Source organism: Sagittula salina, from assembly GCF_017813235.1.
Classification (GTDB): Bacteria; Pseudomonadota; Alphaproteobacteria; order Rhodobacterales; family Rhodobacteraceae; genus Sagittula; species Sagittula salina.
Map to the genome: position 1 here is coordinate 337,458 of NZ_JAGISH010000002.1, position 55,936 is coordinate 393,393.

A 55,936-nucleotide genomic window follows, 5' to 3' on the forward strand; every position below is an offset into this window, starting at 1 on the left:
CAATCAGCAGGGCGTGGACGGGGCGATCTTCCAGATGCTGTCGCACGGCTTCATCTCGGGCGCGTTGTTCCTGTGCGTGGGGGTGATCTACGACCGGATGCATACCCGCGAGATTGATGCCTACGGCGGTCTCGTGAACCGGATGCCGGCCTATGCGCTGGTATTCATGTTCTTCACCATGGCGAACGTTGGCCTGCCGGGCACCTCCGGTTTCATCGGGGAGTTCCTGACCCTCGCGGGCATCTTCCAAGTCAATACCTGGGTGGCGGCGGGTGCCGCGACGGGTGTGATCCTGTCGGCGGGCTACGCGCTGTGGCTGTACCGCCGTGTCGTCATGGGCGACCTGATCAAGGAAAGCCTCAAGACGATCAAGGACATGACCGCGCGCGAAAAGACGATCTTTGCACCGCTGATCATCATGACGATCTGGATGGGGGTCTACCCGGCACCGATCCTCGACCGTATCGGCCCGTCCGTGGAGGCGCTCGTGGCGCATTACGACGTGGCACTGGAAAACGCGGGCCGGTCGGAGACCACCCGCGTTGCCGAAGCTGAAGCTGGACACTGAGAGGACATACGATGTCGGCCGATCTCAATATCATCCTGCCGGAAATCATCCTGTCCATCTACGCGATGGTGGCTCTGGTCGGCGCGGTTTACACGGGCAAGGACAGCCTGGCCCCCATGCTGGTCTGGGCGACCGCGGCGCTGTTTGTCGTCATGGGCTTCTGGATCGGAGCGACGGGCTCTGGTGACGTGATGGCGTTCAATGGCATGTTCCGGAACGACGCCTTTGCCCGATTTGCGAAGGTCATGATCCTGATCTCCGCCGCCGCGGTGCTGGCGATGAGCCAAGGCTACATGGAGCGGCGCGGCCTTTTGCGGTTCGAGTATCCTATCCTGGTCACGCTCGCGGTTGTGGGCATGATGGTGATGGTCTCGGCGGGGGACCTGATGTCGCTCTACATGGGGCTGGAGCTGCAATCGTTGTCGCTTTACGTGGTGGCTTCGCTGCGCCGTGACAGCGCGAAATCAACAGAGGCGGGGCTGAAGTATTTCGTGCTGGGCGCGTTGTCTTCCGGGCTGCTGCTGTACGGGGCATCGCTGGTCTACGGCTTTGCGGGGACGACGCTGTTTTCCGGCATCATCGCGGCGGCCGGCGAGGGGCACCTGACAATCGGCCTGCTGATCGGCCTCGTGCTGATGATTTCCGGAATGGCGTTCAAGGTCTCTGCGGTGCCCTTCCACATGTGGACGCCGGACGTCTATCAGGGTTCGCCTACGCCGGTGACGGCCTTCTTTGCCACGGCGCCGAAGGTCGCGGCCATGGGGCTGTTCGCCCGGGTGATGTTCGACGCCTTTGGCGGTGCCGTAGCGGACTGGAGCCAGGTTATTGCGCTTCTGGCGGTGCTGTCGATGTTCCTCGGGAGCTTTGCCGCGATCGGCCAGACCGACATCAAGAGACTGATGGCCTATTCCTCGATCGCGCACATGGGCTATGCCCTGATCGGTCTCGCTGCCGGAACGGAGACCGGCGTACAGACCATGCTGATTTACATGGCAATCTACGTGACGATGAATGTAGGCACCTTTGCCTTCATCCTGTCGATGGAGCGGGACGGCAACCCGGTCACGGACATCGGCGCGCTGGGGATGTATTCGAAAAAGGAACCGGGCCGTGCGCTGGCGATGCTGGTCCTGCTGTTCAGCCTGGCCGGCGTACCGCCGCTTCTGGGCTTTTTTGCGAAGTACGGCGTTCTGATGGCTGCGGTCGAGGCCGACATGGTCTGGCTTGCCGTAGGGGGCGTCGTGGCCTCCGTGATCGGGGCCTATTACTATCTGCGGATCGTCTTCTTCATGTATTTCGGTGAGGACCGCGAGGATTCGCTGGACAAATCGTCGTCACCGCTGCTGACGGGATTCCTCGGGGTTTCGGCGCTGCTTATCGTGGTGGCGGTGTTCAACCCGCTGGGCCTGACGGTGGACCTGCAGAACGGGGCGCACGCGGCGGCCGTCGCGCTGGTCAACTGATCCTTATGCGGAGGGATCCGACGGTGACGCGCCCCACTGGGGCGCGTCGCTGTTTTACGCCGTCGGCGTGTTGGGGGTTCTACCCCCAAACCCCCGCGGTATTTATGAAACCAAAGAAGGGCGGAGCGGACCATGGGCTGGCCTGAAGGATATGGGCGGCGGGTCATGGCTGAGGTGGACAGCACCAACGCCGAAGCGGCGCGGATCGTCGGCGGACTCGGCGGGCCCGAGTGGATCTGTGCACTGAATCAGACGGCCGCCCGAGGGCGGCGCGGGAGGGTATGGATTGCACCGGCCGGAAATTTCGCCGCCACGCTGGTGATGCGCCCGAGGGAGACAGCTGCCGTCGTCGCGCTGCGGTCCTTCGTAGCGGCGCTGGCGCTGTATGACGCCCTTGCGGCGCTGACGGGGGCGGAGGCGGCTCTGGCGCTCAAGTGGCCCAACGACGTACTTTTGAATGGTGGCAAGGTGGCAGGTATCCTGCTTGAAGGGCTGCCGAACGGAGGGCTTGCGGTGGGGATCGGGGTGAACCTGATTGCCGCGCCCCCGGCCGAACAGGTGGAGGCCGGCGCGGTCCGCCCTGTATCCCTGTTGGAGGAAACCGGGGTGCGTGTATCACCCGAACAGATGCTTGACGCGCTGGCTGCCGCATGGGCCATGCGTGAGGATTCGTTTGTCACCTATGGCTTTGCCGCGATGCGCGAGGCATGGCTGACGCGGGCGGCGCGGCTGGGTGAGGTCATCACTGCCCGAACGGCGCGCGACAGTGTCACGGGCACCTTCGAGACAGTGGACGCGCAGGGTCAACTTGTCCTAAACACCGCCCAAGGCCGGGTCACCATCGCGGCCGCGGACGTGTTCTTCTGAAAGGCCGGGCTATGCTGCTTGCCATCGATTGCGGCAACACCAACACCGTGTTTTCTATCTGGGACGGGGAGAGGTTCGTCGCGACCTGGCGCACCGCCACAGAGCATCAGCGCACGGCGGATCAGTATTACGTGTGGCTTTCTACCCTGATATCTCTGCACAACGTGGAGGCGGAGATTACCGACGTAATCATTTCCTCGACCGTGCCGCGCGTGGTCTGGAACCTGCGGGTTCTGGCTGACCGGTATTTCCGTACCCGGCCTCTTGTGGTGGGGCGGCCGGATTGCGCCCTGCCGGTGGAGGTGCGCGTTGACGCAGGCACGCAGGTCGGGCCGGACCGGCTGGTTAACACCGTTGCGGGTTACGAGAAATTCGGCGGTGACCTGATCATCGTGGATTTCGGCACGGCCACGACCTTTGATGTGGTGGCGCGCGACGGAGCCTATATCGGCGGGGTGATCGCACCGGGTGTGAACCTCAGCCTTGAGGCACTGCACCAGGCGGCGGCGGCGCTTCCGCATGTGGATATCTCGCGTCCGGCGCAGGTGGTGGGAACGAACACCGTGGCTTGTATGCAATCGGGGATATTCTGGGGCTACGTGGGCCTCGTCCGGGAGATCTGCGACCGCATCAAGGAAGAACGCGACCGCGAGATGCGGGTGATCGCCACGGGGGGGCTCGCACCCTTGTTCCAGCAGGCGGTGCCGCTATTTGATGCCTTTGACGAATTCCTCACGATGCACGGTTTGACCGTGATCTATCAGCACAACAAGGCGTTGGCCGACGCGGCCTGACGCGAGACACCTCGCGGGCCCAAGGGGGCGCGCGCAAGAAGAGAGGCTCGAGCATGAGCGAAGAGCGACTGATTTACCTGCCGCTGGGCGGCGCCGGCGAAATCGGCATGAACTGTTATGTCTACGGCTACGGCAAACCCGGGCAGGAACGCCTGCTGGTGGTCGACATGGGCGTGGCTTTCCCGGATATGGACGGGACGCCCGGCGTGGACCTGATCATTCCGGACATCACCTGGCTGAAACAGAACAAGGCCCGGATCGAGGGGCTGGTCATCACCCACGCGCATGAAGACCACGTGGGCGCGGTGGGGCATACCTTCGAAGCGCTCGGGGTGCCGATCTATTCCCGTGCTTTCACCGCCAACATAGCGCGCCACAAGTTGGCCGAATACGGCATCGAGGGAAAGGCGGTGCGGACCTGCTCGCCTTACCCGGAGGTGACAAGGATCGGCCCGTTCTCGGTATCATTCGTGCCGATTTCGCACTCGATCCCCGAAAGTTCGGGCCTGATCATCGATACTCCGGCGGGACGGGTCATCCACACCGGCGACTTCAAACTCGATACCCAGCCGCTGGTGGGCGAGGCCTGGGACCCGGAACTTTGGACCGAGATTTCCAAGGGCGGGGTGAAGGCGCTGGTTTGCGATTCCACCAACGTCTTCTCGCGCCACCCGGGACGGTCCGAGGTCATCGTCGGCCCCGCGGTGGAAAAGCTGGTAGAAGAAGCACCGCGCCTTGTTGTCGCGACGACCTTTGCCTCAAACGTCGCGCGGGTAAAGACGCTGGCGCAGGCGGGCGAGCGGGCCGGACGGTCGATCTGCCTGCTGGGCCGCGCCATGCGGCGGATGATCGAGGCGGCGGTGGAAACCGGCGTTCTAAAAGATTTTCCCAAGGTGGTGCAGGTCGAGGATGCGGCGTCGATTCCGCGCGAAAGCCTGATGTTGATCGTCACCGGCAGCCAGGGCGAGCGGCGCGCGGCGTCTGCCCAGCTGTCACGCGGCAAGTTCAATGGCATCGAACTAAAGGAGGGCGATCTCTTCCTTTTCAGCTCCAAGACCATTCCCGGCAACGAGAAGGATGTCATCCGGATCATGAACCAGCTCTCGGAGAAAGGCGTGGACGTGGTGGATGATTCCATGGGCGATTATCACGTTTCCGGCCACGCCAACCGACCCGATCTGGAAACCATGCAGGACGTGGTGCAGCCGCAGATCGTGGTGCCGATGCACGGGGAACACCGCCATCTGCGGGCGCATGTGGGCCTTTCCGAAGCAAGGGGCCGTCAGGGTATCCTTGCCGTCAATGGGATGATGATCGACCTGACTGGCAACGCACCCAAGGTGGCCGAATATATCGAGACGGGGCGGACTTACCTGGACGGTACGGTGCAAATCGGCGCCCTCGACGGGATCGTGCGCGACCGTATTCGCATGGCGCTGAACGGCCATGTGGTGGTGACGCTGATCATGGACGAGGAGGACGCACCGCTGGGCGAGCCCTGGGTCGACCTGATGGGACTGGCAGAAACCGGGCGCAGCCATGTGCCGCTGGTCGAGGTGCTCGAAGCGGATCTGAGCCAATTCATCGGTCGCGCCGGGGACAAGACCCTGACCAGCGACGACAAGCTTGAGGAAGGCCTGCGTCGTATTGTGCGCCAGACCTGTCTGAACGAGATCGGCAAGAAGCCCGAGGTGACGGTGGTGGTCAGCCGCTTGAGCTGATCTGGGAACCGGCCTTGTTCGCTCGCGTTGGTCCGGGAAGGGTGCAGGAGCACCCGGACCAACGCGACTGACAGGAGAGCGACATGATCGAGAAAGCCGGTTCCGCCAAATGGAAGGGCAGCCTGAAGGACGGCAGAGGGACTGTTTCCACGGAATCCTCTGCGCTGAAGGACCAGCCATATGGATTCAATACCCGATTCGATGGGCAGCCCGGTACTAATCCGGAGGAACTGATCGGCGCGGCGCACGCGAGTTGTTTTTCTATGGCGCTATCGATGATCCTTGGGGAAAGCGATCTGGTGGCGGATGAAATCAGCACCACCGCAAAGATTTCCCTCGATAAGAAACACGACGGTTTCGCAGTGGTCAAATCTCACCTGACGGTCGCGGCAAAAGTGCCGAACGCGTCGGACGCGGATTTCATGACGGCGGCGGAGACGGCCAAGGCGAACTGTCCGATCTCGAAACTGCTGGATTGCGAGATTACCATGGAGGCACGGCTGGTCTGATCCCGGTCGACCTCGGATATGAAAAGGGCCGCCCTTTGGGCGGCCCTTTAGCGTTCTGGAACCGAAGTCAGCCCGCGCGGCGTTCGTCGAAGCTCAGCGCTATGAATTCCGGCATGTGATCCCCGAGGCCCACCACCTTCGGGTCGGAACGGCGGTCCCCACGACGACCTTCGTAACGGTCGGAACGTTCGCTGCGCTCGGAACTGCGGGTCTCGCTACGATGGTCGGTTCGAGCCTCGGTGCGGCTTTCAGTCTGGGGCTCGCTGCGGGTCTCGGGCGCCCGTTCGCTACGAGAGGATTTCGACTTCGACGAAGAGCGGCTGCGACTGGTCTTCTTCTCGGCCTTCTTCTCAGGCTTCTCTTCGGACCGCTCTTCGCGGGCTTCGGCCTTTACAGGGTTTTCGAGTCGCGGGATGTCCTTCTGGAGCAGCTTTTCCACAGCGTCGAAGTACTTTTCGTCGCGCGGCACGCAGATGGTGTAGGCTTTGCCCGAACGACCGGCGCGGCCGGTCCGTCCAATGCGGTGGACGTAGTCCTCAGCGTGACTCGGCACGTCGAAGTTGAAAACGTGGGTCACAGCGGGAATATCCAGGCCGCGCGCCGCTACGTCAGAGGCGATCAGCAACCGGACAGAGCCGTCGCGGAACCCGTCGAGCGTCTTGGTCCGCTGCGACTGGTCGAGGTCGCCGTGGATTGGAGAAGCGTTATAGCCGTGCTGTTTCAGCGATTTGGCGACGATATCCACATCCACCTTGCGGTTGCAAAAGACGATGGCGTTGGAGCATGCCTCGCCCTCCGCGTCGATCAGTGCGCGCAGCACGGCGCGCTTTTCGGAACCTTCGCGGTCGCGGCGGGACGGGGTAAAGACCACGGCGCCCTGGGTGATCGTCTCCGATGCGGTCGCCTGACGCGCCACCTCGATCCGCGCCGGCGCGGAGAGGAAGGTATTGGTGATGCGCTCGATCTCCGGCGCCATGGTGGCGGAGAAGAACAGTGTTTGCCGGGTAAAGGGCGTCAACGAGAAGATGCGTTCGATGTCGGGGATGAAACCCATGTCGAGCATGCGGTCGGCCTCGTCGACAACCATGATCTCGATGCCGGTCAACAGCAGCTTGCCGCGCTCGAAATGGTCGAGCAGGCGGCCCGGCGTTGCGATCAGAACGTCCACGCCCTTGTCGATCAGCACGTCCTGTTCCTTGAAGGAAACGCCACCGATCAACAGCGCCTTCGTCAGCTTGACGTGCTTGGAGTAGGTGTCGAAGTTCTCGGCCACCTGTGCCGCCAGTTCGCGGGTCGGACAAAGTACAAGGCTGCGCGGCATCCGTGCGCGGGCGCGGCCACGCGCCAGTTTATGGATCATCGGCAGGGTGAAGGATGCGGTTTTCCCGGTGCCGGTCTGGGCAATGCCCAGCACGTCCTTGCCTTCGAGCGCATGGGGAATCGCGCCTTCCTGGATCGGCGTCGGGGTTTCGTACCCGGCTTCTTCGATGGCCTTGAGGACCTTTGGGCTGAGGTTCAGATCAGAGAATTTTGTCATGTATGTCCGTATGGTTGCGGACACTGGAACCCTGGCCCGCGCGTATGTCTGAGGGAAGGCCCGGTCGGCCTGGCGTTCGTTCGCTTTCATCCCCTGTGGCTGCCATAGTGAAAAAACCACGAAAGGTCAATGATGCGACCTTTCCGGGCCGTTGCCTCGCATTCAGGCGAAGTGCCCCGCACGCAGCCTGTCCAGGTCCAGATCGTGACGGCGCAACAGTCCATGCCGGTTCAAACGCTCGCAAAGCGTGGGCGTCGCTAGGCAGACCTCGTCGAAGAAGGCCCGGAGCGCCGTCTCTCCGCCGTCTGCCTCGATGACGCAGAACAGGTCATGGAGTGACAGCGCTCCCGCTCGCCGCACTTGCGGTTTCAGGTCCGCCCGGTAGGAGCCGCGCTCCAGTCTGAAGCGATAGCTCGACAGGAAATGTGGCCAGTCGTTGGCGTGGAAGTGCCCCAGCGCGATGCCGGGCAGGTCGGCCTGACCCGGGTTTTTGACCTCGTTCAGGATAACGTTGTGGATCTTGATCTGCAGCCCCTTCAGCCCGGTACGAAAGAACAGTTTGCCCGCGACGTGGCTCAGGAAACCGCCTGACAGATGCGGGCCCCACGTGGGAAAGCACGCCTCTGCCGCGTCCTGACGCGCCTTCTGATCGCGGTGAAAGGCCTTGAAGGCGGTAGGGCCGGCGTCACCCGGCATGGGGGCCAGCGCCTCCATCGGGCGCACACGGGCACAGAGCGCCTCTGCAGGCATGGCGCTTAGCTGGTTCGCAATGGGGCGATCGGGGATCAGGAATTCGTCCACGTCGATATGAGCGAGCCAGTCGACCTCAGGCTTGCGATTGTTGCAGTGGCGCGCGTTCATAGATTGGCGGACCTGATGCTTTTCCGGGCGGCCCTTGCGTTTGGCCCAGTAGTCGGCGTCCGTGTGCATCACGCGAATTTTCGGATGGGTTTTCAGCGCATTCAGCGTTTCAGGCACGTCCTCGTCCAGATAAATGTAGACCCGGTGCGCGCCTTGCTCCAGATGCCATGCGGCAAAGCGCTGGATGGCTTCCAGTGGTGCCTTCACCGTTGTGACGGTGCCCCATGAGGACGAGGCGGCAGCTGGCGCGCTCATGGCAGCCGTCCGAAGTGCCGCAGCACCTTGGCGTCGAGGTCGAGGTCACGGGTCAGTAGCATCCCGCGTGCCGCGAGGCGGCCGCGCAGGGCAGGTGTATCGGCGCAGACCTCGTCAAAGAACGCCCGCAAGCCGTCCTCGCCTTCCTCCTGCATCAGAAAGGTCAGAAGTTCCGATTGTCCCAGTTCAGGGCGTTCGGAACGCGCGCGATAGGAACCCTTTGTCAGGCGGAAACCGAGGTGATCGCGAAAATGCTGCCACGTGGGCGTGTGCAGGTGGGCAAGCCAGACGCCCGGCAGTCTGCAACGGTTTTTCAGGTCCTCGCCGTGGCGTTTCAGGGCGTGGATGCCCAGGCGCGTATCGGTCAGACCGGTCCGCGCCAGCACCTTCCCCGAAGTATGCGACAGGAAGCCGCCGTAAAGGTGCATCCCGAAGGTCGGATAGACATCCTGCAGCTCGGCTTTCTTCACGCCCGCTGCGTGGTGGGTCAGTTTGAAGTGCCGGGGCGGCGGACCATCGGTGGCGAGTGCTTCTGCGGGAGGTATGCGGGCAAAGGCTGCATCCTGCGGCGCGGTGAAAAGGCTATGTGCAAGAGGTTGATCCGAAATCAGGAATTCATCCACGTCGATATGACCCAGCCAGTGCAGGGCGGTGTCGGCATGAAGGCAGCGCGTGGCGTTGAAGGCCTGCCGTAGTTGATGCGGCGCGGGCCGGTCCTTGCTGTGGTGCTCCCAGTATGCGGCGTCGGTCGTGGTCAGGTTGATCTTCGGGTGCCGCAGGAAGTCTGTGGCATCCGGAGCGGGCGCATCAAGAAAGATGTGCAGCGCGTCGGCGCCCATATCCAGATGGTGTGCGGCGAAACGCGCGATCTGGGCCAGCGGCGCGTTCGTTGTGGTCACGAGGCCCCAACGCAAGGTTTCTTCGCTGTCGGGTTGCGTCCTTTGCGGGACCGCGGCGGCGGCACGCGGCGGGGATTTATCGGCGCGCTGTGCCTCTTTCTCCGCCCGCATCAGAGTCAGGCGGTGAAACAGGGCCCTGGGGTCTTCGTGCAGTCGTGTCAGGAGGTTGTGCGCCAGGGGTGCGATTGCCGCGTCGCCTTCGGACTCCTGCCAGAGCCGCGCCAGCGTGTTGACGTCAAGCCCGCCACCAACCAGGGCGAAGGGGTCCATGTCCAGCGGCAGGCTGGCATTCTGGCGTCTGCCGCTGGGGTGCGGCTGGTCGGGGCGCAGGCCGGAATAGAGCCGCTCCGTTTCGTAAAGCTTCATCATGTTGAACAGCGTGGACAGCGCGAGGCCGATACCGCGCTGCGTCTCCGTCACGCCATGGTCGCCGAAGGTGGTGACCGCGGAGACCAGCCAACGCGGGTCGAGATGGGCCAACAGGTGGTCGGCTTGTTCCGCCCAGAGCCGGGCGAACAGCATTGGCGCGTGCTCGGGAAAGCTGCGCTTGCGCAGGTGTGCGATGAGCAAGCCGTGTAATGTGCATAGCTCGCTAAACCCTTTTAATTCTTTGCGCATCGCGTGGCTTTTGCGGTGAAATCCGGAACGGAACGGCGGCCTGTGCGCCGGGTCGGTATCGGGGTCTGCGACGATCTCGTGCGTGAGGCCGGCAAGATCACAATCCACCGGCGGCAAGCCTTCGCCCGGAACCGTGTCGATGGGCGCACGGCGGGCCTCATAGAGGTCAAGAAGGGCGGCAAAGGCCGGGGGCGTAGGGGTACTCATGCGCACGAAAGTGGTCGATCCGGGGCAGTTGGGCAATGGCGTAATCGCATGGAAACCCGGCGTTTCAACGGCGCGTCAATGGTAATGCCGCAGCGATTCCCGGATGCGGTGCTGGCGCCGGACGGGGCAGTTGAGTATGGGAGGGGGCGATAGAGCAGGAGGCCGCCATGGACAGTGCCGGGACGACAACGGGATTCACCCTGAAAGGGCGGGACGGGCGCGCCCGGATGGGAGTGATCGCCACCACGCGGGGCGAGATCCGAACCCCGGCCTTCATGCCCGTGGGCACCGCGGCCACGGTCAAAGGCATGATGCCCGAAAGCGTTGCTGCGACCGGCGCGGATGTCCTGCTGGGAAATACCTATCACCTGATGTTGCGGCCGGGGGCTGAACGGGTGGCCCGATTGGGCGGGCTGCATCGTTTTATGAATTGGAACAAGCCGATCCTGACAGACTCGGGCGGTTTTCAGGTCATGAGCCTGTCATCCTTGCGCAAGCTGACCGAGGAAGGGGTGACGTTCCGGTCCCATGTGGATGGCTCGAAGCATATGCTGTCGCCGGAAAGAAGTATGGAAATCCAAAAGCTTCTGGGGTCGGACATCGTCATGGCCTTTGACGAGTGCCCGGCGCTGCCGGCGGATCGCAAGCGGATCGAGGAGTCGATGCAACTGTCCATGCGATGGGCTGGGCGGTCACGCGAGGCCTTTGGCGACAGGCCGGGGCATATGTTGTTTGGCATCCAGCAGGGCGGGCTGGAACGGGATCTGCGCGAGGAATCGGCGCGGGCACTGACGCAGATCGGCTTTGACGGTTACGCGGTGGGCGGCCTGGCGGTTGGAGAAGGGCAGGAAGCCATGTTCCAATGCCTCGATTTCGCGCCGGAATTTCTGCCCGAGGACAAGCCGCGTTACCTGATGGGGGTGGGCAAGCCCTCGGATATCGTGGGTGCGGTAGCGCGAGGCATAGACATGATGGACTGCGTGCTGCCGTCGCGTTCGGGGCGGACGGGGCAGGGCTGGACCCGGCGGGGTCAAGTGAACCTGCGCAACGCGCGACACGCGGACGATCCCAGACCACTGGATGAGCAGTGCGCGTGCCCGTGCTGCCGCGGGTACTCCAGAGCCTACTTGCATCACGTCGTGCGCGCGAAGGAAATGATCGCGGGCATGCTTCTGACATGGCACAACCTGCACTACTATCAGGAATTGATGGCCGGGCTGCGGGCGGCAATCGCCGAGCAGCGCTTCGAGGCGTTCCGGGCTGACTTCGATGCGGGCGAGGCGCTCGGGGATATCGAACCGCTCTGATCCTTGTTTTGGAATGGCTTCGAGCCTGTTTTCTGGCCGTCGATCGCATTCTGGCTGCTGGCGTGGAGTTGGAGTCTTGAGGCCTTGGACGGATTATCAGGAAAATGCCCGCGCTTGCTGTGAACGTTTTGGATCGGTGGGTCGGTTTCGGCGGATGGGTGGCCGATGAGATGCAGGGAAGCGGGCGCTGCCCCCGCCCTGCGGGACTGCCCCGGAGTATTGATACCGGGAAAAAGCACAGCGCCGGGATCGGTGCGGAGGGCCGTTCAGGTCAGCATCGCGGGGAGACTCTGACGCAGGAGTTCCATCCCGCCGGGCCGCCAGCCCAGCGCGTTCAGGCGGGTGCAGATCAGCGGGCTTACGGGGGTGTCGCAGGGCTCCGGCGGGGGGTGCGGACAGGCGGTGAGCCGCTGCACTTCGGAAAGCAGGTCACGGCGATCAAGAAGCAGGTCGGAGACGTGGGCCGGGCCGGAAGTGGTTTCCATCAACAGGAGGCGCGCGGCTAGCCGGAGGTCCTTGCCGTGGACTTCGGTACCGCGGCGGGGGACGATGGTGTGGCCCGCACGATAGTCGGCAAATAGCTCGGTCCATTTGTGCGGCGGCGCAAAGGGGGCCGACGGGCCGTAAATGCCGGTAGCCCGCAGCGAAAGGCCTGTGAGGGGCGAGGTCTGGGCGAGAGCGAAGAGGTGGTCTTCGCATCGCGCCTTCAGCTCGCCGTAGAGGGATTTCGGCTTTGGGGCGAGGGTTTCGGGCAGGGAGGCGCCAGGCGACAGGCCGTCGAAAACCGCCCGGGAACTGAGAAAGAGGATCCGGGTGACGCCCTGTTGCGCGGCAGCGTCAAAGAGACGCTTTGTGCCGTCCAGGTTTGCGGCGAGGAAGCCATCGGGGTCATTGCCTTCGCCCCCGCGATACCGCCCCGGTACGTGGGAGAAGGCGGCGTGGATCAGGGTGGTGACGCCAGTCAGGTCCGGGGCTGGTCCGGCCAGCGACCAGGGGCGGTCCGCGTCGTGGCGTCCGAGAGTAAGGTCGGCCAGAGAGCTGAGCCATTGCCCGACAAGACCGCTGGCGCCGGTGAGGGCGATCATGATGGATTCTTCATCGTGTCGAGGTCGGGCTTGCCACCGTTGGCGTAGACCCGCCACAGGTCGATCAGCGGGCGCAGTTCGTCAGCTTTGGAGTGAATTTGCCACGGCTTTTCATACTGATAATGGATTACGTTAATGTTGTTCCAGTCCCAGAGGGCCGGCAGGTTGAACCAGACATATTGCAGCATGTTGAAGGTCACCGGCAGGCCGTGCCAGTTGGAGAAGAAGGCCTGGAGGAAGCTCTGGTCGGTCCGTTTCCAGAAGGCACCGGGGGCGTCCAGCATTTGCAACATGTTCCGGAAGGTGGCTTCCGAGGGTCGTGCGGTGAATACCCCGGAGTTCAGGCGGTGGAAGTCCGCGAGGCTCTCGTAAACATTCGGAGCGGCAGAGAAGTCGGGGTAGTCGAAGAGCCGGTCTATGTTGCGCAGTACCAGCGTGTCGGCATCGAGGAAGGTCACGCGGTCGTAGGGCAACTGCCAGAGGCGCAGTTTGCAGAAGTTGTCGAGCGGCGTATGGAATGCGGGTTTATCGCCTTTTGTGAATGGGTTACGACCGTGTATTTCATGTTTTGCATGCGCCGCGATGAAGCCGTCGGAAACCGGCAGGTGGTCGACCTTCACCAGGCGTGCGCCCAGTGCAGCAAGGGGAGCGAGCGCCTCCGCAGGTGCGCCGCCGGTGTGCAGGACAACGCGGTCGGCCTGCGTCTCGGTAAGGTTAAGGGAGTGTATTAACGCTTTGGCCCCCAACGCGAAATCCGCGTTGGTGACCAGGGTGACATAAGCGGCCTTCATCCGTTGGCCTCACGAAACTTCGCGCAGGGCCTTGCCCTCTGGGTCGTGTTCGACAGTGCGGGCGATGTCCTTTGTCCAGGCGGAGATGGCCGGAACGCGAGAGCGGTCGATACGGTGGGCGTATTTCTTCGCCACCTCGACAACCTCCGACAGAAGCCCTTCGGCCAGGGTGGTCGGGTTAAGGCCCAGTGCGAGGAACTGGTCGTTGTCCACGATCAGATCGTTTTCGGCAGCTTCCTTGCGCGGGTTGGGGAGGGTCTTGACCTCCGCCCCGGTCAGCCGGGACACCAGTGCAGCGAGGTCGCGGACGCGGTGGGTTTCGGTCATCTGGTTGAAGATCTTCACCCGGTCGCCATGCGCGGGGGCGTCGCCCAAAGCCAATTCGATGCAGCGCACGGAGTCCTGGATGTGGATAAAGGCGCGCGTCTGCCCGCCTGTGCCGTGCACGGTCAGCGGGTAGCCGATGGCGGCTTGAATCAGGAAGCGGTTCAGGACGGTTCCATAGTCGCCGTCGTAGTCGAACCGGTTGATCAGCTGTTCGTGCCGCCGGGTCTGGTCGGTGTGGGTGCCCCAGACGATGCCCTGATGCAGGTCCGTGATCCGCAACCTGTCGTTCTGGGCGTAAAACTGGAACAGGATCTGATCGAGCGACTTGGTCATGTGGTAGACCGAGCCGGGCCGCGTCGGGTAGAGGATCGCCTGTTCCTTTGGGCCGGTGGGCGTGTCGATGGTCACGTCGAGGTAGCCTTCGGGGATTGGCGCGCCAACGGAGGAATAGCCGTAAACGCCCATGGTGCCGAGGTGGACGAGATGCGCGTCGGGTGCGGCTTCGACCATGGCGGCGAGCAGGTTGTGCGTCGCGTTGGTATTGTTGTTGACGGTGTAGACCTTGTGGCGGTCGGTTTTCATCGAATAGGGCGCGGCGCGCTGTTCGGCAAAGTGGATGACGGCATCCGGGCTGTGATCGGCCAACCATGCCTTAAGCCGTTCGTATTCCTTGGCGAGATCGAGCAGGTGAAAGCGGATGGTTTCTCCCGAGGTCTGTTTCCAGATACGGCAACGTTCCTGGATCGAATCCATGGGTGTCAGCGACTGCACGCCCAGTTCGGTGTCAATCCAGCGACGCGAAAGGTTGTCGATGATGTGCACCTCGTGGCCGGCGTTCGAGAGGTGGAGGGCGGTTGGCCAGCCGACGAAACCGTCGCCGCCAAGGATCGCGATGCGCATTCGGGGTCTCCTGTCAGAGTGTTTGTTTTCCCAGAGGTAGGACCGATGGGCGCGCGGGTAAAGTGATGCTTTGGTGACGATTGATACAGGCGAAATGTTGCTCTTTGGCAATAATGAGCCGAATTTTAGCGCTACGGAGAAAATTGATACATCATTGTTGTCTGCGGAAAGTCGCGCAGGAGCCGTGCTCAGGCGCGCGCATACGGTTTTGGGTGCGCTTTCGCTCAGGCCCTCTGCGGTCGGGGACGGAACGCGGGCGCGGGCGCGGGCATTGGGGGAAGACTCGAGAAACTCCCGAAAGGAGACGATCATGACCAGCCTTTTTGACCCGACCACCCTTGGCGCCATCGACGTCGCGAACCGCGTCGTCATGGCACCGCTCACGCGCAACCGCGCGACGGAAGACGATGCCCCCATGGAGATGCATGTGGACTACTATCGGCAGCGTGCGAGCGCGGGGCTGATCATCACGGAGGCGACGCAGATTTCGCCCGAAGGCAAAGGGTACGCCTGGACGCCCGGCATCCACTCGGACGTGCAGGTGGAGAGGTGGAAGGCCGTGACCGATGCGGTCCATGCGGCGGGCGGCAAGATCGTCTTGCAGTTGTGGCACGTCGGGCGCATCAGCCATACCTCGTTGCAGGCGGACGGCAAGGACCCGGTGGCGCCTTCCGCCGTGCAGGCCGAGGGCGTACAAACCTTCGACGGCGAAAAGATGGTTCAGGTCTCTGCGCCGCGCGCGTTGGAGGCGCCGGAGATCCAGCGTATCGTCGGTGATTTTCGCAAAGCGACACTGAACGCGAAGGCTGCGGGATTCGACGGTGTGGAGGTGCACGCCGCCAATGGCTATCTGATCGACCAATTCCTGAAGGACGGACCCAACCGGCGCGCGGACGCCTATGGCGGTTCATTCGAGAACCGGGTGAAGTTGCTGGGCGAGGTACTGGACGCCGTGATCGGCGCCTGGGACCCGGCCCGGGTGGGCGTGCGGATCTCTCCCTTTTCGGCGGCGAACGCGGCCGAGGACAGCCGGCCAAAGGCGCTGGCGGAATTCGTGGTGGATTACCTCGCGGGCCGCGGCCTCGCCTATCTGCACATGGTCGAAGGCCAGACCGGCGGGCCGCGCGACGCTGCCGGGCTGACACCGGAGATCCTCACGGATCTGCGGGCGCGGTTCGACGGCGCCTGGATGGGCAACAATGGCTATGACCGTGATCTGGCCATGGCGCAGGTCGAGGACGGCGCCGTGGACGCGGTAGCCTTTGGTCGGCCCTTCATCGCAAATCCGGATCTCGTGTTGCGGCTTCGGGAAGGGGCGCACATGAACGAAGGCAACCCGGAAACTTATTATGGTGGCGGGCGCGATGGGTTTACCGACTATCCCTTCCTGCGTGACGAAGCCGCTTGACGGTCTGCGTGCGGATTAGGCTTGCGAAAGGCCCCTGTCCTGTAGGATGGGGGCCGATCTGCCCCACCAGTGCCCTGAGTCGCCCCGAGTCGCCCTCAGTCACGCGGATCCGGGGCCACGACAGGAGCATACGACATGGATTACGGCAAATCCGGCGCACCCAAGTCAGCCAAGGGGGCACCGCGCTTCGATGGCAACAAGGAACAGCCGAAGGGCAAGAACGCACGCGGTGGCAAGGCCACGAAGGCGGAGCTGTTGGCTCGGATGAAGGCGGCCCAAAAGAAGGGCTGATACTGGCTGATTTCTGGCCGGACCAGCCGGACCAGTATGACCGGACGTGCCGAGCGCCGCTTCCTCCGGGGCGGGCTCCGGCAGTGATTGCCTAAGTGCACCCTCCGCGCCGGGTGTCTTCTCACCTCGTTTGGGCAGCGGCATGCCAGTTGGTCAATTGGGATTGCTCGCGTTTGTCCACAAAAGCCCGCTTGCGCCCCCCGACTGCGGGGGCCATTCTGATCCCATAAGGGCCGTGGGGTCCACCAGCGCTGCTTGAAATGCGCGGGTAGGCCCCCCAGATATAGCGCTCAAGACCGGGGATGCGCCACGCTGCCGCCGTGCGGGGCCGGGGCATCCTGCCAAGAACAGGAAACGCGAGCATGAAACAGCCTCTGAACCCATCCTACCCGGTGCTGCCACTGCGCGACATCGTCGTGTTCCCGCACATGATCGTGCCCCTCTTCGTGGGCCGCGAGAAATCGGTGCGTGCACTTGAGGAAGTGATGAATGATGACAAGCAGATCCTGCTTGCCAGCCAGATGGACCCGTCGGTAGACGACCCGGATGCCACCGGTATTTACAAGGCGGGCGTGCTTGCCAACGTCTTGCAACTGCTGAAGCTGCCCGACGGCACGGTGAAGGTGCTGGTCGAAGGCCAGAGCCGCGTGCGCATCGCGGAATACCTTGAGAATGACCGTTTCTTCGAGGCGAAGGCAGAGTACCTGACCGAGATGCCCGGCGACAAAGCCGCCATCGAGGCCCTTGTGCACACCGTTGCCGAAGAATTCGAGCGCTACACCAAGGTAAAGAAGAACATTCCCGAGGAAGCCATGGCGGCCGTTTCGGAAGCCACCGAACCCGCACAACTGGCCGACCTTGTGGCCGGGCATCTTGGCGTGGACGTCGGCCAGAAACAGGAACTGCTGGAAACGCTGTCGATTTCCGAACGGCTGGAAAAGGTCTATGGCCTGATGCAGGGTGAAATGTCCGTCCTGCAGGTCGAGAAAAAGATCAAGACCCGCGTGAAGTCGCAGATGGAGAAAACCCAGCGCGAATATTACCTGAATGAGCAGATGAAGGCCATTCAGAAGGAATTGGGCGACGGCGAGGAAGGCGAGGGCGAAATTGCCGAGCTGGAAGAGAAGATCGCCGAGACGAAACTGTCCAAAGAGGCCCGCGAAAAGGCCGACGGCGAGTTGAAGAAGCTCAAGAACATGAGCCCGATGTCGGCCGAGGCAACGGTAGTCCGCAACTACCTCGACTGGATGCTGTCGATCCCGTGGGGTACGAAGTCGCGCGTGAAGAAAGACCTCGGCCGTGCACAGGCAGTTCTGGACGCGGACCATTACTCGCTCGACAAGGTTAAGGAACGCATTGTCGAATACCTTGCGGTGCAGGCGCGCAGTCAGAAGCTGAAGGGCCCGATCCTGTGCCTCGTGGGCCCTCCGGGGGTCGGCAAGACGTCGCTGGGCAAATCCATGGCGAAGGCCACGGGGCGTGAGTTCATCCGTATTTCGCTGGGCGGCGTGCGTGACGAATCCGAGATTCGCGGCCACCGCCGGACTTACATCGGGTCGATGCCGGGCAAGATCATTCAAGCGCTGAAGAAGGCGAAGACCACCAACCCGCTCATCCTGCTCGACGAGATCGACAAGATGGGGCAGGACTTCCGCGGCGATCCGGCTTCGGCTATGCTCGAAGTGCTCGATCCGGAGCAGAACTCGACCTTCGTCGACCACTACCTTGAGGTCGAATACGACCTGTCGAACGTGATGTTTGTGACGACGTCGAACAGCTACAACATGCCGGGTCCGTTGCTGGACCGGATGGAGATCATCGCGCTCTCGGGCTACACCGAGGACGAGAAGATCGAGATTGCGAAGCGGCACCTGCTGGAGAAGCAGACCAAGGCGCATGGACTGAAAACGAAGGAGTTCACCGTCGAGGAAGCCGCTCTGACGGACATCGTACGCTATTACACGCGTGAAGCCGGAGTGCGGAATCTCGAACGTGAAATCGCAAAGCTGGCGCGCAAGGCGGTGACAAAGATCGTCAAAAAGGAAACGGATCGGGTCGTGGTCTCGGCCGACAACCTCGACGAGTTCCTGGGCGTGCGCAAGCATCGCTACGGGCTGGCCGAGGAGGAAAACCAGGTCGGCGTAGTGACCGGGCTTGCCTGGACGTCAGTTGGCGGCGATCTGCTGCATATCGAGGCGCTGAAACTGCCCGGCAAGGGTCGGATGAAGACCACGGGCAAGCTTGGCGACGTGATGAAGGAGTCGATCGATGCCGCGTCGTCCTACGTCCGCTCGATTTCCCCGAAAATCGGGGTTAAGCCGACGAAGTTCGACAAGATCGACATCCACGTGCACGTTCCCGACGGCGCGACGCCGAAGGACGGGCCATCCGCCGGTCTGGCGATGGTGACGTCTATCGTTTCGGTGCTGACGGGTATCCCGGTGCGCAAGGATGTGGCGATGACGGGCGAGGTATCGTTGCGCGGCAATGCCATGCCCATCGGTGGTCTGAAGGAGAAACTGCTGGCGGCGCTCAGGGGGGGGATCAAGACGGTCTTCATCCCCGAGGAGAACGAAAAAGATCTGACCGACATCCCGGATAACGTGAAGGAGGGGCTGAAAATCATTCCCGTGAAGCACGTGTCCGAAGTGCTCGATGCCGCGCTGGTTTCCAAGCCGGATTCGATCGAGTGGGACGAGCAAGCAGAGGAAGCCGCCGCCGCCGCTGCGGCAAAGACGGCCTCAGAGGACAGCCTCGGCAGTTCCGTGGCGCACTGAGCTTACACCTGAAAAAGAAAGCCCCGACGCGCAAGCGCCGGGGTTTTTTCGTGTTTCGCTCCTGTAGCCAATCAGTTGGCGACGGCGGCGCTGAAGACGATGATGGTCATCAACCCCAGCACGAGACCGGCGGAGGGCGCGCTGCTGGAGGCGGCCTCTTCCTCGATCACGACCGGCGGCATCATCGGCGGTTCGGAAGGTGCGTCGTAACTGCCCGCCTGCGATATGGTGGCGGCGGTTGCGAACACAGCGGCAACGAATATTCTTATCATCTGGTTGATCCTTTACTCAGGGACACCGGAAGACATTGGCCTCACATCCGCGTGAGTCAAGCAGGTCCCGAGCATATGTGACGTTTTGGCTGGTCTGTGACTTTTGCAACGGGCTACCGCTGTCAAAGCGATATGCCTTGTAGACGGCGGGGTGAGACGCACGGCGTCTTGATGGCCGGACTGTACCGTCGGGCCAAGGCGACCCTTGAACTCTCATAAGACGGATGGAAGATTGTGCGCAGGAGATCAATCCACACTGGCGGCGGAAGACGTCGGCGTGGTCCTTTAATGGACGTGGAAGCCGACACAGCCGTTGGGCCTCGCTTTTGCGCGTTCCGGTGCGGGAGGACGGATCCCAGGCCGCCACGGAAGCGGTCACACGTGGGGATGCGTTTCGGGCGGGCGTCGGACCTGTATCCGAACAATAGTAGGATGGAGAGAGGCAGGAACAGCCGACTTTAAACGCTTCCGCCCAGCATCCTGTAGGGAAATATTTCTGCGCAACCCCCCCTTGCGCAGTCACCCGAGTGAGTCTAAAAGCCGCGCTACCGGGTGATTAGCTCAGTGGTAGAGCGCTTCGTTCACATCGAAGATGTCAGGAGTTCAAATCTCTTATCACCCACCAGATTACCTGAGGCGCGCCCCGTAAGGTGGTGCGCCTCTTGCGTTTTTCCGCCGTGTGGAGCGCTATAAAAGGTCCGCGAAGGGGCTTGCCAGTGCCGCCGCTTTTGGCTAAATCAGCGGAACGCGGGTGGTTAGCTCAGTTGGTAGAGCGCTTCGTTTACACCGAAGATGTCGGGGGTTCGAGTCCCTCACCACCCACCATCTTTACCTTCCCCAAGAGATCGCTCCTGACTCCGTTTCCGGACGGTATCCCCGCGTGTGTTAACGCGGCGCGCGCGGTTAATGCTGCGGGCGGTCTCCAGATGTTGTGTGGGGCCCCGGGGGGAGGCTCCAGCCGGTAAGGATTGGAGAGGGGCCTTAACGGGTCATAATGGGATGAACCGGCCGGTTCGGGTGGGTTTTCCGGCCGGTTGTTAACGGGTGTTCGGTGGGGCCGGTGGTTAACGGGCATTAAGGGTAACGATTGGGGAATTGGGCGATTTGCGGGCCTTGCCGGGGAACGTCGGCTCGCACTCTAACTCTAACAGAGGTTCGTGGCCGGTTTGGGCAGGTGTTCCGGGTCAAGGCGCAGAGTTCGATGTCGCGTTCGACCTGGGCGAGGATCCTGGGAGGCGGCGGACTGGACGGAGGCGAAGCGGGCCGAGGATGCGGACCGGCGGAGGGCCGCGAGTTTCTTCCTCCGCTGGTGGAGACGCTGGACAAGGAAGGGCGGTCCCTCGGTGCCTTGAAGTGATGCGGATAACGGTGCGGTTGGAGCGGTGCGTTGCCTGCGAGCACGCACTCTAGAGCATGCTGGATATTCCACACCCTCTCACTACGAGGATCAATCGGAAAACCGTTTGGGAACTCGCATATACTGATAATCTACTGTGCAATCAGCCAACAGAAAACTTACGTTCTGAATTGCAAAAAGTCTCCAGCGAACGCCGTACAGAAGCAGGCGCTCAATTGTTCCCCAGTCAAACCTCTCCATGGTGTGTTGCAATTTTTCCTTTTTGGCGGAGTCGGAGTGAAAGAACTTCGAGTTGAAGACTTGATCACACAGGTCGTCAAACGGTAGACCGTGCCAGTCTACAATCGGAATCGAAGACCATGTGCTCCGCGCATGCGCAATGGCTCTGCGTGCTGGCGAATCTGCAAAGTAGCGATCCATTTTATTTATGATGCTTTTAAAATGCGTTGGTTCATCTTGCTGATGGAAAACGCGATAATCCATACTTAGCCCTTTGAGGCGATGCCTTGGAATGTATTCACCACCTGATCGTACGCCGTTACTAGTCTTTTCAAATGTGTTAACTGCGATCCTTTCCTGGCCGACATAATCACGATAGTTGTCTCGTAACTCTGCGTGGCGTGTTCGAAACTGTCTGAAGCGCTGAATCGTTTCGCTGTCTATTCGCTCTGCAGAAGGGGAGAGTGTGTACTCGGTGGGCAACTGATAATTTTCCTTAGTTTAGTAGCGTGGAAATCGGCTCGTCAAACTGGTCTTCTCGTCCATCCTGCTTATAGTTTTGCGCGGAAGCAAGGCTGACAGCCGCCGCGCCGTCGCCGGGCCGCCTCCTCGGCCCGGCGATTGGACAGGGGGTCGCTGCCGACGTGAGCTTTTTCGGCGTTGGCGAGATAAAGTGGTCGCCAATCCGGTGGAGCGCCGGACCGCGGCCCGTCATGTCGGAGACATGCTTCCAGCATGATGGCGCGGCTTTGCGTGGTTGGCGGCGTAGAATGGTGGGCTGGAAACCCGCCCTACGGATTTTTGCACGGTATGTTTTTGCCACTGAGGTGCGCGAGAGGTCTGGCGGAGGATGGTGCGTGAAATCACGCACCCTACGGAGGGCTTGGAGGGCATGAGAAAGGCCCCCGCCGGGTGGTGGGGGCCTTTGGTGTTGAAGCGGTAGGTGGGTTGGAAACCCACCCTACGGGTCAGAGCAGGGCTTTGGCGGCCTCGGCGACTTTGGCCGAGGTGATGCCGAACTGCTCGTAGAGAACTTCGTAGGGGGCGGAGGCGCCGAAGCCGGTCATGCCGATGAAGGCGCCTTTGTCACGCTTGCCGCGCTCGCCCGTGAGCCACTTGTCCCAGCCCATGCCGCAGGCGGCCTCGACGGCCACGCGCACCGGACCGGCGGGCAGGACCTTGCGGCGGTATGCCTCGTCCTGCGCCTCGAACAGTTCCCAGCAGGGCATGGAGACGACGCGGGTGCCGATGCCTTCGGCCTGCAGCGCGTCGCGGGCGGCCATGGCGATCTCGACCTCCGACCCGGTGGCCATGAGGATGACCTGACGCTTGCCCTCGGCGTCGGCGAGGACGTAGGCGCCCTTTTCGACGAGGTTGGCGTTCTTGTGCTCCGTGCGCACGGTCTTCAGGTTCTGGCGGGTGAGCGAGATCACGGAGGGGGTCGCGCTTTGCGTCAGGGCGATTTCCCAGGCCTCGGCGGTTTCCACCGCGTCGGCTGGGCGGAAGACCAGCGTGTTGGGCGTGGCGCGAGAGATCGCCAGGTGTTCGATCGGCTGGTGCGTCGGGCCGTCCTCGCCCAGACCGATGGAGTCATGGGTCATGACGAAGACCGTGGGCACGTGCTGGAGCGCGGCGAGGCGCATGGCCGGGCGGGCGTAGTCAGTGAAGGCCATGAAGGTGCCGCCGTAGGGGCGGATGCCGCCGTGCAGCGCCATGCCGTTCATCGCGGAGGACATGCCGTGTTCGCGGATGCCCCAGTAGACGTAGCGGCCCTTGCGGTTGTCCGTGTCGAACTTGCCCATGTCGCCGGTCAGCGTGTTGTTCGAGCCGGTCAGGTCGGCGGAGCCGCCCGCCGTTTCCGGCATGATCGGGTTGATGACCTCGAGCGCCATTTCCGACGCCTTGCGGGTGGCGACCTTGGGCGTGGTTTCGGAGACTTGCTTTTTCAGCGCCTTGATGGTGGCGGAGAGTTTCTTTGGCGTGTCCCCGGCCATGGTGCGGGCGAATTCCGTCTGGCGGGCGGCGGACTGTTCGGACAGGCGCTGTTCCCAGGCCTCGCGGTCGGCGGCGCCGCGGGAACCGATCTCTTCCCACCAGGACTTGATCTCGGCGGGGACCTCGAAGGGGCCGGTGGTCCAGCCCCAGGCCTCCTTTGCAGCGGTGTTCTGCTCTGCGTTGGTCAGCGCACCGTGGCCCTTCGAGGTGTCCTGCGCGGCGTGGCCGAGGGCGATATGCGTCTTGCAGGCGATCATCGAGGGACGGGGGTCGGTCTTGGCGGCAGCGATGGCGGCGTCGATGGCCTCCGGGTCGTGGCCGTCGATTTCCTGCACGTGCCAGCCGGAGGCGGCGAAGCGTGCGGGCTGGTCGGTGCGGTCCGACAGCGAGACCTTGCCGTCGATGGTGATGTCGTTGTTGTCCCACAGCACGATCAGGCGGCCGAGTTCATAGCGGCCGGCGAGGCCGAGCGCCTCGTGGGAAACGCCCTCCATCAGGCAGCCGTCACCGGCGACGACATAGGTGTGGTGATCGACGAGTTTCTCGCCGAAGCGGGCGCGGAGCATTTCCTCCGCCATGGCGAAGCCGACGGAATGCGCCAGCCCCTGGCCCAGCGGGCCGGTGGTCATCTCGACACCCTTCAGGAGGAAGTTCTCCGGGTGGCCGGCGGTCTTCGATCCCCACTGGCGGAAGGCCTTGATCTGGTCGAGAGTCACCTCCGGGTCGCCGGTCAGGTGCAGGAGCGCATAAAGCAGCATGGAGCCGTGACCCGCCGAGAGGATGAACCGGTCGCGGTCATGCCATTCGGGCTGCGAGGCGTCGAACTTGAGGTGCTTCGAGAACAGCACGGTGGCGACGTCGGCCATGCCGATGGGCATGCCGGTGTGGCCGGAATTCGCCTGTGCGACGGCGTCGAGCGCCAGCGCGCGGATCGCGGTCGAGCGCATCCAGTGTTCCGGGTTGCGGGTGCGAAGCTCTTGGATATCCACCGTGATGTTCCTTGGTTTGCAGCGTTTCGCGCTGAATAGCAGCGATCGGCGGAAAGGCAAGGTTTGGCCCATGAAACCACGGATTCGTGGTTGAAAACCGCCTGCTAAGGTCTTGGGATTTATGGGGGGCGCAATTTCCACGATCCCTTGGTAAACTTTGCCCAAGGGACCGTGGGTTGATTCGCCGCGCGAAGTCGTGTTGCGCGAAGATGTCATGACAAGGTCCGTCAAAGATGGGGGCGAGAGGGCAGATGACCCAGATCGACGATTTGCAGGCGCGGATCTCGCGCGCGCTGGACCGCATCGGTTACGGGCTCGAGACATTCGAGCCGGGCGCTGGTTCGGGCGAAACCGAAGCGTTGTCAGCCCGCGTGGCGGAGCTGGAGACGGCGCAGGCAGCCGCTGAGGCCCGCGCCAATGCGGCGGAGGCTGCGGCGGAGGCAATTCGTGCGCAGCTTCAGGCGGATATGGAGCAGGCGGTCGAAACCGCGCTGAACGAGGCGGCCGCCGGGCAGGAGATCGCCGTCGCCGAGGCCGTCGAGGTGGCGCTGAGCCGCGCGGCGGAGGAACGCGATCGCGCGCTGGCCGCGATCCGCGCAGAGGCCGAGGCGGCCATTGCGTCGCATGGTAGCGTCGGCGAGGCGGACGCCCCAAGTACGCCCGCGGTGCCATCGGCGGATTGGGCACGGGTGGAGGATGAGTTGCGCACGCTTCGCGAGGCCTTGGAGGATGAGAGAATCGCCAACGCACAGCTGACCGAGCGCATGCGCCACCTGAAGGAACGGATACCGCAGGCAGCTGCGGCGCCGTCGGGCCCGCAGAGCATCGCCGCGCTCGACGCGGAGGTGCAGCGCCTGCGCGCGGCCAATGCCCAGTTGGCGGAGGCCAACGGCAAGCTGCGCGAGGCCAATGCCATGGGCGTGGGTGACACGCAGCTGATCAACAAGGCACTCGCGGCGGAGCTGGAGGCGATGCGCGCCAGCCGGTCGGTGGACGCCGCCGAAACGCAGGCGCTGATCGAAGTGCTGGAGCCGTTGCTGGCCGAAGCGGGCGTGACCGAGGAGGCAGGCGCATGAGCCAGATCGAGGTGGAAATCCAGATCGGCGGGCGGAGTTTCGAAGTCGCCTGTCAGGAAGGCGAACAGCAGTTCCTGATCTCGGCGGCCGCACTGCTGGACACGGAGGCGCAGGTGCTGGTCGAACAGATCGGCCGCATCCCGGAGGCGCGGATGCTGCTGATGGCCGGGCTGATGCTGGCGGACAAGACGGCCGGGCTGGAGGAGAAACTCCGTGAGTCGGAGGCGCAGCTGCGCACGATGAAGGCAGAGTTGGACGCGGCGAAGGCGGCCCCGGCTCCCGCGCCCGAAAAGGTCGAAGTGCCGGTGATTCCGGCCGATCTCGTGGATGCGCTGGCGGAGATCGCGGCCCGCACGGAGTCCCTGGCCGAGACGGTAGATGAGAAACTGAACCCCTGAGGGCGCGATGCGCCCCCCGCGCCGGAAGTGGGTTGTTGACCCGAACCGGGAGTCCGCGCGATCAGGCTCCCGGGGCCGGTCTTCGTGGGCGGGCCGTCTGGACCATGCGTGAAGTTCGGGCGACGCGGTTTATCCGGCGCTGGTGTTCAGGGCCGCGATGATGGGAACAAAGTCCGCAGCCTTCAGAGAGGCGCCGCCGACCAGCGCGCCGTCGACGTTGGAGACGGCGAAGATCTCGGCGGCGTTGGTGGCCTTTACGGAGCCACCGTAGAGCAGGCGAACGGAGCCCCCGATGCCCGTGCCAAAACGGTCTTCGAGGCCACGCCGGATGAAATCGTGCACTTCGCCGATCTGGCCCGTGGTGGGGACCTTGCCGGTGCCGATGGCCCATACAGGTTCATAGGCGACGACGAGTTTGTCGCCGGTCGCATCGTCCGGAATTGAACTGGCGAGCTGGTCACCGATAATGTCGAGGGTCTTGTCCGCGTCCCGCTCGGAAAGGGTTTCGCCGATACAGACGATGGCCTTCAGCCCTGCCGCCCAGGCGGTGCGGCACTTGGCCTGCACGAGGGCGCTTGTTTCCTCGTGATCGGTGCGGCGCTCGGAGTGGCCGAGGATCACATAGTCGGCGCCCACATCCTTCAGCATGGCCGCGGAAAGATCGCCGGTATGCGCGCCGGAGGCTGCCGCGTGGCAATCCTGTCCGCCAATGGCCACCGTGCCGGAGCGGGAGCGGGCGGCGTGGATCAGCGTGGCGGGTGGGCAGATCAGTACCTCCGCCGGGCCGTTGACGGAGGTTTCGGCGATGGCTTCGAGCGCGTCCAGCGCTGCCATGGTGCCGTTCATCTTCCAGTTGCCTGCGGCGAGTTTGGTTCGCATATTCGTCCCCTCGATCTGTCGGGAGGAAGTGTCACGGTCATTGGCGGGAGGTCAAGGGCGCGTGCGCCCGGCCGGTATCCTGTGGCGACCCGGTCCCGCGGCCGGATGACCCGGTCAAAGATGCTTCAGCGCGCGGCGGGCGAGCGCCACCGCTGCCTCCGGGTCGTCCTCGCAATCGGTGGGCAGCGTCCAGTAGGGCATGGCGACGGGGCGCCCCTCCTTGCGGGTGTAGGCCCAGCGGGTGCAGCCCATGGCGTCGAGTTCTTCCATGAAGGCCCCCGCACCCTTGATCAGGATACCGAGATCGGAGTGAAGCAGGGCAAAGATCGTGCCCCGGTGATAGAGGCACAGACCCCCCATCATGCGCCGCGTCGCCAGGTCGCCCAAGCCAGAAAAGAGATCGGTGGCAAAGGCGATATCCTCGGGCGTGACGCTCATGAGGGCGTGCAGCCTTCGACGGGGGCGGTGGGGGGCAGGGGTTTCACGGCGCCGGGCTTTGCAGGGGCCGGGCTTTGGAGGGACCGCGGTGTGGAGGCCAAGCGTCCCGGCGTCGCCCGCGGCCCGGGCGGTCAGGCATCCTTGCCGGCGCGTTCGGCTTGCAGTTCCTCGATATCCTTGAACTTGATGGACTCGCCACAGCCGCAGGCGTCCGTCACGTTGGGGTTGCGGAACTTGAAGCCGGATTCAAGCAAAGATGTTTCGTGGTCGATCTCGGTGCCGAAGAGGAACATCTGCGCCATGGGCGCGATCAGCACGCGGGCACCATCCTGTTCCACGACCTCGTCGTTGTCGTCGGGCGAGTCGACATACTGCATGGTGTATTCCATGCCCGCGCAACCGCCCTTTTTCAGACCGATCTTCAGGCCGAAGCGGCCCTCGCGGTCCATCAGCTTGCGGATCTGCTTGACCGCGGAGGGGGTGATGGTGACGGGGGATTGGCCGGGAATGCCGAACATGAGGTGTCCTTCGGAGACGAATGTGTGCGTTCGACAGACAACTTAAGCCCTGCAGCCCGGTTTCTCAAGCCGGGGGATCGCTCGCCGTGCTGTCAGGCGGCCTCGGCGGCGGGCACATGCGGGAAGATCGTCACGTTATCGTGTTTCTCCAGGTCGTTCAGTCGCCGGATCAGAGCCTCTCGCGCGATGCAGGCCGCATCCCACGAGGTGTTCGGATCGGCGCAGGGCAGCATGAACCAGACCTCCATGCCAAAGACATCCTGCCCGGTGACGCGCACGTAAGCCTTTTCCGGGTCATCGAGCATCTCTGAGTCGAGTTCGGCCACCACCGCATCGAAGGCTTCGCGCAGCCGGTCGAGGTCGACATGCGGAGCGAGCTTGAACTTCAGCATCCGCAGCATCTCGGGTTCCTTCAGGGTCCAGTTCTCGAATGGTGTCGATACGAATTCATTGACCGGCACGACGATACGGACGCCTGACCATTCGCGCAGCTGAACGAAGGTGAAATTGATGCGCTCCACGTGGCAGAGCTTGTCCTTCCAGACGACGCGGTCGCCGATGCGCGCGGACTGGTTCAGCGCGATCTGGAGCGACGACAGGATGTTGGACAGGATGGTGCGGGCGGCGAAGCCGAGAACCAGGGTGAGAACCCCGGCGGACGCCAGCAGGGAGAAGCCGTAGGTGCGGAAGACGTTGGCGGAGGCGAGAACGATGCCGAATCCGAAAAGCGTGACGACGATCACCAGAATCCGGCGCACGGCGGCCAGACGCGTGGCGCGGGTGCGGCTTTCGTCGAACTGGCGGCCGGTGAGGTCCATATCCTCGAAGCCCGTGATCTGGTCGAGGATGACCTCGATCACATTGAGGATCAGCATCAGCGCAGCGGTGACGAAACCCGCCGCGATCAACGGCGTCAGGACGGTATTGAGCCGCCCTGAGAAGACGAACAAAGTCTGGGTGCCGATGGAGAGCACCAGCGTTACGGCCACGATGATAAGAGGCGCCCGGGCAGCGCGGAAAGCATGGCGCAGGATGCGATGTTTCGGATATTGGCCGAGCCGTCCGAGCCCCTTCGACGTCAGGTGCCCGGTCATGGTCGCCAGAAGGATCAGCAGTGGCAGGCCGATCACCTCCCACCACATGAGATTCCAGAAGGCATCCTGACGCAGCGCGTCGGGCAGCCATTTTTCGAAGGATGACGGGCCGAACGCGTCATAGAGGCGCGGAATCTTCTGCACCGTCTGACGGGAGAAGACCCATACCGGCGCCTTGCCCTCGGCTTTGATCCGCTCCAGCCGGATGGCCGCGGGGATGCCGTCAAGCTCGATCTCCCACAGAAGGAGAGAGCGGCGTTTCATCCCGGCGGTGGCGGCGTTGGAGGTTTCACGCGCATCCAGTGCATCGGGCCGGTCGATGATCTGACCCCAGTCGATCACCGCGCGACGGTTGAGAACCGAAAGCAGCTGGCGGGCCAGGCGGGCCCCTTCCTCTGCCTGTTCGGCCTCGGGGATGTCCTGAAGGTTCAGCAGGTGGCCGAGCATTCGCTCGCGGTCTTCCGGATCGCCAAGACGGTCGGTGCCGCGCAGCAGCGCCTCGACCGTGGCGCGGGGGGTGGACCGGTCCAGCCCGTTCGGCACGGGTCCAAGACCGGGATTGAGGCGGTCGACTTCGAACCACGGAGCATCGCCGCCGGAGCCGGTATCCTGAGCGGATACACCGGCGGGATGCAGCGCGAACCAAAGCGCGGCGAGCAGCAGCGGGACGGCGTTCAAGAGCCCCCGCATCAACGCGCGGCCATCATGGTCGGGGTGTCGAACCAGTGCCTGCCAGTGCCGGGCAGGCTGGCGTTCATCGCCACAAGGAAGGCGGCGGCAACGAAGAGGAGGGCAAGTTCATGTCTGTGTCGCATGCCTCGCAAACGTACGACGGGGCAAAGGGTTCCCTTGCGACAGCCGCGAGGGTGGTGGCGCGACGGCAGAGCCGGGCGCTGCCAAGCCACGGTGGCGCGGCTAGGCGGGAGGGGCGCTGCCCCCGTGGCGCCTGCGCCGCGCCTGCCCCGGAGGCATTCTAATCAACCTGCCCCGGAGGCATTCTAATCAAGAAGAAACAGGCGCGCGTGGCGGCACCACGCCGGGCAGTGCCGTTCTGAAAGCTCCGCTGACAGACCCTGTGCCGGAGCTCGGAACGAGCGATTGCGCGCTGTTTGCCAAAGTACACGGGCGCGACGCGCCGGGCGCGGCTTTGGGGCGCGACCCGGCAGACCGTTCCGGCCTGAAACCGGGAGGAGGTGGCGGGGGGGCGTCGGACCCCGCAGGTTCACATGAAGCCCAGTTCCAGCCGGGCCTCGTCTGACATCATGTCCATGCCCCAGGGCGGATCCCATGTCAGGTCGACGTCAACATGCTTAACGCCTGCGACCGGTTCGACCGCTTCGGCTACCCATCCGGGCATCTCGCCCGCCACGGGGCAGCCCGGCGCGGTCAGGGTCATGACAACGCGAACCTCGTTCTGGTCGTTGATCTCGACGGTGTATACGAGGCCGAGGTCATAGATATTTACCGGAATTTCAGGGTCGTAGACGGTGCGGCATGCCTCGACGACCTGGTCGTACAGGGGGTGATCCGTGCTCGAGGGCGCGATCAACGGGGTGCCTTCGAGCGGGGGGCTCGCTTCGGTCATGTCTGTCCTCGTCGGTGGAAACCTGAGCGTTCATATAGGGAATGCGGGCGCCGGGGTAAAGACCCCCGGGGGGCTGGGCATAGGGACGGTACTGGGACGGTTCTGGGAGGGACCCGCGCGTAGTCCGCCGGAGTCTGGTAGCCCAAAGCGGATTGCGGGCGCCTGGAATTGCAGTCGACGATCCTGGCCGCGATCACGGCACAGGCAAGAGCCAGAGTCCGGACCATGGTCTCGATGAGCCGCTCGTCGCGCATCCGACCGTTGAGACTCTCGGCAGTACACCTTATTCCCAATGGGAATCCATTTCGATGTGCTCTGCTCCCCAACGCTGGACAGCCGGAGACTGGATTTTTCCGGCTGTTTCACGATGACGGGCTGGTGACGTCGTCCGGGACCGCCCCGGCGCCGCGTCACTCCTCGTTCTCGGTCTTGATGCGGCGGCGGACCGGGGTCGGGCGCACCTTCGATTCAAGGTGTTCGAAGACCTTTTCCGCGACGTTCTTTCCAGTCGCGGTTTCGATTCCTTCGAGCCCGGGCGAAGAATTCACCTCGAGCACCTTCGGCCCGGCCTCGGATCGCAGCAGGTCGACGCCCGCGAGGTTCAGCCGGAAGGCGCGTGCCGCGCGCAGGGCGCTTTCACGCTCTTCTTTCGAGATGCGCACCACGGATGCGTGCCCACCACGGTGCAGGTTGGACCGGAAGTCGCCTTCCGCGCCCTTGCGTTTCATCGCGGCGACGACTTTGCCGCCCACCACGAGACAGCGGATATCCTCGCCGGCCGCTTCCTTGACGAAATCCTGGACGAGGAAATTTGCCTTCAACCCGCGGAAGGCGTCGATCACCGACTCGGCGGCCTTTTTTGTTTCTGCCAGCACGACGCCCTTGCCCTGCGTCGATTCGAGCAGCTTCACGATCAGCGGTGCGGTGCCCACCAGGCGCATGAGAGACAGCGTGTCCTTGGGCGAGGCGGCAAAGGCGGTGTTGGGCATGCCGATCTTGTGGCGCGCCATGAGCTGGTGCGCGTAAAGCTTGTCGCGTGAGGCGGTGATCCCCTCGGAGCCGTTGAGGCAGAAGGTACCGATCGTCTCGAACTGGCGGATAACGGCGGTCCCGTAGGAGGTGATCGAAGCGCCGACACGGGGAATCACCGCGTCGTAGCGCGGCAGGCGCTTGCCATCGTAATGCACTTCGGGCGTGAGCGCGTTGATCTGCATGTAGCAGCGCTGGGTGTCGATGACTTCTACTGTATGACCGCGCTTCTCGCCCTCTTCGACGAGACGGCGGGTTGAGTAGTTGTCCTCCCGCGAGAGAACCGCAATCCGCAGCGAACGATTCGGCGCGGCGGCGGTCACCCGGGCGGTGTTGTAGACGTCCCACGACAGGCGTGGCTGCTGAAAACGGTCGGTGGCGACGATGGTGATGTGGTCCTTCAGCGCCTCGCGGCCCAGAAGCATCCGCGAAGCCATGGAGGATCGATCAGTCAGGGTCAGTTCGATGCGCCAGCTTTCGTCGCCCACCCGGATGGTGGAGGCGATGACGTAGCGCATTTCGGATTCGCCGTTCGACGAGGTCACGGTCCGGCGGTCGATGATGCGGGCCGAGCAGGGAATCACCAGGTCCTCGCGTCCGGGGACAGGGTGTACGGTAAACCGGACCTTTGGCGCGCTGGAGGAACCGAAAGTCTCGATGTCGAAGGCATGCAGAGCGGAGGTGCGCGCACCGGTATCGACCTTCGCGCGGAGCGCGGGCAGGCCGAGGTCGGGCAGCGACACCCATTCCTCCCAGCCGAACCGGATGGTGCCGGACTGGTCTTCGGGCGAGTCGGTCATGGGTCTTTCCCGTTGTCGGGCCGCGCCGGACCCGCATTGGGCGGCAGCGGTGCGGCGTGATTTGCTGGTTGGGACGCTACCTAACGTGCCGGCGGCGGCTTGTCATGTGCGAAGCATGCGGTGCGCGGCCAGACATTCCGCCCGGGATCGAGGTCCGCAGCACTGGGTTCGTGCGGGTCAGGTGGCTTCGTCGAGCCAGTCGCGGACCTCGGGGAGGCGCGAGCGGGCCACCGGCACACGGGTGCCATCATCAAGGCGCAGCACATGCTTCTGCCCGTCGCGCTCAAGCTCGCGCGCGACATGCCGCGCCACCCACCATGAGCGATGCGGCTGGATGCCATCCTCCGGCGCGGTCTGGGCCACAATGTCTGACAGGCGCGCGCGATGCGTCAGGCGCTGGCCGTCGAGCGTGACATGGACGTGGTGTTCCTGCGCCTGGATGTGGCGTAACTGCGGCAGGGGAACGGGCTCCGCGCCGATGAGGATGTGGCGAATTGGCTCTGCTGGCGGCGCACCGCCGGGGTCTTGCGGGAAACCAGCGCTTTCAGGGTGGTCTGCCTCGAGCCCGATGGGATCCGGCAGTGTCGTTTCCAGACCGACATCGGGGCGCACATAGCGCATGTATATCATCACGAAAGTCTCGGCGACGATTATGTAGAACCACAGCTGCGGGAACAGCGCGAAATTGACCGCCCCGTGGGAGCTGAAATGGAGCAGCGCCTCGCCCAGGGAGACTGGAAGGATCATCGCGGTGGCGGTAATGAGAATACCGGGCAAGACCATCGTGCCGATGGCGCTGAGAACAGCGCCACACAGAAGAAGTACCAGACCGTGGCACAGCAAGAAGGCGGAGAGCACCACCGCCCAGATCCCGAGAGTCGCACCGAAGTTGATCTGCCCCAGTAGGCCGGGCGCGTCGGTGGCGACAAGGATGGAAAAGACCAGCGCGAGGTAGGTCTGCGTGCCGCGATGGCCCAGCAATTCAAAATAGTGGAGCGGCGACATGCTCACGCGACCGCCGAAGCTGTCGTAAAATTCGATGGGCGTGGTGAGGATGGGTCTTCGCACTATTGAGCCGTGGTCGTCTGGAAATGTCCTGACGCTTTTCTGCACCAATTTCCCACGGCCTGCAAGAAATGACAGGTACGTTTGTCTGTGCGAGCCGCTTGACGAACCATGGGATGGCCCTGCGCAGGAGGGGGGCAGTTTGCGTGTGAAAAAGCTGCGAAAAGGTTTTCGAAAGCGCTTGACGGGGGAGGGCGGGTTCCATAGAAGGCCTCTCACGCCACGGGGCAGACGCTCCGACGGCGGCCAGGAACGGCAGAGAGCGGTTGTAGCTCAGTTGGTTAGAGTACCGGCCTGTCACGCCGGGGGTCGCGGGTTCGAGCCCCGTCAACCGCGCCACTGCCCGATCTTCGAAAGGCCCTCGCGAAAGCGGGGGCTTTTTCGTTTTTCGACTTTTGATCAATGGGTTGCGCTAGCGGGGGTGACGTTTGGTCACCAGTCTTTACGCCGTGCCAGCGTGTTTTTTACGCTTGACCCCCAACGGTCAGCGAGGCTATCAGGCCCCCATAGCGCGGTTGTAGCTCAGTTGGTTAGAGTACCGGCCTGTCACGCCGGGGGTCGCGGGTTCGAGCCCCGTCAACCGCGCCACTTTCTCCTTTTGGATATACGTTGAAGGTATGCGGGTTTGCGCCCGCCCTTTGGCGTTTTCGCCCTGTCGGGGGTTGGCGGTCGCTATCGCATTGCGGCGTCCGCCGGGATGGATTTTCCAGAAATTGCGCCGGCAGCCAGAAATTGCGCCGGCAGATGGAACCGATCCGAACGGGCCGGAGTTAGATCGTCAGAATGTCCGGGAGGCGGGATTGTTCTTGGGCGCGGTGCGATAACGAAGTGATACGGGAGGATCTGATTTCGGGCGACAACGGCCGCCAGCGGATGTTGCAGAGATCGGCCGGCTCTCTGGGTTCGTCAGGTTTTCCTGACTGTCCGCGCCCCGGGTTTTCTGCGAAGGATTCGCTCGCGGGGGCTTCGCTCCCTGCGAACGACAACTTCGGGACAAGAAAAGGGCGCCTCGCGGGCGCCCTCGGATGGTGGATGGTAATGAGGTCGGTTTTACGCGCCCCAATTGCGCACGGGGCCGCAATCCATATGAACGAAGTTGGAGCCGGAATAGCGCCCCACACCGCCTGCATGACAGGCTGCGGCGGCCTTTGCCATCTGGTTGACCGAGCGCGACGCCAGGCGCAGATCGGCGGCCTGGCCGCGCAGGTGACGAGAGTTCTTCGCGACCCCCGAGGACCGCGACCGGAGCATGGCATTGGTCCTGGGCGAACGGTAGCCCGAGATCAGCATGTAGGGTTCGGTGCAGTCCATGAGGTTATGCGCCGCGCACATGATATCGACCGTGCGCGCGTCGATGTTCTTGATGTCGTTCGTGCGCCAATCGCGCATGAAATGGTTGATCTCCTTGAGGGCGTCGGCAATGTACTGCCCTTCTACCCAGTAGATCATGTCGATGCGTTCGCCGGTCCGGCCGGAAAACATGCGCAGACGACGAATATCGCCCGCGCCCCGGAGAAGACCGGCGGCGTTGGAGTAGGTAGGGGCCGCTGCCGCGGCGGTCGCCGCAAATGCGCCGAGAATGCCCCGGCGCGTGAAGCCCGTGTTCATTTCTGTCATGTGAAGCGCCTGTCCCGTGGTCGCTGTTACCTGTTTTCGCGCGGGTCGTTGCCGCGCTCTGCCATCTATCCCCAGATGCCGAAGTCTGTATGGCACGAATCGCGCGTCCTAGAAATAGCGATTTGTAATGAATAATTGGTTGCAAGGGGAAGTTGGCAGAATCTCGCGCAAGCGCCACGGACTGTGGCACGCATGCGCGCGGCGACACCCGCTGCCGCGTTGGTGCGCTGCGCTATCGTCCCGTATTCCATCGTTTGGACATGCCGCCGGTTCCTGCGCATTCCGTCATGCGCCGCTGCCTGGGAGCGGGCCGCCAGCGCGGGGAACGCGATGGCGGTTTTGTCAGTTTACACGGTCAGGCCATTGTAAGACAACTGGAATTCACGGGGGATTGTAATGAACGAGGGTTTCGCGATGAACGGGACGAAGCTGGGCAGGGTATCGACGGGTGGATTGCGCGCCGTCGTGCTGGCGGGCCTCATGTTGGCTGGAACGCCGACGCTGGCCGCGCCGCAGGCGTTTGCCTTTGAGGTGACCGCCTACAAGCAGGCTTTGGCGGAGTCCCTGGGCGAGGAGGAGGGCATTGCCGCTTTCTACCGCGCGCGTAACTTCGACCCGATCTGGACCGGTGCCGACGACGCCAGCCGGGCCCGGCGTCTGGCGTTGATCGAGGCTTTTGGCATGGCCGACGTGCACGGGTTGCCGACGGCGAAATACGACGCGCGGAACCTTCTGAACAAGATGGCCGTGGCGCGCACTGAACGTGACAGGGGCCTGCTGGAGGTTTCGCTGTCGCGGCTCTTCATAAGCTTTGCCAATGACCTGCAGTCCGGCATTATTGATGATCCCGGCAGGGTGGACAGTCAGATCAAGCGGGAACTGCCGCGGCGTGCGCCTGCGGACTTGCTGGCGCGGCTGGCATCGGAGCGCCCCGACATGATCTTTCGCAGTCTCGTGCCGCCGACGCAGGAATATTCCCGCCTGATGCGGGCCAAACTGGAGTTGGAGCATACGATCCGCCAGGGTGGTTGGGGTGCGACCGTGCCCGCCGCCAAGCTCGAGCGCGGCGATACCGGCGAGATTGTCGTGGCGCTGCGCAATCGGCTGGAGGCGATGGGATATCTGAAGCCATCCCTGACGGCACGCTACGACAGCGACATGGAGGCGGCCGTGCGCCTGTTCCAGGCCGACCATGGGCTGGCCGAGGACGGCGTGGCCGGCGGCGCCACCATGGGAGAGATCAATGTAGCCCCGGAAGACAGGCTGAAATCCGTCATCGTCGCCATGGAGCGCGAGCGCTGGCTGAACCTGCCGGAGGGACGCGGCAAGCGGCACATTCTGGTGAACCTCGTGGATTTCCACGCCCGGATCATCGATGACGACAAGGTGACCTTTGAAACCCGGTCGGTCATCGGGCATCAGGAACACGACCGGCGGACACCTGAGTTTTCGGACGAGATGACCCATATGGTCATCAATCCCTTCTGGTACGTGCCGCGTTCGATCATCGTGAAGGAATACCTGCCGCTGTTGCGGTCCAATCCGGGCGCGGTGGGGCATCTGGAGATCATCGACGCGCGCGGTCGTGTCGTGAGCCGGGGGCAGGGTTTTGCGCAGTATTCGGGCAGCAGCTTTCCTTTCTCCATGCGGCAGAGGCCAGGTCCGCGCAACGCGCTGGGGTCGGTGAAATTCATGTTCCCCAACAAGTACAATATCTATCTGCACGACACACCGTCGCAGAGCCTGTTCAGTCAGACGGTGCGGACTTTCAGCCATGGCTGCATCCGGTTGGATGACCCGCATGAATTCGCTTACGCGCTGCTTGCACCGCAAGAGGCGGACCCGGTCAATTTCTTTCAGTCGACCCTGCGGACCGGCCGGAATGCAAAGGTGACGCTGGATACACCGGTGCCGGTGCATCTGATCTACCGCACCGCCTTTACCAAGGCGAAGGGGCACGTGAATTACCGTGCGGACGTCTATGGCCGTGATGCGGAAATCTGGCGGGCTCTGCAGAATGAAGGCGTTTCGCTGATGTCACATTGGGAAAGCTGAGCCATTTCCGGAAAATGCATGACGAACGCGCGGCCCAATCGGTCGCGCGTTTTTCGTATGAGGGGGGGGCGTTTAGGTAATCAGGCGGTGTGCCTGCGGCACGCAGGATGAGCGTGCGTGCCGCGCGCCGCGTGCGCTCCGCGCGGGGGAGTATTTTCTTCACGGAGAAGCGGGTGGACTTGCGGGGTCGGCGGACGTGATGCCGGGATGGACAGGCCAGGGCTACGGGCATAGACCTTGGCGCGGACGGCGCAGGAGGAACCCGCATGCATTATACTGTCGGTGAGATCGCGAAGGCGCTCGGCGTGACGGCGGAGGGTGATCTGTCGCTGAAGGTATCGGGGGTGGCAGAGCCGCAGGCAGCAGAGGCGCACCATATCGCATTGGCGATGAAGCCAGAGTTCGCCGCCATGATCCCGGAAGGCGGGGCGAAGGTGGCCATGCTGTGGGCCGGGGCAGACTGGCGCGGCATGGGGCTTGCTGCGGCGTTGTCGGCACCTCGGCCCCGGTTCGCGCTCTCCGGGCTTTCGGCGATGATGGACGCGGGTCAGGGGTATGCGGCGGGGGTGCATCCCTCGGCACATGTGGACCCGACGGCTGAACTGGGCGAGGGCGTGAGCCTCGGGCCCTTCAGCTTTATCGGCGCGGGGGCGAGGATCGGCTCGGGCAGCGTGATCGGGCCACAGTGTCTTGTCGGCGATGACGTGACGCTGGGCGAGGGCGCACTGCTCCATGCGGGCGCGAGGATCATGGCGCGTGTCACGGTGGGCGCGCGTTTCATCGGCCATCCGGGCTGCGTGATCGGCGGCGACGGGTTTTCCTTCGTGACGCCCGAGCCGTCCGGCGTGGAGAAAGCGCGGGCCTCCCTCGGCGGCGAAGGCACCGACAGCGCGCAATCCTGGGCGCGGATCGCGTCGCTCGGGGCGGTGACGCTGGGCAACGACGTGGAGATCGGATGCAATTCCTGCGTTGATCGCGGCACGGTGCGCGACACCCGGATTGGCAACGGGGTGAAGATGGATAACCTCGTGCAGATCGGCCACAACGTGGTGATCGGGGACGACACGATGGTCTGCGCCGGGGCTGCGATCGCCGGATCTTCGGTTCTGGGCCGGGGCGTGGTCGTCGGCGGCTGCGCTGGGGTGTCGGACAACCTGCGGATCGGCGACCGAGTGATCCTCGGCGGTGGCACCATGGTGTTGTCGAACGTGCCGGAGGGGCGGGTGATGCTGGGCTACCCGGCAATGAAGATGGATGCCCATGTGGAAAGCTACAAGGGACTGCGCCGCTTGCCGCGTCTGTTCCGGGACGTGGCGGATTTGAAAAAGGCTGTTTTCAACACCGGCGGGACTGACTAAGTCCTTGGCCAGGGGAACGGTACGGGATCGGGAGCGATGAACGTCAAGGACAAGGTGATCGAGATCATAGCCGAACAGGCCATGCTGGAGCCATCGGACATCACCATGGACAGCACGCCGGAAAGCATCGGCATCGACAGTCTCGGGTTGGTGGAGGCGATCTTTGCCATCGAGGAAACCTTTGACATTTCCGTGCCGTTCAACGCGAACGAGCCGGAAAAATCGGATTTCGACATTTCGTCGGTGGCGAGCATCGTCGCGGGGATCGAACGGCTGATTGCCGAGAAGGCACCGTGAAGCGTGTCGTCATCACCGGCGCGGGGACGATCAATGCGCTGGGAATGGACGTTGCGGCGACCCAGGAAGCGATGCGCGAAGGGCGCTGCGGGATCTCCGAGCTGGAATTTCGCGACGTCCAGCGGCTTGCGATCCGCATCGGTGGCCAGATCAAGGGATTCGACCCGGAGGCGGAGTTCAACCGGCAGCAGTTGTCACTGTATGACCGTTTCACCCAGTTCACCCTGATCGCCGCGCGGGAAGCGGTGAACCAGTCGGGGCTGGAGTTCCATGGCGAGATGGCGGACCGCTCCGGCGTCGTGCTTGGCAATTCGGGTGGCGGGCTCTTGACGCAGGACGAGAATTACCGCGCCGTTTACGAGGAAGGGAAGAACCGGGTCCATCCCTTTGTGGTGCCGAAGCTGATGAACAATGCGGCAGCGAGCCACGTATCTATGGAGTTCAACCTGCGCGGCCCGACCTTTACCGTTGCCACGGCCTGCGCGTCGTCCAATCACGCCATGGGCCAGGCCTTCCAGATGATCCGGTCGGGCATGTGTCATGCGATGATTACCGGCGGGTCGGAATCGATGCTGTGCTTTGGTGGCGTGAAGGCCTGGGAAGGGCTGCGGGTCATGTCGAAGGACGCCTGCCGGCCGTTTTCCGCGACACGCAACGGTATGGTCCAGGGCGAGGGCGCAGGGGTCTTTGTCTTCGAGGAATACGAGCACGCGCGGGCGCGCGGCGCGATGATCCTGGGCGAGGTGCTGGGGTTCGCCATGACCTCCGATGCTGCGGATATCGTCATGCCGTCGAAGATGGGCGCGGCGCGGGCCATTTCCGGGGCTCTCCGCGATGCGGGCGTGGCGAAGGAGCGCGTGACTTACATAAATGCGCATGGCACCGGGACGGCGGCCAACGACAAGACCGAATGCGCCGCGGTGGCGGATGTCTTCGGTCATCACGCCGACGAGCTGATGATTTCCTCGACCAAGTCGATGCATGGCCACCTGATCGGCGGCACCGGGGCAGTGGAGTTGCTGGCCTGCCTCATGGCGCTGAATGACGGCGTGATCGCACCGACCATTGGCTACGAGGAGCCGGACCCGGAATGTGCGCTCGACGTGGTCCCGAACGAGGCGCGCGATGCGGAGGTGGACGTGGTTCTGTCGAATGCCTTCGCCTTTGGTGGGCTTAATGCGGTATTGGTTCTTGGCCGGGTCTGATCCAGCCGGGCGCGGTTGATGCCGCGCGCCTTCCATCCCGGCCCTTGCTGTGGCCTCGGGGTTGGAAACGGCTCCGGGAGGGGGCCAATAAGAAGAAGAAGAAGAAGGGGCGAGTGTCTGCCGGCCGAGCGATCGGTCGGAACGGCGGGCCGGGGCAGACGTTGGGTCTCCAGACAGCAATGGAGGACAACCATGTCACTGAATTCGCTCAAGGATGTTTACGTCGACCAGTTGCAGGACCTGTACAGCGCCTGCGCGCAATCCCATGCCGTGATGGACGATCTCGCCGGAGCCGCAGAAAACGACGATCTGCGCGCGGCTCTGGAGGCCGGGAAGGACGGCATCGCGGACGGAATGTCTAAGCTGGAGCACCTGATTTCCGGTCACGGAGCCGAGGTTGGTGGCGAGCACTGCAAGGGTATGGAAGGTCTTGTGGCCGAGGCCCGGGCGCACGGGCTGGAGGAAGACTTCGGCGATGCCGATGCACGGGATGCCATGATCATCACGCAGTACCAGCGTATGGCGCACTATGCTATTGCGGGCTACGGCTGTTGTGCCGCATTCGCCAACAGGCTGGACTTCATGGATGAGGCGGAGACGCTGTCGCAGATGTTGGAGGCCGCGTATTCCGGGGATCGGCATTTTTCCGGTATCGCGCAGGGACAGGTGAACCGCGCCGCTGCCGAGTGACTGTAGAGACGTATGGAAAGGCGCCCCGCGGGGCGCCTTTTCGTTTGGTCAGTGGCCGCGCCAGATCCAGCCGCCGCCGAAGATGCGGGACCCTTCAGGGGCGTAGAAGACACAGGCCTGACCGGGGCTTACGCCTTCTTCCGGGGTGAGCAGTTCGACTTCGGCCTCGGTTTCCGACAGCGGGCGAACGATCGCTTCACGCGGGGGGCGGGTAGAGCGGACCTTCACTTTCAGATGCCATTCGGATTGGGAGATGAAGGATTCGTCGCCCAGCCAGTTGATTTCCCGTACGGGGATCGTCCGGGTCGCGAGCATTTCCTTGGGCCCGACGATGACTTGCCTGGCCTCCGTATCGAGGCGGACGACATAGAGGGGCTCCTCCAGACCTCCGATCCCGAGGCCGCGACGCTGGCCAATGGTGTAATGGATCACGCCCTTGTGGTTCCCCAGGACGCGGCCATCGGCATGGACAATTTCCCCAGGTTCGGCGGCACCGGGACGCAGTTTCTCGATGATTTTCGCATAGTTGCCGTCCGGGACAAAGCAGATGTCCTGCGAATCGGGCTTGTCGGCCACGGCCAGACCGTATTTGGCCGCCAGTTCGCGCGTGGCGTCCTTGCTCGGCAAATGTCCCAGCGGGAAGCGGAGGTAGTCCAGCTGTTCCGGGGTAGTCGAAAACAGGAAGTAGCTCTGATCCCGGGAGGAGTCCGTAGCGGAATGCAGTTCCGGGCCGTCGGGCCCCGCCATCCTCTGGATATAGTGGCCAGTAGCCATGCAGTCGGCATCGAGGTCCTTCGCCGTCTGCAGCAGGTCCTTGAACTTCACGCGCTCGTTGCAGCGGATGCAGGGGACCGGGGTGGCACCACCGAGGTAACTGTCAGCGAATTCCTCGATCACGGCTTCCTGAAATATGTTTTCGTAATCAAGGACATAATGCGGAAAATTCATCTCTTCCGCAACGCGGCGGGCATCGTGGATATCAATGCCTGCGCAGCAGGCACCTTTCTTGGCGAGCGCCGCGCCGTGATCGTAAAGCTGTAGAGTGACGCCCACCACGTCGTATCCTTCTTCCTTCAGCATGGCGGCCACGACGGAGCTGTCCACGCCGCCGGACATGGCGACGACGACGCGCGTTTCGGACGGGGCTTTGGGCAGCCCCAGGCTGTTGAGGGGCGTGTCTTTGGGCATGGGCGATCTCCGTGGAATGGCCGAAATATAGGAAAAATCGAAACACTCACAAGGGTTGGTTTCAGCCGTCGTTAAGGGCTGCAGGGGTTTAGTGCGCGGACTCGCCACTCGGAGGTATTGCCCATGTACCTGAAAAAGATCGATGGCCCCCGGGCCGTGAAGCTGCCGGACGGGTCTACGATGACCCGCGCCGACTTGCCACCGGAGACGACGCGGCGCTGGGTCGCATCCCGGAAGGCGGCGGTGGTGAAGGCGGTTCAATTCGGGCTGCTGACCACCGACCAGGCGAAGGAGCGTTATTCACTGAGCGAGGAAGAACTGCTGGAATGGGTGAAGGCCGCGACGCAGCACGGCGAGGACGCGCTGAAGGTCACACGCGTACAGAAATACCGGCAACCCTAAGCTGCAATTGACAGGATCCTGTGGTACGGTAACAGGGCGTTAACCTTTTTATATCACGTTACCCTTAGCCCGAGAGTTACCCTGGAGACCGCACATGCGCATTTTGCTGGTGGAAGACGACCCGACGACCTCCAAGAGCATTGAACTAATGTTGAGCCACGCGAACCTCAACGTCTATTCGACGGACATGGGCGAGGAGGGGATCGACCTTGCAAAGCTCTATGATTACGATCTTATTCTGCTCGACCTGAACTTGCCCGACATGAACGGCCACGAGGTGCTGCGCCAGTTGCGCGTGGCGCGGATCGATACGCCGATCCTGATCCTGACCGGGGAGGATGATACCCAATCGAAGATCAAGGGCTTCGGTTTCGGTGCGGACGACTACATGACGAAACCCTTCCACCGCGACGAACTCGTGGCGCGCATCCATGCCATCATCCGCCGATCAAAGGGGCATTCCCAATCGGTGATCCGTACTGGCAAGATTTCTGTCAATCTCGATGCGAAAACGGTCGAAGTGGCCGGAAAGCCCGTGCATCTGACCGGCAAGGAATACCAGATGCTCGAGCTGCTCTCCCTTCGCAAGGGCACGACCCTGACCAAGGAGATGTTCCTCAATCACCTCTACGGTGGCATGGACGAGCCGGAACTGAAGATCATTGATGTTTTCATCTGCAAACTTCGCAAGAAATTGTCGGAAGCCACCGGCGACGACAACTACATCGAAACGGTCTGGGGCCGTGGGTATGTCCTGCGCGACCCCGAACCCTCGCAGGACGAACCGAAGGCGATTGCAGCCAACGGCTGACGGCGGCTGGACCTCCCGACGGCTGAGCCCTATCACTTCCCGGGACGACAGGGCGTCCGAGGATGAGGGGCATGACAGAAATTGCGGTCGAGAATCTGACCGAAAGCCAGGCGCGCGAAGAACTTCGCGCGCTTGCGGCGTTGTTGGCAGAGGCAAACAGGGCCTACCACACCGAAGACGCGCCGGAGATCACGGACGCGGAATATGATCGGCTGAAGACGCGCAACGCAGAGATCGAGGCGCGCTTTCCCGCATTGAAGCGCCCCGACAGTCCGACCGAACAAGTGGGCGCACCGCTGGCGGACGGGTTTTCCAAAGTCCGGCACGAGGTGCGGATGCTTTCGTTGGCGAACGCCTTTGCCGACGAAGATATTTCCGACTTCGACGAACAGGTGCGGCGCTATCTTGGGCTTGCGTCTGACGACAGCCTGCCTTTCACCGCAGAGCCGAAGATCGACGGGCTTTCCCTGTCCCTGCGCTACGAGCGCGGCAAGCTGATTCAAGCCGCCACGAGAGGGGACGGACAGGAAGGCGAGAATGTCACTGCAAACGCCAGAACCATAACGGATATTCCGAACGAGTTGGACAGCGCGCCTGACGTTCTGGAGGTCCGCGGCGAAGTCTACATGAGCCACGAAGACTTTGCCGCCTTGAACCAACGGCAGGCGGCGCGTGGGGGCAAGACTTTTGCCAACCCGCGCAACGCCGCCGCCGGTTCCATGCGCCAACTCGACGCCAGGATCACCGCTGAGCGGCCACTGCGGTTCTTTGCTTATGCGTGGGGCGCGCTCTCTGAGCCGCTGGCGGACACCCAGAAGGGCGCGATTGAAAGACTCGCCGCGCTCGGGTTTCAGACCAACCCGCTGACGCAGCTTTGCGACGGGCCGCAGGAAATGCTCGCGCATTACCGCGATATCGAGACACAGCGCGCCATGCTGGGGTACGACATCGACGGCGTTGTCTACAAGGTGAACGACCTCGCGCTGCAGGAACGTCTGGGCTTCCGGTCGACCACGCCACGCTGGGCCATCGCGCACAAGTTCCCGGCCGAACTCGCCTGGACCCGGCTGGAGGCCATCGACATTCAGGTTGGCCGTACCGGCGCGCTGTCGCCAGTGGCGCGGCTCACGCCGGTGACCGTCGGCGGCGTGGTGGTTTCCAACGCCACGCTGCACAATGAGGACTACATAGCCGGGCGCGATTCCACGGGCGGGGAAATTCGCGGTGGCAAGGATATTCGCGTCGGCGACTGGGTGCAGGTCTACCGCGCGGGCGATGTGATTCCAAAGGTCGCGGATGTGGACCTGTCGCAGCGCCCTGCGGACGCGCGGGCCTTCGTCTTCCCCACAACCTGTCCGGAATGCGGCTCTGACGCCATCCGCGAGGAAGGCGACGCTGTTCGACGCTGCTCCGGCGGGCTGATCTGTCCGGCGCAGGCCGTCGAGAAGCTGAAGCATTTCGTGGGGCGCTCGGCCTTCGATATCGAGGGTCTCGGGGCGAAGCAGGTGGAGCAGTTCTACACCGACGGCTGGATCCGCGAGCCTGCGGATATCTTCACTCTCAAGCAACGGTTCGGGAGCGGCATCCAGCAGTTGAAGAACCGCGAGGGCTGGGGCGAGAAATCGGCTTCGCGCCTGTTCGACGCCATCGACGGGAGGCGCCGGATCGGTCTGGGGCGACTGATTTTCGGACTGGGAATCCGCCATGTGGGCGAAAGCGCCTCGAACCTGCTGGCGCGCCACTACGGGACCTGGGAAACGTTCGAGGCGGCGATGCAGGCGGCCGCCTCCTGCGAGGGCGAAGCATGGGACGACCTTCTGGCCATTGATGGGGTCGGCACGGTTCTGGCGGAATCGCTGGTCTCCGCCATGAACCAGGAGGCGGAGCGCGCCTCCATGGATCGCCTCGTCGCGCATCTCGACGTGCAGGAAGCAGAACGTCCGCAGACGGAGGGTTCGCCGGTGGCAGGGAGGACCGTCGTCTTCACCGGGACGCTGGAGAAAATGACCCGGGCAGAGGCCAAGGCGCGCGCGGAATCGTTGGGCGCGAAGGTTTCGGGCTCGGTTTCGAAAAAGACCGATATCGTGGTCGTGGGACCCGGGGCCGGGTCCAAGGAGACGAAGGCCCGCGAGCTTGGGCTGACCGTGCTGGACGAGGATGGCTGGCTGGAGTTGATCGGCGGATGAGTGGGCGGCCGGAGGTCCTGTTTCCGCTCTTCGCGGACATCAAGGTGCTGGACGGCATCGGCCCGAAGATGGCACAGGCGCTGGCGCATGCGGGCATCGAGACGCCGCGCGATCTGCTTTACACGCTGCCCTACAGCGTCACCGACCGCCGCGTGCGCGAGACGGTGCAGGGGGCCGACCTGCCGGGGATCGTAACGGTGGCGGTCACCATCGGCCGGCACTGGCCGCCGCGCTCGAAGGGTGGCGCCTACCGGGTGGAGGTGGACGATGCGAAGATCCGTTTCCAGTTGGTCTATTTCCGCGGAAATGCCGAGTATCAGCAAAAGCTGCTGCCGACGGGGCAGCGGCGGATCGTGTCGGGCCGGGTGGAACTTTTCGACGGGGTGCCGCAGATGGTGCATCCTGATCACGTCCTGCGGGAGGACGAAGGCGACCAGCTCCCCGCCTTCGAGCCGGTTTATCCCCTGACCGGCAGTGTCACGCAGAAAGTCATGGCGCGTGCAATGGCGGATGCATTGACGCGGGTGCCCATGCTCGATGAGTGGATAGACCCCGTCCAGAAGGACGCGGAAGATTGGCCCGGATGGGCGGAGGCACTGGCGGCGGTGCACGCGCCTTCCGGGACAGAGGCCCTGTCCCCTGTGGCACCTGCCCGGGCGCGACTGGCCTATGATGAGCTCATGGCTCATCAGCTGACATTGGGCCTTGCGCGGGCAGAGCGACGCAAGCGGCGCGGGATCGTGACGCGCGGCGATGGGCGTCTGCGCAACAAGGTGCTGAATTCGCTTCCCTATCGGCCTACCGGCGCGCAGGTTCGGGTGATCGAGGAGATCACCGACGACATGGGCCAGCCAGAGCGGATGAACCGCCTGCTGCAGGGCGACGTGGGATCCGGAAAAACGCTGGTGGCCTTCATGGCTTTGCTCACGGCGGTGGAGGCGGGCGGGCAGGGCGTCATGATGGCGCCGACGGAGATCCTCGCCCGGCAGCACATGGAGGGCCTTCAGCCGCTGGCGGAAAGCGCGGGTGTGGTTCTGGAGTTGCTCACGGGCCGGGACAAGGGCGCGGAACGGACGGCGAAACTGGTGGCGCTGAAACGTGGCGACATCAAGATCCTCGTCGGCACGCATGCGGTTTTTCAGGCGGATGTAGCCTTTGACGACTTGCGGCTGGCAATCGTCGATGAACAGCATCGTTTCGGTGTGCGGCAGCGGCTCGAACTGGGCAAGAAGGGCGCAGGGGCGGACGTTCTGGTGATGACCGCAACGCCGATCCCGCGCAGCCTGTCGCTGGCGCAATACGGTGACATGGATGTGTCGGTGCTGGATGAAAAGCCCCCCGGCCGCAAGCCGGTCAAGACGGCGCTCGTGTCGACCGAGCGGACGTCGGAGGTGATCGAACATCTCCGCACGGCAGTTGCCGAAGGGCGGCAGGCCTATTGGGTCTGCCCGCTGGTGGAGGAATCCGAGGTCTCGGATCTGATTGCTGCGGAGGCACGTTTCGAAAAACTGCGTTCGGCGCTTGGCGAGGGCGTCGTTGGGCTGGTGCACGGCCAGATGCCCCCGGCAGAGAAGGACGCGGCAATGGCGGCCTTTGTCGCCGGGAAAACGGCCGTACTGGTGGCGACAACGGTGATCGAGGTGGGGGTGAACGTGCCCAATGCCTCCATCATGGTTATCGAGCGGGCGGAGATCTTCGGTCTGGCACAGTTGCACCAGTTGCGCGGCCGTGTCGGGCGCGGGGAGGCGGAGTCGACCTGTCTTCTGATGTACCAGCCACCGTTGTCGGAGAGCGGCATGAAGCGGCTGACGACTCTGAGAGAAACCGAGGACGGGTTTCGCATCGCGGAGGTGGATCTCGAGATGCGCGGCGCGGGCGACCTGATCGGCACCGCGCAGTCCGGTCTGCCGCGGTTCCGGGTTGCGGACCTGGAACGGCAGGCCGCTCTGATGGCCGTGGCGCAGTCCGACGCGCGGCTGCTTCTGTCCGAAGACCCGAAATTGAGTAGCCCGAGGGGCAAGGCGGCGCGAATACTGCTGTGGCTCATGCGGCAAGACGAGGCGATCCGCCTGATCGGTGTGGGTTGAACCCTCGCCGTTCCCTTTTTCTCATTTTGTTCCCATTTAGTTCTTTACATGACGTAAAGAAAATGAGAACAAATAGCTAACAAAGAGAACATGGGAGTGAGCAGAATGTACGATACAGTCAAAGCCACACTGCACCGCAAGAACGGCGACCTCTGGCAGGATGCGCTTGGCGCGATGAGCCTGGCCGTGATTCTTGTTGGTACGCTCCACCTGCCTGCCGTGTTCTGAGTATTCCTGGTCTGCCTGCGCGCCGGCCCTGTGCGGTCGTGTCCGTCCTGACGCGACCACCTGTCCCCCTTTCGGTTTCCTGCCTGTGACCGAATTCAATGGGGCCGCGATAGACGCGCCTTGCCGCCGCCTCCGGTTCCGGAGCGCGGCGGTTTTTTATTGAAACTTGTAGGCGAGGCGCAGACCGCCCCAGTGCCGCCCGCGTATGGTGATCGGGGCCGAGAGGTCCTTCATCATGACAAAATTACCGCCGCCCATATCACGGCGATAGACCTGCAGAAGAAACGGTTTTTCGTTCCGCCCGGCCTTGAGCCCCACGCGGTCGTCGAAGATGCGGCGGTTGCGGCTGTTGGCGGCGTTCCAGACCGGATCACCGCCCTGCGGCTGCGAAAACTTCGCATTGTGGGTCGGCAGGTATCCGTTGCGGTCCACGGCTGCGCAAAACACGATGCGCGCGTCCTCGCCCAACACCGGCTCCTGGATCGGTGGCAGCAGGCGGTCGGTGGTATCTGTAAAGGGGGTCACGACCTGTTCCGGATCGGAGCGGGGGACGGGCCGATAACTCTCCGAAAAAAGCGCATCCATTGTCAGGCGGCCTGCGGCGATCTCTGCCTCGAAGGCCATCGCGACCTGTCCGGCGAGGTCCTGAACAAGGGTGATCATTGCGCTGTCTTCGCCGCTGCCCCCCAAGGCCACGGCATTTTGCAGAATCGCCTCCGAGGTGTCGATCAGACTGAAACAGCGGCGCGACGCCTCGTCCACGCCGTCCGTCACCTCCGTCACGGAGGCGGCGATCCCTTCGATCGCCTGTCCGGTTTCGGTAACGGCGCTGCGCACCTGCTGTGCGTCGCTGGCCAGTCCTTCGGTTTTACGTTGCAACTGTTCCACGCTCTGCTGAATTTCCGTCAGCGCGCGGTCGTTGTCGGCGTTGCGCGCCAGAACATGCTCCGCCTTGGTCGCGGTCTGATAGGCGCCCCGGTGCAGCTGCGCCGTCCAGTCGGAGAGGGCCGTCACCGTCTTCGTGATCGACTCCGCTGCATCCGAAGTCTTCTGGGCGAGGTCCTGCACGTTGTCGGCGACGATGGAAAAACCCTTCCCCGCCTTGCCGGCGCGCGCGGCCTCGATCTTGGCGTTGACGGCGAGGATGTGCACCTGCCACGCAATGTCGGAAATCAGGGTGTTGGAGTTCTTCACGCCCATGAGCATTTCTTCGACGGACTGGCTGTCGGCGTTTACCGAGCGAACCCATTCCGCCAGCGTCTGTGAGTTTTCACCGGTTTCTTGAATGAAATCGGCCGACTGGCGCACGCGTTGCAGCACCTCTGCCGACAGGCCTGCCATGCCCTGCGTCGCGGTCAGCATTCGTTCGCTGGCCTTGTTCAGGCCCTCCGCGCGGGTCCCGATACCGGCGAGTTCGGTGAGCTGCGACTGACAGCGCGCATCGAGATCTTGGAGGAAGCCGCTGATATCGACTGTTTCCTGACCGAGACCGGTGGCCGCATCGGTCAACTGGCCAAGTTCCCGCGCCAATTCAGGCGCCTCGAGATCCGTGGGGTGTTTCATGGGCTGCCTTCTGACCGGACGTCGTATGAGGCAGACCTAACATGCGATTGCGAAAGAAGGGTTTACGCCTCTGCGCTACCCTCTGCGCTGCCGGTCTCGTGTGCGTCCGTGGCCTGCTGCGCGGCCTCGGCTGCGGCCTCCAGCGTCAGCAGGATGGAGGCATGGCGGTTCTTGTAGCCGGCGGCGGGACGCAAGACCTCCAGCCCGTCGAAGGGAGCAGGGGGAGTGGGGCCGTCGTTTTTCAGCATGTCGCGCAGTGCGTCGCGCGCCGTTGTGATCTGGTCTGGCGTCTGGCCAATAATCGCCCCGCCCACGACCGATGCCGAAGCCTGCCCCAGGGCGCAGGCCTTCACGTCCTGCGCGAAGTCGGCGACCCTCCCATCCCGTATCACGAGGTCCACCGTCACGGTTGATCCACACAGCGGCGAGCGTTTCTTGACCGAAGCGTCGGGTGCGTCCAGGCGACCGGTGCGCGGGATGGACGCGGCAAGTTCAAGGATGCGGCCCGAGTAGAGCTTGATGAGATCGGTTTCCGACGACATGGCCAGGGGCTTTCGTTTTGGGCAGGTCCCCCTTACATAGGCGCCTGCTCTGGACATGCAAAAGGATTTTGCCGATGACTTTCGATCCTCAGACCTTGGTCTATGACGCGAACGGCCTGATCCCCTGCATCGCTCAGGCGGAGGGCACGGGCGAGGTGCTGATGATGGCCTGGATGAATGCCGAATCGGTGGCGAAAACTTTGGAAACGCGCCGCGTCACCTACTGGTCGCGCTCGCGGCAGTCCTTCTGGGTGAAGGGCGAAACCTCTGGCCATACTCAGGCGCTGGTAGACCTGCGGGTAGACTGTGACCGCGATTGCCTGCTGGCGGTGGTCCGGCAGGAAGGCCCGGCCTGCCACACCAACCGGAGGTCGTGTTTCTATACCTCGGTGGTGGGCGAAGAGACCGAACTGATGGCCCCCATGGATAACTGAGCGGCGCCGCCGTCCGGACGCTGCGCAGCTCCCGGAGATTGACGAAAGTAACGAAGCAGGGCTTTCAGAGCCCAACCATTCGGCGGATGTCATCCGGTGAGAGGCCTTCTTCCCGGTAGGTGGCGATGGCGCGTGCGTCGTCGCGCTTTGCCAGGCGTTTGCCAGCTTCATCGCGGATCAGTTTGTGGTGGTGGTAGATGGGCTTGGGGAGGGCAAGGAGCGACTGCAGCAGGACGTGGATACGGGTCGCCTCGAACAAGTCGGCGCCGCGGGTGACGTGTGTAACACCCTGGGCAGCGTCGTCGACCACCACAGCGAGGTGGTAAGCCGCGCCCATGTCCTTACGCGCCAGAACCACGTCGCCGATGCCGTGGATCATGGAAGCGGTCGACAGGCAGATCCGGCCTGCATGGTCGGAGCCGGTTTCTTCGAACTGCAAGGTATCGGCCTGAACACGGGAGCAGGCCTCGCCCATGTTCAGGCGCAGAGTGGCGTGTTCGGGGCGCGGACCTGTGGGCACCGTGCGGCAGGTGCCCGGATAGACGAGGCCGTCGGGGCCGGTACGCGGCGCATCGGGCAAACCTTCCTGGGGAGCGGAAAGCGCCTCGCGGATGTCACGGCGGGTGCAGGTGCAGGGGTAGAGCAGGCCCATGTTCCAGAGCCGGTCGAGGGCGGCATGATATTCGCCGTGGTGTTCGGATTCGCGGCGAACGGGGGTGGGCCACTCAAGGCCCAGCCAGTGCAGGTCGTCGAAAATCTGCGCCTCCCATTCCGGGCGGGCGCGGCTTTGGTCGAGGTCATCGATACGCAGCAGGAACGTGCCCTGCGCCGCGCGGGCCATGTCATGCGCAATGATCGCGGAATAGGCATGGCCAAGGTGCAGCGGTCCGGTCGGGCTGGGGGCGAAGCGCGTGATCATGCCTCTGCCCCCGCGTCGGGCGTCAGCCCTCGCGGTACCCGTAGCGGCGCGCGCGGCGTTCTTCGCCCTGCTGGTAGATCAGCACCCAAGCCAGCACGATGAACATCGGGTGCGTCAGACCGCCGGAGAAGATGATGGCCGGAATCCAGATCAGAAAACTGATGATCGCCACAAATGGGCGGCCTGTCAGAAGGATCGACAGGGGCGGCAGGAAGAGGGCGAGGACGTAGTTCATGGACATCTCCCGTGGGATACATCCATGAGATAGGTGCCGCTCTGCCCGCCGACAAGGTTTCAGCCCTGCGCCGCCAGCCAGTCCTGCCAGCAACTCTTCGCCCGGTCGGTATAGGCCTTGTAGCGGTCCTTGCGGCCACGGCGCCCGCCCTTCAGCCCTTCGAGCGGCCGGAATAGACCGAAGTTCACGTTCATCGGCTGGAAGGTCTTTGCCTCCGCACCGCCGGTGATGTGGTGGATCAGCGCGCCGTGTGCAGTGTCCTGCGGCACGGTCGGCATGTCCTTCCCAAGGATCTCGGCGGCGGCCATGCGCCCCGCGAGAAGCCCCATGGCGGCAGATTCGACGTAACCCTCGACCCCCGTGACCTGTCCGGCGAAACGGACGTTCGGCCGCGAGCGCAGGCGCATCCGATCGTCGAGTAGTGTCGGCGAGTTGATGAAGGTATTGCGATGGATGCCGCCCAGACGCGCGAAGCTGGCGTTCTCCAAGCCTGGAATCGTTTTGAAAACAGTGGTTTGCGCACCATACTTCATTTTCGTCTGGAAGCCGACGATGTTGTAGAGCGTGCCGAGCGCATTGTCACGGCGCAGCTGCACCACGGCATAGGCCTTCTGTTCCGGACTATGCGGGTTGGTCAGGCCCACGGGCTTCATCGGGCCATGGCGCAGGGTTTCGCGGCCGCGTTCGGCCATGACCTCGATGGGCAGGCAACCGTCGAAATACTTCGCCGTCTCGCCCTCGTGGAACTCGGTCTTGTCGGCGGCCAGCAACGCATCGATGAAGGATTCGTACTGGTCCTTCGTCATCGGGCAGTTGATGTAGGCCTTCTGCTCCTCCTCGGTCTCCCCCTTGTCGTAGCGGCTTTGCAGCCATGCCACGTCCATGTCGATCGTTTCGGCGTAGACGATCGGCGCGATGGCGTCGAAGAAGGCAAGCCGGTCGGCGCCGGTCTCGGCTTGTATGGCGGCACCGAGCGCCTCCGAAGTCAGCGGTCCTGTTGCAAAGATCCACTGCCCGTCACCGGGCAGCGTGGTGATCTCCTCGTGAGAAATCCGGATGTTCGGGTGCGCGGTCACCTTTGCGGTGATGGATTCCGCGAACGGATCGCGGTCCACGGCCAGCGCACCGCCCGCGGGCAAGCGGTGTTCATGAGCGGTGGAAATGATAAGCCCGCCCGCCGCGCGCATCTCCCAATGCAGGAGGCCCACGGCATTCTGTTCGTCATCGTCCGAGCGGAAGGAGTTGGAACAGACCATCTCTCCGAGGTTGCCGGTGCGATGCGCGAAGGTTTCGACCTGCGGGCGCATTTCGTGCAGGACCACCTGCACGCCCATGTTTGCGGCCTGCCATGCGGCCTCGGATCCGGCCATGCCGCCGCCGACGATATGTAGCTCTTGTGTCATGGCGCGCGTTTAGCGGATCGCCCGGTGATCGCCAAGAGGGTTGCTCCGACGCAGGGCGCGAGGGCGGCGTTTTTAGGCCTCCGCCCAGTCGGGCGTGCGCTTTTCAAGAAAGGCGCTGATGCCCTCGTCCGTATCACGCCATAGCATGTTCTCCACCATGACGTTCCCTGCAAAGGCATAAGCCTCGTCCAGCCCCATGGTCATCTGGTCGTAAAAGGCGCTCTTGCCGATCCTGACCGCCGCCGAAAGCTTTTCCGCGACAGTGTCCGCCAGGTCTTGCGTGCGGGTCTCCAGGGCCTCGGCAGGCACGGCATCGTTGATGAGGCCAAGGGCGAGCGCCTCTTCGGTGGAGAGGAACCGGCCGGTACTGAGCATCTCGAAGGCCTTCTTGCGCGGAATGTTGCGCGTGAGCGCCACCATGGGCGTCGAACAGAACAGCCCGATGTTTACACCGTTGACGCCGAATCGCGTGCCCTGCGCCGCCACCGCCATGTCGCAGGACGCGACCAGCTGGCAGCCCGCCGCCGTGGCGATACCATGCACCTGCGCGATCACCGGCTGCGGCAGGCGCGTGAGGCCGGTCATCACCGAAGCGCAGCGGGCGAAAAGGTCGCTGAAATACGCCTTGCCGCCATCCTCCGCCGCACGCCCCGCCTGCATCTGCTTCAGGTCGTGCCCGGCGCAGAAGGCCTTTCCGGCACCCGACAGGATCACCACGCGGATCTGGCTGTCTTCGCGCAACGTATCGATCTGCGATTGGAGCGCGGCGAGCATCTCATCGGACAGGGCGTTGAGGTTGGCGGGCGAATTCAGCCGCAGGTGGGCGACATGCCCGATGTCGTGACGTTCCAGAATGGCCATCTTGTCCTCCCTTTTGCGGCAAGGTTAGCTGGCGGCAGCAAGGGAGGACAAGCGCATGGTGAAGATGACCATCGAGGAGATGGCCGGGTATCTGGATGAGGTTTTCCCGCAGGTGGACGGCATGTTCGGGATCGACCGGATCGACGATGAACTGGTGGTGATGCGGCTGCTGAACCACGACCGGCACCTGCGGCCGGGCGGCACGGTGAGCGGGCCGGCGATGTTCAGCCTCGCGGACGTGGTTGCCTATGTCGCTGTGCTGGCGCATGTGGGGCGCGAGGCGCTGGCCGTGACGACGCATTGCTCCATCGACTTCATGCGCAAGCCGGAGGCCGGGGTGGACCTGCTGGCGGAGGGGCGCGTTCTGAAGATGGGGCGCGCGCTCGCGGTGATCGATGTCCTGCTGTTCAGCGAAGGCAATCGGCAGCCTGTCGCTCATGCTTCGCTGACCTACTCGATACCGCCAAAGCGGACGGAACGGGCGGCGGGGTAAGCGGGTTTTCCCTCCAGACAAGCCAGAGACAAGCAATGGAGGATAGGATGACCATCAAGAAGATCCTGCGCCGCACCCTGCGAAACGTTCTGCGCGACAAGGCCAGCCGCCGCTGGTCCTTCGTGCGGAGGACACCAAAGTCGCCGCTGGCGCGCGCGCGGGCCCGGTTCCTCAAGGTCCGCGCATAGGCCGGTCCGAACCACCGGAATTGAATTTGGGGCGTGTCCTGCCGGGCGCGCCCCTTTTTCTATGCTGCTATGTGCTGGTCGCGGTTAACGGAAGACTGGCGTGCGCTTCTGGATATTGGCCATGACGGCTTCGATCTGGTTGGGCTGACCGATGACCTCCGCCTGCAATGTTGCTTCCAGATGCAGAGCTTCTGCGCGCTCGGCGATCCATGTGGCATTCAGCAGGTGCTTGCTGCGGCGAATGGCGTCGGGATTTCGCGCCGCGATGTCGCGGGCCATGGCGCGGGCGGCTTCCAGCGGATCGTTCGTGATCCGGGTGACGAGTCCCATCTGACACGCCTCGATCGCCTCCACGACGCGGCCGGTAAACAGCAGTTCCTTTGCCTGGTCGGCACGCAGCAGCCGGGGCAGGGTGGTGGTCAACCCCATGTCGGGGATCAGCCCCCACTTGATTTCCATGACCGAAAGGCGCGTGTCCGATGCGGCAATGCGTACGTCGGCTCCCAGGGCGAGCTGCAACCCGGCGCCGTACGCCACGCCCTGCAGCACGGCGATCACCGGTACTTCGAGTTCCTGCCAGACGGTGCTGGGCTTCTGGAAAACGTTCGCGTCTTCGCCGGGGGCGCGTTGCATGATCCGGTCGATCAGCGCTTTCGGGTCGGGATTGGCCGTGAACAGGGCGGTATCGATGCCGGAGCAGAAATGCGGGCCTTCGCCTCGCAGGATTACCGCGCGAAGCGTCGGGTCGGACTTCAGAACCTCGCCGATGCGTGCCAGCCCTTCGAAGACCGACATGTCGACGGCGTTACGCCGGTCTGGGCGGTTCAGGCAGACCTCGGCGATATGGCCGCTGCGCGTGAGGGTTACTGTGGTTCTGGTCTGGTCTGCGGTCATGGGCGGGCTCCTCCTGCCACAAAGCCTAGGCGACGCCCCAAGAGTGAGGAAGAGCTGACGTCGCGTGCCAGATGGTCAACGCCTGGTTGGCCGATAATGGGCACGGCCCGTCGTCCGACTATCTGGTGCGGCGGCAAGGGGGCGAAACTTCAGCCGCGTCATTCTTCCCAGGGGGTACGGTGCGGCCCCCGGTCGGGAGCAATGCCCGGGGGCGCGCACCTCGGTCGACCCGGCGCGATGCCGGGCAACCTGTTGGGGATCAATCCTGCCAGAAGGGCCGCGCCGCTTCGATCCGGGCCTCGTCCGGGGTCAGACCGATATCCTTCAGGAGGTGCGGATCGAGGTCAGTCAAATCGCGCCGGGTGCGCCGGTGGGTCTGCCATTTGGCGAAAAGCACCGCGACGCGCAGGGCCGCGACGCTGACCGGGGGAAGCGGAGCGTGCGAGACGAGATAAGAAAGATCCTTGCGTGCGATTGCCTGTGCCATGGTAGACCCCTTCAAAATGTATTGACACATTGTGCCGTTATTCGGCACTTAATGGGATACAATTCACCTTGCGGACGCGTCCATGGAGAAATTGTGATGGATACAATAAAGGAGCTTTATGGCGCGCAGGCCGCAGCGCCGAAGTACCGGATGCTCGCGGCGGCGGTGCGCCAGGGCGTAGCTGAGGGTCGGCTATCCGAGGGCGAACGCCTGCCCCCGGTGCGGGATCTGGCTTGGCAATTGCAGATCACGCCGGGCACGGTGGCCCGAGCCTATACGATTCTGACGGACGAAGGCCTGCTGAGAGGTGAGGTTGGGCGCGGCACCTTTGTCGCCGATCGATCTGCGTTGAGTGCGGAGGAGCAGAGCGCTCCCTTGGTGAAGTACGTTCCGCAAGCTTCTGGTGTAACAAACCTTTTCTACTCTCGCCCGCCGGACGTCGGGCAGGTGGATCTGATCCGCGCCTCGCTGGGGCGTCTGACCGGGATGCCCGCGCAGGCACTGCTGGAATACCCGAACTCCGAGCGGTTTTCGGACACGCGGCAAGCTGCGCTGCGTTGGATGTCGGACGCGGTGCTGGGCCCCGTGGACGAGGCCGATGTGGTGCTGTCGCACGGCGGGCAGTCGGGGGTCTCCATGGTGATGCAGACCGTTTTGCGCGGCCCAACCCCGGTCGTCCTGGTCGAGGCGCTGTCCTATCCCGGTTTCCGCCGCGCAGCGGAGCTTTGTCGGGCTAAGGTGGTCACTGTCCCGATGGATGAGCAGGGATTGATTCCCGAGGCACTGGACGCATTGACACAAAAGCATGATGCTCAGTTGCTTTGTACCAGTGCGGAGGTGCACAACCCGACCTCGCGGTTCACGCCGCAGTCCCGACGTGAGGCGATCGCGGAC

General features: G+C 63.4%; 54 protein-coding genes and 4 tRNA genes (2 of these 58 only partly in view). 30 read left to right on the forward strand and 28 right to left on the reverse strand.

The features are described 5' to 3' along the window. The 6 genes from J5474_RS05580 to J5474_RS05605 form a co-directional block, all read left to right on the forward strand. On the forward strand, positions 1-568 hold the final stretch of the coding sequence (locus tag J5474_RS05580; protein WP_209359809.1) for an NADH-quinone oxidoreductase subunit M. Its footprint begins 1,004 nt before the window's first position; only the last 568 of its 1,572 coding nucleotides appear in the window; its start codon lies off the left edge, out of view; its stop codon occupies positions 566-568. An 11-nt stretch (positions 569-579) separates the two neighbouring features. Continuing rightward, positions 580-2,031: an NADH-quinone oxidoreductase subunit NuoN gene (gene nuoN, locus J5474_RS05585; RefSeq protein WP_209359810.1), complete on the forward strand. Its 1,452-nt coding sequence runs from the start codon at positions 580-582 to the stop codon at positions 2,029-2,031. 132 nt (positions 2,032-2,163) lie between these two features. Continuing rightward, the gene (locus J5474_RS05590) at positions 2,164-2,898 is read left to right on the forward strand and encodes a biotin--[acetyl-CoA-carboxylase] ligase (RefSeq protein WP_209359811.1); all 735 of its coding nucleotides are present in this window, start codon (positions 2,164-2,166) and stop codon (positions 2,896-2,898) included. Between the two features lie 11 nt (positions 2,899-2,909). Next, positions 2,910-3,692, forward strand: coding sequence for a type III pantothenate kinase (locus J5474_RS05595; protein ID WP_209359812.1), 783 nt, complete (start codon positions 2,910-2,912; stop codon positions 3,690-3,692). A 53-nt stretch (positions 3,693-3,745) separates the two neighbouring features. Beyond that, positions 3,746-5,413, forward strand: a complete 1,668-nt coding sequence (locus J5474_RS05600) for a ribonuclease J (RefSeq protein ID WP_209359813.1) — start codon at positions 3,746-3,748, stop codon at positions 5,411-5,413. An 83-nt stretch (positions 5,414-5,496) separates the two neighbouring features. Then, the gene (locus J5474_RS05605; RefSeq protein WP_209359814.1) at positions 5,497-5,922 is read left to right on the forward strand and encodes an OsmC family protein; all 426 of its coding nucleotides are present in this window, start codon (positions 5,497-5,499) and stop codon (positions 5,920-5,922) included. A 67-nt stretch (positions 5,923-5,989) separates the two neighbouring features. Here J5474_RS05605 and J5474_RS05610 read toward each other — a convergent pair whose 3' ends face one another. The 3 genes from J5474_RS05610 to J5474_RS05620 form a co-directional block, all read right to left on the reverse strand. Then, complete coding sequence (locus tag J5474_RS05610) at positions 5,990-7,459, reverse strand: DEAD/DEAH box helicase (RefSeq protein ID WP_209359815.1); 1,470 nt, start codon at positions 7,457-7,459, stop codon at positions 5,990-5,992. Between the two features lie 162 nt (positions 7,460-7,621). Continuing rightward, entirely contained in the window at positions 7,622-8,575 is a 954-nt protein-coding gene (locus J5474_RS05615) for a glycosyltransferase family 2 protein (RefSeq protein ID WP_209359816.1), read from the reverse strand. Further along, positions 8,572-10,044 carry a glycosyltransferase family 2 protein gene (locus tag J5474_RS05620; RefSeq protein ID WP_245216253.1) on the reverse strand — a complete coding sequence of 491 codons (1,473 nt, stop codon included), beginning with the start codon at positions 10,042-10,044 and terminating at the stop codon, positions 8,572-8,574. Before J5474_RS05620 ends, J5474_RS05615 begins: the two co-directional genes overlap by 4 nt. Before the next feature lie 422 nt (positions 10,045-10,466). On the opposite strand from J5474_RS05620, the gene tgt reads away from it, so the two are divergent. After that, positions 10,467-11,606, forward strand: a complete 1,140-nt coding sequence (gene tgt / locus J5474_RS05625; protein WP_209359818.1) for a tRNA guanosine(34) transglycosylase Tgt — start codon at positions 10,467-10,469, stop codon at positions 11,604-11,606. 266 nt (positions 11,607-11,872) lie between these two features. Here tgt and J5474_RS05630 read toward each other — a convergent pair whose 3' ends face one another. Genes J5474_RS05630 through J5474_RS05640 form a run of 3 tightly spaced genes read right to left on the reverse strand, consistent with a single transcriptional unit; the run spans position 11,873 to position 14,709 of the window. Beyond that, entirely contained in the window at positions 11,873-12,694 is an 822-nt protein-coding gene (locus J5474_RS05630; RefSeq protein ID WP_209359959.1) for an NAD-dependent epimerase/dehydratase family protein, read from the reverse strand. Then, the gene (locus tag J5474_RS05635; protein ID WP_209359819.1) at positions 12,688-13,482 is read right to left on the reverse strand and encodes a glycosyltransferase; all 795 of its coding nucleotides are present in this window, start codon (positions 13,480-13,482) and stop codon (positions 12,688-12,690) included. Before J5474_RS05635 ends, J5474_RS05630 begins: the two co-directional genes overlap by 7 nt. Positions 13,483-13,491: 9 nt before the next feature. Next, positions 13,492-14,709 carry an NAD-dependent epimerase/dehydratase family protein gene (locus J5474_RS05640; RefSeq protein ID WP_209359820.1) on the reverse strand — a complete coding sequence of 406 codons (1,218 nt, stop codon included), beginning with the start codon at positions 14,707-14,709 and terminating at the stop codon, positions 13,492-13,494. A gap of 307 nt (positions 14,710-15,016) precedes the next feature. Between J5474_RS05640 and J5474_RS05645 the strand changes: the two genes are divergently transcribed. The 3 genes from J5474_RS05645 to lon all read left to right on the forward strand — a co-directional run bounded on the left by J5474_RS05645 (position 15,017) and on the right by lon (position 19,185). Then, entirely contained in the window at positions 15,017-16,117 is a 1,101-nt protein-coding gene (locus J5474_RS05645) for an alkene reductase (protein ID WP_342454012.1), read from the forward strand. A gap of 135 nt (positions 16,118-16,252) precedes the next feature. Further along, a complete protein-coding gene (locus tag J5474_RS05650; RefSeq protein ID WP_209359822.1) occupies positions 16,253-16,408 on the forward strand; it encodes a hypothetical protein in 156 nt (51 codons plus the stop codon). A 362-nt stretch (positions 16,409-16,770) separates the two neighbouring features. After that, entirely contained in the window at positions 16,771-19,185 is a 2,415-nt protein-coding gene (gene lon, locus J5474_RS05655) for an endopeptidase La (RefSeq protein ID WP_209359823.1), read from the forward strand. A 71-nt stretch (positions 19,186-19,256) separates the two neighbouring features. Here the strand turns inward: lon and J5474_RS05660 are convergent, their stop codons facing one another. After that, on the reverse strand, positions 19,257-19,457 hold the full coding sequence (locus J5474_RS05660) for a hypothetical protein (protein WP_209359824.1): 201 nt from the start codon (positions 19,455-19,457) through the stop codon (positions 19,257-19,259). Positions 19,458-20,007: 550 nt separating this feature from the next. On the opposite strand from J5474_RS05660, the gene J5474_RS05665 reads away from it, so the two are divergent. Beyond that, positions 20,008-20,082, forward strand: a tRNA-Val gene (locus J5474_RS05665). 124 nt (positions 20,083-20,206) lie between these two features. Next, a tRNA-Val gene (locus J5474_RS05670) sits at positions 20,207-20,282 on the forward strand. Positions 20,283-20,904: 622 nt separating this feature from the next. On the opposite strand, the gene J5474_RS05675 is transcribed toward J5474_RS05670, so the two are convergent. Beyond that, positions 20,905-21,516, reverse strand: coding sequence for a hypothetical protein (locus tag J5474_RS05675; RefSeq protein WP_209359825.1), 612 nt, complete (start codon positions 21,514-21,516; stop codon positions 20,905-20,907). A 485-nt stretch (positions 21,517-22,001) separates the two neighbouring features. After that, entirely contained in the window at positions 22,002-24,017 is a 2,016-nt protein-coding gene (gene tkt, locus J5474_RS05680; RefSeq protein WP_209359826.1) for a transketolase, read from the reverse strand. Between the two features lie 251 nt (positions 24,018-24,268). Here tkt and J5474_RS05685 point away from each other — a divergent pair, with 251 nt between their 5' ends. Together J5474_RS05685 and J5474_RS05690 are read left to right on the forward strand one after the other, a co-directional pair. After that, positions 24,269-25,093 (forward strand): hypothetical protein, encoded by an 825-nt coding sequence (locus tag J5474_RS05685; protein ID WP_209359827.1) that lies wholly within the window; start codon positions 24,269-24,271, stop codon positions 25,091-25,093. Continuing rightward, entirely contained in the window at positions 25,090-25,491 is a 402-nt protein-coding gene (locus J5474_RS05690) for a cell division protein ZapA (protein WP_209359828.1), read from the forward strand. Before J5474_RS05685 ends, J5474_RS05690 begins: the two co-directional genes overlap by 4 nt. 129 nt (positions 25,492-25,620) lie before the next feature. Here the strand turns inward: J5474_RS05690 and tpiA are convergent, their stop codons facing one another. The 9 genes from tpiA to J5474_RS23105 all read right to left on the reverse strand — a co-directional run bounded on the left by tpiA (position 25,621) and on the right by J5474_RS23105 (position 32,902). Beyond that, a complete protein-coding gene (gene tpiA, locus J5474_RS05695; protein ID WP_209359829.1) occupies positions 25,621-26,370 on the reverse strand; it encodes a triose-phosphate isomerase in 750 nt (249 codons plus the stop codon). Between the two features lie 114 nt (positions 26,371-26,484). Next, positions 26,485-26,808, reverse strand: a complete 324-nt coding sequence (locus J5474_RS05700) for a TfoX/Sxy family protein (RefSeq protein WP_209359830.1) — start codon at positions 26,806-26,808, stop codon at positions 26,485-26,487. A gap of 131 nt (positions 26,809-26,939) precedes the next feature. Beyond that, the gene (locus J5474_RS05705; protein WP_209359831.1) at positions 26,940-27,326 is read right to left on the reverse strand and encodes a HesB/IscA family protein; all 387 of its coding nucleotides are present in this window, start codon (positions 27,324-27,326) and stop codon (positions 26,940-26,942) included. A 92-nt stretch (positions 27,327-27,418) separates the two neighbouring features. Beyond that, complete coding sequence (locus J5474_RS05710; RefSeq protein WP_209359832.1) at positions 27,419-29,110, reverse strand: mechanosensitive ion channel family protein; 1,692 nt, start codon at positions 29,108-29,110, stop codon at positions 27,419-27,421. Then, positions 29,110-29,235 carry a hypothetical protein gene (locus tag J5474_RS22980; protein WP_280842491.1) on the reverse strand — a complete coding sequence of 42 codons (126 nt, stop codon included), beginning with the start codon at positions 29,233-29,235 and terminating at the stop codon, positions 29,110-29,112. The genes J5474_RS05710 and J5474_RS22980 overlap by 1 nt, the downstream gene beginning before the upstream one ends. Before the next feature lie 407 nt (positions 29,236-29,642). Then, positions 29,643-30,005: an SUF system Fe-S cluster assembly protein gene (locus tag J5474_RS05715; RefSeq protein ID WP_209359833.1), complete on the reverse strand. Its 363-nt coding sequence runs from the start codon at positions 30,003-30,005 to the stop codon at positions 29,643-29,645. Further along, positions 30,002-30,331 (reverse strand): integrase core domain-containing protein, encoded by a 330-nt coding sequence (locus J5474_RS23225; protein WP_425342859.1) that lies wholly within the window; start codon positions 30,329-30,331, stop codon positions 30,002-30,004. Before J5474_RS23225 ends, J5474_RS05715 begins: the two co-directional genes overlap by 4 nt. 84 nt (positions 30,332-30,415) lie before the next feature. Next, complete coding sequence (gene rimK / locus J5474_RS05725; protein WP_209359835.1) at positions 30,416-31,834, reverse strand: 30S ribosomal protein S6--L-glutamate ligase; 1,419 nt, start codon at positions 31,832-31,834, stop codon at positions 30,416-30,418. A gap of 177 nt (positions 31,835-32,011) precedes the next feature. After that, on the reverse strand, positions 32,012-32,902 hold the full coding sequence (locus J5474_RS23105; RefSeq protein ID WP_209359836.1) for a LytTR family DNA-binding domain-containing protein: 891 nt from the start codon (positions 32,900-32,902) through the stop codon (positions 32,012-32,014). Between the two features lie 259 nt (positions 32,903-33,161). On the opposite strand from J5474_RS23105, the gene J5474_RS05735 reads away from it, so the two are divergent. Then, positions 33,162-33,238, forward strand: a tRNA-Asp gene (locus J5474_RS05735). Positions 33,239-33,410: 172 nt separating this feature from the next. Continuing rightward, a tRNA-Asp gene (locus J5474_RS05740) sits at positions 33,411-33,487 on the forward strand. Between the two features lie 462 nt (positions 33,488-33,949). On the opposite strand, the gene mepK is transcribed toward J5474_RS05740, so the two are convergent. Next, the gene (mepK, locus tag J5474_RS05745) at positions 33,950-34,516 is read right to left on the reverse strand and encodes a peptidoglycan L,D-endopeptidase MepK (protein ID WP_209359837.1); all 567 of its coding nucleotides are present in this window, start codon (positions 34,514-34,516) and stop codon (positions 33,950-33,952) included. A 396-nt stretch (positions 34,517-34,912) separates the two neighbouring features. On the opposite strand from mepK, the gene J5474_RS05750 reads away from it, so the two are divergent. From J5474_RS05750 to J5474_RS05770, 5 genes are all read left to right on the forward strand, one after another. After that, a complete protein-coding gene (locus J5474_RS05750; RefSeq protein WP_245216256.1) occupies positions 34,913-36,571 on the forward strand; it encodes a L,D-transpeptidase family protein in 1,659 nt (552 codons plus the stop codon). 266 nt (positions 36,572-36,837) lie between these two features. Then, positions 36,838-37,929, forward strand: a complete 1,092-nt coding sequence (locus J5474_RS05755; protein WP_209359838.1) for a UDP-3-O-(3-hydroxymyristoyl)glucosamine N-acyltransferase — start codon at positions 36,838-36,840, stop codon at positions 37,927-37,929. Positions 37,930-37,965: 36 nt separating this feature from the next. After that, positions 37,966-38,226, forward strand: a complete 261-nt coding sequence (locus J5474_RS05760) for an acyl carrier protein (RefSeq protein WP_209359839.1) — start codon at positions 37,966-37,968, stop codon at positions 38,224-38,226. Continuing rightward, positions 38,223-39,431, forward strand: a complete 1,209-nt coding sequence (locus tag J5474_RS05765; RefSeq protein WP_209359840.1) for a beta-ketoacyl-[acyl-carrier-protein] synthase family protein — start codon at positions 38,223-38,225, stop codon at positions 39,429-39,431. The genes J5474_RS05760 and J5474_RS05765 overlap by 4 nt, the downstream gene beginning before the upstream one ends. A gap of 192 nt (positions 39,432-39,623) precedes the next feature. After that, positions 39,624-40,121: a YciE/YciF ferroxidase family protein gene (locus J5474_RS05770; protein ID WP_209359841.1), complete on the forward strand. Its 498-nt coding sequence runs from the start codon at positions 39,624-39,626 to the stop codon at positions 40,119-40,121. A 48-nt stretch (positions 40,122-40,169) separates the two neighbouring features. On the opposite strand, the gene mnmA is transcribed toward J5474_RS05770, so the two are convergent. Then, positions 40,170-41,309 carry a tRNA 2-thiouridine(34) synthase MnmA gene (gene mnmA / locus J5474_RS05775; RefSeq protein WP_209359842.1) on the reverse strand — a complete coding sequence of 380 codons (1,140 nt, stop codon included), beginning with the start codon at positions 41,307-41,309 and terminating at the stop codon, positions 40,170-40,172. A 123-nt stretch (positions 41,310-41,432) separates the two neighbouring features. Between mnmA and sciP the strand changes: the two genes are divergently transcribed. The 5 genes from sciP (at position 41,433) to J5474_RS22985 (ending at position 47,023) form a co-directional block, all read left to right on the forward strand. Then, the gene (gene sciP, locus J5474_RS05780; RefSeq protein WP_209359843.1) at positions 41,433-41,711 is read left to right on the forward strand and encodes a CtrA inhibitor SciP; all 279 of its coding nucleotides are present in this window, start codon (positions 41,433-41,435) and stop codon (positions 41,709-41,711) included. A 94-nt stretch (positions 41,712-41,805) separates the two neighbouring features. Next, complete coding sequence (gene ctrA, locus J5474_RS05785) at positions 41,806-42,522, forward strand: response regulator transcription factor CtrA (RefSeq protein ID WP_209359844.1); 717 nt, start codon at positions 41,806-41,808, stop codon at positions 42,520-42,522. A 71-nt stretch (positions 42,523-42,593) separates the two neighbouring features. Beyond that, on the forward strand, positions 42,594-44,708 hold the full coding sequence (gene ligA, locus J5474_RS05790) for an NAD-dependent DNA ligase LigA (protein ID WP_209359845.1): 2,115 nt from the start codon (positions 42,594-42,596) through the stop codon (positions 44,706-44,708). Further along, positions 44,705-46,795, forward strand: a complete 2,091-nt coding sequence (recG, locus tag J5474_RS05795; RefSeq protein WP_209359846.1) for an ATP-dependent DNA helicase RecG — start codon at positions 44,705-44,707, stop codon at positions 46,793-46,795. The genes ligA and recG overlap by 4 nt, the downstream gene beginning before the upstream one ends. 105 nt (positions 46,796-46,900) lie before the next feature. Next, positions 46,901-47,023, forward strand: coding sequence for a hypothetical protein (locus J5474_RS22985; RefSeq protein ID WP_280842492.1), 123 nt, complete (start codon positions 46,901-46,903; stop codon positions 47,021-47,023). Positions 47,024-47,179: 156 nt separating this feature from the next. Here J5474_RS22985 and J5474_RS05800 read toward each other — a convergent pair whose 3' ends face one another. Further along, a complete protein-coding gene (locus J5474_RS05800; protein ID WP_209359847.1) occupies positions 47,180-48,586 on the reverse strand; it encodes a methyl-accepting chemotaxis protein in 1,407 nt (468 codons plus the stop codon). A 62-nt stretch (positions 48,587-48,648) separates the two neighbouring features. Then, a complete protein-coding gene (locus tag J5474_RS05805; protein WP_209359848.1) occupies positions 48,649-49,128 on the reverse strand; it encodes an iron-sulfur cluster assembly scaffold protein in 480 nt (159 codons plus the stop codon). 74 nt (positions 49,129-49,202) lie between these two features. On the opposite strand from J5474_RS05805, the gene hisI reads away from it, so the two are divergent. Continuing rightward, complete coding sequence (gene hisI, locus J5474_RS05810) at positions 49,203-49,562, forward strand: phosphoribosyl-AMP cyclohydrolase (protein ID WP_209359849.1); 360 nt, start codon at positions 49,203-49,205, stop codon at positions 49,560-49,562. A gap of 64 nt (positions 49,563-49,626) precedes the next feature. On the opposite strand, the gene gluQRS is transcribed toward hisI, so the two are convergent. The 4 genes from gluQRS to J5474_RS05830 form a co-directional block, all read right to left on the reverse strand. Beyond that, positions 49,627-50,481, reverse strand: a complete 855-nt coding sequence (gene gluQRS, locus J5474_RS05815; protein WP_209359850.1) for a tRNA glutamyl-Q(34) synthetase GluQRS — start codon at positions 50,479-50,481, stop codon at positions 49,627-49,629. Between the two features lie 22 nt (positions 50,482-50,503). After that, on the reverse strand, positions 50,504-50,716 hold the full coding sequence (locus tag J5474_RS05820; RefSeq protein ID WP_209359851.1) for a hypothetical protein: 213 nt from the start codon (positions 50,714-50,716) through the stop codon (positions 50,504-50,506). Positions 50,717-50,775: 59 nt separating this feature from the next. Continuing rightward, positions 50,776-52,119 (reverse strand): methylenetetrahydrofolate--tRNA-(uracil(54)-C(5))-methyltransferase (FADH(2)-oxidizing) TrmFO, encoded by a 1,344-nt coding sequence (gene trmFO / locus J5474_RS05825; protein ID WP_209359852.1) that lies wholly within the window; start codon positions 52,117-52,119, stop codon positions 50,776-50,778. A 72-nt stretch (positions 52,120-52,191) separates the two neighbouring features. Next, positions 52,192-52,980, reverse strand: a complete 789-nt coding sequence (locus J5474_RS05830; protein ID WP_209359853.1) for an enoyl-CoA hydratase — start codon at positions 52,978-52,980, stop codon at positions 52,192-52,194. 55 nt (positions 52,981-53,035) lie between these two features. Here J5474_RS05830 and J5474_RS05835 point away from each other — a divergent pair, with 55 nt between their 5' ends. Together J5474_RS05835 and J5474_RS05840 are read left to right on the forward strand one after the other, a co-directional pair. Beyond that, positions 53,036-53,473: a PaaI family thioesterase gene (locus J5474_RS05835; RefSeq protein ID WP_209359854.1), complete on the forward strand. Its 438-nt coding sequence runs from the start codon at positions 53,036-53,038 to the stop codon at positions 53,471-53,473. Positions 53,474-53,520: 47 nt separating this feature from the next. Further along, on the forward strand, positions 53,521-53,661 hold the full coding sequence (locus J5474_RS05840; protein WP_209359855.1) for a hypothetical protein: 141 nt from the start codon (positions 53,521-53,523) through the stop codon (positions 53,659-53,661). Between the two features lie 84 nt (positions 53,662-53,745). Here the strand turns inward: J5474_RS05840 and J5474_RS05845 are convergent, their stop codons facing one another. Then, a complete protein-coding gene (locus J5474_RS05845) occupies positions 53,746-54,555 on the reverse strand; it encodes a crotonase/enoyl-CoA hydratase family protein (RefSeq protein ID WP_209359856.1) in 810 nt (269 codons plus the stop codon). A gap of 259 nt (positions 54,556-54,814) precedes the next feature. Further along, entirely contained in the window at positions 54,815-55,042 is a 228-nt protein-coding gene (locus J5474_RS05850) for a DUF1127 domain-containing protein (protein ID WP_209359857.1), read from the reverse strand. A 96-nt stretch (positions 55,043-55,138) separates the two neighbouring features. On the opposite strand from J5474_RS05850, the gene J5474_RS05855 reads away from it, so the two are divergent. Next, positions 55,139-55,936, forward strand: the 5' portion of a protein-coding gene (locus J5474_RS05855; protein WP_209359858.1) for an aminotransferase-like domain-containing protein. Its footprint extends 603 nt past the window's final position; 798 of the gene's 1,401 nt are visible here — the first part of the coding sequence; the start codon lies at positions 55,139-55,141; its stop codon lies off the right edge, out of view.

Excerpts from the sequence above, each read along its gene's own strand:
- J5474_RS05690 (WP_209359828.1), top strand. The coding sequence starts at position 25,090 with ATGAGCCAGATCGAGGTGGAAATCCAGATCGGCGGGCGGAGTTTCGAA.
- J5474_RS22980 (WP_280842491.1), bottom strand. The coding sequence starts at position 29,235 with ATGCGACACAGACATGAACTTGCCCTCCTCTTCGTTGCCGCCGCCTTC.
- ligA (WP_209359845.1), top strand. The coding sequence starts at position 42,594 with ATGACAGAAATTGCGGTCGAGAATCTGACCGAAAGCCAGGCGCGCGAA.
- J5474_RS05700 (WP_209359830.1), bottom strand. The coding sequence starts at position 26,808 with ATGAGCGTCACGCCCGAGGATATCGCCTTTGCCACCGATCTCTTTTCT.
- sciP (WP_209359843.1), top strand. The coding sequence starts at position 41,433 with ATGTACCTGAAAAAGATCGATGGCCCCCGGGCCGTGAAGCTGCCGGAC.
- J5474_RS05640 (WP_209359820.1), bottom strand. The coding sequence starts at position 14,709 with ATGCGCATCGCGATCCTTGGCGGCGACGGTTTCGTCGGCTGGCCAACC.
- J5474_RS05820 (WP_209359851.1), bottom strand. The coding sequence starts at position 50,716 with ATGAACTACGTCCTCGCCCTCTTCCTGCCGCCCCTGTCGATCCTTCTG.
- J5474_RS05685 (WP_209359827.1), top strand. The coding sequence starts at position 24,269 with ATGACCCAGATCGACGATTTGCAGGCGCGGATCTCGCGCGCGCTGGAC.
- J5474_RS05710 (WP_209359832.1), bottom strand. The coding sequence starts at position 29,110 with ATGCGGGGGCTCTTGAACGCCGTCCCGCTGCTGCTCGCCGCGCTTTGG.
- J5474_RS05770 (WP_209359841.1), top strand. The coding sequence starts at position 39,624 with ATGTCACTGAATTCGCTCAAGGATGTTTACGTCGACCAGTTGCAGGAC.
- J5474_RS05650 (WP_209359822.1), top strand. The coding sequence starts at position 16,253 with ATGGATTACGGCAAATCCGGCGCACCCAAGTCAGCCAAGGGGGCACCG.
- J5474_RS05595 (WP_209359812.1), top strand. The coding sequence starts at position 2,910 with ATGCTGCTTGCCATCGATTGCGGCAACACCAACACCGTGTTTTCTATC.
- J5474_RS05605 (WP_209359814.1), top strand. The coding sequence starts at position 5,497 with ATGATCGAGAAAGCCGGTTCCGCCAAATGGAAGGGCAGCCTGAAGGAC.
- J5474_RS05715 (WP_209359833.1), bottom strand. The coding sequence starts at position 30,005 with ATGACCGAAGCGAGCCCCCCGCTCGAAGGCACCCCGTTGATCGCGCCC.
- J5474_RS05850 (WP_209359857.1), bottom strand. The coding sequence starts at position 55,042 with ATGGCACAGGCAATCGCACGCAAGGATCTTTCTTATCTCGTCTCGCAC.
- mepK (WP_209359837.1), bottom strand. The coding sequence starts at position 34,516 with ATGACAGAAATGAACACGGGCTTCACGCGCCGGGGCATTCTCGGCGCA.
- J5474_RS05760 (WP_209359839.1), top strand. The coding sequence starts at position 37,966 with ATGAACGTCAAGGACAAGGTGATCGAGATCATAGCCGAACAGGCCATG.
- trmFO (WP_209359852.1), bottom strand. The coding sequence starts at position 52,119 with ATGACACAAGAGCTACATATCGTCGGCGGCGGCATGGCCGGATCCGAG.
- J5474_RS22985 (WP_280842492.1), top strand. The coding sequence starts at position 46,901 with ATGTACGATACAGTCAAAGCCACACTGCACCGCAAGAACGGCGACCTC.
- nuoN (WP_209359810.1), top strand. The coding sequence starts at position 580 with ATGTCGGCCGATCTCAATATCATCCTGCCGGAAATCATCCTGTCCATC.
- J5474_RS05660 (WP_209359824.1), bottom strand. The coding sequence starts at position 19,457 with ATGATAAGAATATTCGTTGCCGCTGTGTTCGCAACCGCCGCCACCATA.
- recG (WP_209359846.1), top strand. The coding sequence starts at position 44,705 with ATGAGTGGGCGGCCGGAGGTCCTGTTTCCGCTCTTCGCGGACATCAAG.
- rimK (WP_209359835.1), bottom strand. The coding sequence starts at position 31,834 with ATGACCGACTCGCCCGAAGACCAGTCCGGCACCATCCGGTTCGGCTGG.
- J5474_RS05600 (WP_209359813.1), top strand. The coding sequence starts at position 3,746 with ATGAGCGAAGAGCGACTGATTTACCTGCCGCTGGGCGGCGCCGGCGAA.
- hisI (WP_209359849.1), top strand. The coding sequence starts at position 49,203 with ATGACTTTCGATCCTCAGACCTTGGTCTATGACGCGAACGGCCTGATC.
- lon (WP_209359823.1), top strand. The coding sequence starts at position 16,771 with ATGAAACAGCCTCTGAACCCATCCTACCCGGTGCTGCCACTGCGCGAC.
- J5474_RS05830 (WP_209359853.1), bottom strand. The coding sequence starts at position 52,980 with ATGGCCATTCTGGAACGTCACGACATCGGGCATGTCGCCCACCTGCGG.
- J5474_RS05755 (WP_209359838.1), top strand. The coding sequence starts at position 36,838 with ATGCATTATACTGTCGGTGAGATCGCGAAGGCGCTCGGCGTGACGGCG.
- tgt (WP_209359818.1), top strand. The coding sequence starts at position 10,467 with ATGGACAGTGCCGGGACGACAACGGGATTCACCCTGAAAGGGCGGGAC.
- gluQRS (WP_209359850.1), bottom strand. The coding sequence starts at position 50,481 with ATGATCACGCGCTTCGCCCCCAGCCCGACCGGACCGCTGCACCTTGGC.
- tpiA (WP_209359829.1), bottom strand. The coding sequence starts at position 26,370 with ATGCGAACCAAACTCGCCGCAGGCAACTGGAAGATGAACGGCACCATG.
- J5474_RS05750 (WP_245216256.1), top strand. The coding sequence starts at position 34,913 with ATGAACGAGGGTTTCGCGATGAACGGGACGAAGCTGGGCAGGGTATCG.
- J5474_RS05615 (WP_209359816.1), bottom strand. The coding sequence starts at position 8,575 with ATGAGCGCGCCAGCTGCCGCCTCGTCCTCATGGGGCACCGTCACAACG.
- J5474_RS05800 (WP_209359847.1), bottom strand. The coding sequence starts at position 48,586 with ATGAAACACCCCACGGATCTCGAGGCGCCTGAATTGGCGCGGGAACTT.
- J5474_RS05610 (WP_209359815.1), bottom strand. The coding sequence starts at position 7,459 with ATGACAAAATTCTCTGATCTGAACCTCAGCCCAAAGGTCCTCAAGGCC.
- J5474_RS05835 (WP_209359854.1), top strand. The coding sequence starts at position 53,036 with ATGGTGAAGATGACCATCGAGGAGATGGCCGGGTATCTGGATGAGGTT.
- J5474_RS05590 (WP_209359811.1), top strand. The coding sequence starts at position 2,164 with ATGGGCTGGCCTGAAGGATATGGGCGGCGGGTCATGGCTGAGGTGGAC.
- J5474_RS05635 (WP_209359819.1), bottom strand. The coding sequence starts at position 13,482 with ATGAAGGCCGCTTATGTCACCCTGGTCACCAACGCGGATTTCGCGTTG.
- J5474_RS05845 (WP_209359856.1), bottom strand. The coding sequence starts at position 54,555 with ATGACCGCAGACCAGACCAGAACCACAGTAACCCTCACGCGCAGCGGC.
- J5474_RS05805 (WP_209359848.1), bottom strand. The coding sequence starts at position 49,128 with ATGTCGTCGGAAACCGATCTCATCAAGCTCTACTCGGGCCGCATCCTT.
- J5474_RS05705 (WP_209359831.1), bottom strand. The coding sequence starts at position 27,326 with ATGTTCGGCATTCCCGGCCAATCCCCCGTCACCATCACCCCCTCCGCG.
- mnmA (WP_209359842.1), bottom strand. The coding sequence starts at position 41,309 with ATGCCCAAAGACACGCCCCTCAACAGCCTGGGGCTGCCCAAAGCCCCG.
- ctrA (WP_209359844.1), top strand. The coding sequence starts at position 41,806 with ATGCGCATTTTGCTGGTGGAAGACGACCCGACGACCTCCAAGAGCATT.
- J5474_RS05840 (WP_209359855.1), top strand. The coding sequence starts at position 53,521 with ATGACCATCAAGAAGATCCTGCGCCGCACCCTGCGAAACGTTCTGCGC.